Genomic DNA, 57,006 nt, shown 5'->3' with positions numbered 1-57,006 from the left:
CGACCTCGCCCGACTCGACCCACCAGAACGCCAGGCTGGCGCTCAGCACGAAGATCGCCCCGAAGAACACCGCACCGGCGAGCGGGGCCGTGACCAGCAGCACGGCCCGCCCGGGCGTCCAGACGATGTCGTTGGAGACGATCGCGATGATCAGGACGACGACCCCGACGACGAAGCGCATCAGCTTGCGCAGCGGCAGGTCGGCGATCACGAGCTGGGGCAGCACGGCCAGGGGGCGCACGAGCACGGCGTCCAGCGTTCCCATCCGTACGAACGTCTTGAGCTGGTCGACGTTACCGACGGTCAGGTCGGCGAGCACGAACCCGGACGCGGTCAGCCCGGTCATCATCAGCGCCTCACCGAGCGTGAAGCCGCCCACGACCTTGGCCGCGTGAAACAGCACGAAGACGGTGGAGACGTCGATCGCCGTGGCGCCCGCATTGGTGATCAATTCAACGGCGAAAGAGGTCCGGTACGCGGTGGCGCTGCGGAAACGGCCGCCGATGAGAGCCGCGTACGCCCTCAGCTCAGCCACCCTGCACCACCAGTTTGCGCTCGGCGCGGCGCTGCACCACGTTCGCCAGCGCCACCATGATCACTGCCCACACCGCCTGCAGCGCCACCAGGCCGGCCTGCAGCGCCGGGCCGTCCCGCTCGACCAGCACGTCCAGCGGGGTCTGCAACAGCCCCGGGATCGGCGTCGCCACCCAGATCGTGATCGCGGCCCAGTCCGGCAGCAGGCGCAGCGGGAAGTACAGGCCGGCCAGCACCCCCGAGCCGAGCGTCCAGAACATCAGCGGGCCGCGGGCGTCGCCGAGCCAGTACGCGGTCGCGTTGACCAGATAGCGGCATCCGAAACTGCCGGCCACGGCCAGCAACACAGAAGCTGCGAAAAGCGGCACGGTCTGCCAGCGCGACGGGGCGACCAGCGGAAACACGAGCGCCCCGACAACCACCGGCGGGGTAAACCGGGTGAGCATCTGATAGCCGCCGCGGCCCAGGTCGGCGGCCAGATAGGCGGTCACCGGCGGGACCGGGCGCAGCAGGTCAGCGGCGATGTCCCCGGTGCGGATCCGCTCGGCCAGATCGTTCCAGCCCCAGATTCCGACCACGTTGAGTAATCCCTGGCCCACCCAGACGAAGGTGGCGAGCTGCCGTGCGTCGTAACCGCCCGCCATCCCCCCGGCCGCGCCCGCCGCGACGGCCAGGAGCACGTAGCAGCGGAGAAAGCCGAAGACTATGTTGGTGAACGATCCGGCCACCGTGGCCTGCCGATAGGTTGCGTAGCGCCGGAAACCCGACCACATCAACGCACCGAAAGTAGCGACCGAGGAGCCCATCGGGCGGCGAGGGGAGATCGTCGGCACGCTGGCGTCAAGCCCGTCCACGCCGTTAATCTCCTTTCCTGCAGTAGAGCCGGGCGACTCTACCCGGGTTTCCGGACGCCCACCGCATATTTCGACCAGAAGTGGAAGTTCGCCGTGACGGAGCGTCGCCATTTGCCGGGCCTCACCGTGGGTGCCCGATGAGTGGCTGGGGCGCCTGGGCCGACGAGCCCGCGTGGGTCTACGAGATCACTTGGGAGTGGGAGCCGCACTCCGGGAAGCGCTATCCCGGCGATTCCGGCGAACCCGACCAACCGGGCAAGCGCAAGGCGGTGCACACACCGGTCTACGAGGCGTCCGACTCGGGCTCGACCTCGGCGCCGGCCTCCTGGTCCGACGCGCCGGCCGATCCGCGCCCCGATTCCGCTTCCGGCTCGCGCCCGGATCCGTTCCGCTCGGACTCTTCCGGCTCTTCCGGCTCTTCCGGCTCTTCCCGCTCTTCCCGCTCTTCCCGCTCTTCCCAGCCGGACTCTTCGCGGTCGGACTCTTCCCGGTCGGATTTCTTGCGCTCGGATGCGCCTCGCTCGGATCCGTTCCGGTCGGACTCTTCTCGGTCGGACGCGCCGGCGGCCTCTTCGGCGCCGCGCCGTGAGGAGCCGCTGTGGAACCGGCCGGCCGGGACGATGCCGGAGCAGCGCAGTCGGATCGCCCCTGAACAGCGGCGTGGTGAGGCCCCGGGCTACGGCGGCCAGCCCGCGCCGGAGTCGGGCGGCTCCTACCGCGACGCGGTCCAGTTCCGCGAGTCCCAGAAGCGCGAGACCGCGCCGCCGCCCCCGCCGTCCTCTTCTTCGTCGCCTTCTTCGTCGTCTTCTTCGTCGTCGCAGGGCCCCCGGCCGCAGCAGTTCCGTGCCGGCGGTCAGGTGCCGGTCACGCCCGGCCATTCGTCGCATTCCGGACCCTCTTCGCGTCCTGGGCCGCCATCACACTCCGAGTCGTCGACGCATTCCACGTCTCCGTCGCAGGCGGGCTTTTCCGGGTCCCGGCCGGCGTCGTCGCAGCCTGGTTCCTCTTCGCATTCCGGAAATTCCGCGCAGCCGGTGTCTCCGCCTCCGGGTGCGCCCGGAACGTATGGCGCCCCGCGTCCCGGCGCCGCTTCCGGTCCTTACTACGGCCGCAGGCAGGCTCCCGAGGACCCCGGTGGCCCGCGCCCGGTCTCGCCCTCCACCGGCGTCTACGGCAGCGCCCGCCCCGCCCCGGCCGACGCCTTCCCGTCCCGCCCCGGCGCCCGTCCCAACCCGGTGGTCCCCGGCCAGCGTGACGGGCGCGACGACTCGCCGTTCGACCTGCGTCCCGCCCCCGCCGGGCGCGACATCCCCGCCCAGGCCCGTCCGGCGCCGCAGCCCACGCGGATGACCCCGGACCGTCCGGCAACGCCCTCGCCCGCCTACCCCCAGTCGCCGGGCCGGCCTTCGGCTTCCGCGCACCCGCAGACCCAGCCCGGCGCGAACCACCCCACCTCGGCCCAGCCGGCCGACCGCCGCCCGGCCTATCCCCCGGCCCGGCCCGACGCCGTCCACCCCGCCTCGGCCCAGCCCATGCCGCCGCGCCCCGTACCCCCGCGGCCGGCGCAGGCCGGTTACCCGACATCGCCGCAGGCCGGCCAACCGACATCGGGCCAGCCGAGAGCGATGCAGGACGGCCGTTCGCCGTCCGGCCAGTCGAGACCGCCGCAGGCCAGCTATCCGACATCCGGCCAGCCGACGTCGCCGCAGGTCGGGTACCAGGCATCCGGCCGGTCGGCGTCGGCGGACGACTACCGGACGCCCGGTCGGCCAACGCCACCGCAAAGCGCATCCGGACAACAGAACTCGCCGCAGGCCGATTACCCGCAGCGGCCTGAGGCTGTCCGCCCCACTTCCGCGCAGCCGATGCCGCCGCGCCCATCGTCGGGCCGGCCCGGGAACGTCCATCCGACGTCCGCCCAGCCGCACACCGGCTATCCGGACGCTGTCCATCCGGGATCGGCGCCGCCACGACCGGCATCCGGTCAGCCCGGCAGTGTTGAGCCGAGTTCCGGCCTGCCGTACGCCGGCTATCGCGCGCCCGGGCCACGAGACGGCGCCTATCCCGCGTCGCCACCCATGCCTGCGCACCCCGCCTCGGCGCCGCCCATGCCCACGCACCCCGCGTCGGCGCCGCCCATGCCTGCGCACCCGGCGTCGGCGCCGCCCGAGTCCACGCAGCCCGCGTCCGGGGATCGGTCCGGCACCCATCCGGCGTCCGGTCAGCCGCACGCGGGCTACCCGGCTAGTCCGGACTCGGTTCGTCCCGGATCCGGGCAGCCGCAGTCGTGGGACGAGGCGCCGGGTTCCGCTCCGACCTCGGCGCAGCCGGACAGCTACCGCCGCGAACAGCATCCGGCCGAAACCTCCGGACGCAACGAAGCGGACGAGCGGACACGAGCGGTGAGTTATCGCGCCGTGCCCTACCGCCCCGTTTCGCCCGCAAGCGAAGACCGCGAGTCCTCGGTAGAGCCGGTGTCGACGCTTCCCGCCGGACAGTCCGCCGAGGCCACCGCCCCGGTCACGGCCCCTCCAAGCTCCGGCGATGCTCCTCGGAGCGGTTCGATCTGGGACCGCCCGGCCACCCCGGAAAACGACGAGGCGAGCCAGCCGCAGGACACCCACCCGGTCTCCGCCGCACCGGCCGAAGACGACAACGAACCCCACGGGCTCGGTTGGCTGCTCTCCCAGAGCGGCCTCGGAGCAGTAACGCCCCTGCCGCCGCCCATCCCCCAGCCGGTCACCGGATCACCGGTGGCCCAGCCGGTCGTCATCGAGCCCATCGACGACGCGCCTTCGGCCTTCGAGCCGACCTCCGCGCAGCCGGCTGCGTCGCAGCCTGTCTCGGCCCAGCCGTCAGCTTTCGAGCCGACATCTGCGCAGCCCGCCGCGTCGCGGCCCGTCTCCGGCCAGCCCTCAGCCTTCCAGCCGACCTCCGCACAACCCGCCACGTCGCAACCCGTCTCCGGCCAGCCCTCAGCCTTCCAGCCGACCTCCGCGCAGCCCGCCGCGTCGCAGCCTGTCTCCGGCCAGCCGTCGGCTTTCGAGCCGATGTCCGCCCACACTTCGGCGACTGGCCCGGTTTCTGCCCAGCCGTCTGTGCAGGACCAGGTCTCGGCACAGGATTCGCGGCCGCGTCAGGTCTCGACGCCGCCGGCTGACGTGCGGCCGGTCTCTGGGCAGCCGGACGTGCGCCGGCCCGGTTTCGACCAGCCGGCGGGGGCTCAGCCGGTCTCGGCTCAGCCGGTCTCGGCTCAGCCGGTCGTCGCTGCGCCTACCTCTGGTCAGCCTGTCGGGGCTTTCTCGACCGAGACGTTTGGGCCTGAGGCGGACTCCGAGCGGCTTGGCGGGGAACGGCAGAACCCGGCGCGGCCGGGTGGGACGGAACCCGTTTCGGGGCAGCCTGGTGGCTCCTGGCCGGTGTCGGCTCCGCCGGTTGCAGAAGGCCAGGGTTGGCACGCCGACAGTGGCGCGGCCGGGCCGGAGCACTCGGGTGCGGGTGGTTCGGGATGGGCGGGCGCCGGTTCTGAGCCGGCCGATGGCTGGGCGGCTGGACCGGGAGTGGACGAGGCCCGGCCGGTCAGTGGCATGCCCGAGGCCCAGGACTGGTTTGCGCCTTCGGGTGCGCAGCCTGTCATCGTTCCCCGGCAGCCGCAGCAGGGTGAGGACGAGCTCCATGGGTCGGCCGACGCGGACACGTCGGTCGAGGCGGAGAACCGGCGGTACGCGGACCTTCCATACGCCGAGTACGACGAGCCGATTGCCGTCCAGCCCATCGCCGAGCGGCCCGTCTCGACGGAACCCGGCTGGGACGAGCCGACGACCAACCCGGTATCGGCGCAGCCCGTGCAGGCGCAGTCGATCACCGTTGAGCCGGTTTCGGCGCAACCCGTCTCCGCACAGCCGGTGTCGGAGCAACCAGCGTCGGCGCAACCGGTGTCCGCACAGCCCGTCTCCACACAACCGATGTCCGCGCCACCGATGTCGGCGCAGCCCAGTGAAGCGACGAGCCGCGAACAGAGCGGAGAAGCGCAGGCACAACCCATCACCGTTGAGCCCACCTCGGCGCAGCCCGTCTCGGCACAGCCTGTCTCAGCGCAGCCCGTGTCGGCTCAGCCCGTCTCGGCGCAGCCCGTCTCGGCTCAGCCTGTGTCGGCGGAGCCTGTGTCGGGTGGGGCGGCTTCGGCTCGGTTTGTGGCTTCGGGGTCGGAGACTGACGGCTCCTTCGGTGAGCTGGCTTCCGAAGAGGACCGCGAGCGGCGGGGTGGCGGCTACGGAGAGGACGGCGACTTCGAGCCCGCGGCCCGGTTCCATGATGGAGCGGCTTCGGGACCGCACGACGATGCGGAACCGGTCGATGCCGAGATCATCGAGCCGGAGATCGTCGATGATGAGCCCGTCATCGTCAATGCCTCGGAGCTGACGGCTGACGACGACATCGTGGACGCCGAAGTGATCGAGGACCCGTCGCCCGCGACCGCTGGGCCGGGGGCTACGCATGCGATTGCCGCCGAGGCTCACCCGGTGTCCGAGGAGACCGACGAATCGGTCGAGGCCGACGAGCCGGTAACGGTCGAGGAAGACAGCGCCGAAGACGTCAGCAACCAGGAAAGCCGTGCGGAGGACATCGCTCCGGCTGGCGAGAGCAGCACGGAAGACGATCAGGAAAGCCGGGCCGAGGACGTCGCGGCGGTTGGTGCGAGCAGCGCGGACGTCGAGGCGGCGGCCGGGGAAGAAGCCGCGGGACAGGGTGATGGGGGCGGCTCTCCGGCGTACGGGGAAAGCCTGCCGATCAGGCAACGGCGCGAGCTGGTGGCTGATCCGCGTAACCGGCGGACCGACCCGGAGCAGATTCTCGCGGCCTATCCGGTGACCTTCGACCCGCGGACCCTGCGCGAGCAGATCGAGGACGACGAGCCGATGTGGGTGGTCATCGACCGGCTCACCGACAAGCTCGAGTATGCCGAGCGGGACTCCGACCGGGCGCGGCTGCTGAGTCTGCGGGCGGTGGCGTCGCGGCTGCTCAACGACCTGGATGCGGCGCTGGAGGACGCGCAGGCGGCGCTGGGGCATGCGGAGGCCACGGGCGAGCTCGTACGGGTGGCGACCGTCAAGGCGCGGCTCGGGCACGTGTTGCTGTGGCGCGGGCAGTATGCCGAGGCCGATCGGATCTTCGAGGAGACGAACTCGGCCGAGCTGCCTGCCCGGTTGCGCGCCGAGGTGCAGGAGCTGGCGGGACGGTCGGCGTTCGAGCAGGGCCGCTACCTGGAGGCCGTCAACCACCTGGAGGGCGCCCTCGACCTGCGGAAGGGGGCCGACCCGGATCTGGTCGAGCGGATCGAGCTGGCCCTCGACACGATCACCGGGCGGGCCTCGGAGAGCTGGGGGCCGTACCCGCGTACCCGCGAGGAGATCCTGGGCAAGCCGGTCCAGCCGCGACCGCTGCGGGACGAGACGTCGGGGATGTGGGGCTATCCGGGCGCGCTGACGCCGCGGTACGCGCAGGCGCAACCGTTCGCGGACGGCGTGGCCTGGGTGCGGCGACCGGAGGCGCAGTCCTGGGAGCTGATCGACACGGCGGGGACGGTGCTGATCGACGCGTCGGCCGGCTATCGGGCGGCGGGCCGGTTCGCGGACGGGCTGGCCTGGGTGTCGCGGGACGACGCGGGCGGCTGGTATGCCGTCGACAAGCAGAACCGGGTCATCGTGCCGGGCGGGTTCGACGACGCGCGTCCGTTCCACAACGGGCTGGCCCTCGTACGCCGTGGGGGCTGGGGCGTCATCGACCGGCACGCGCGGCTCGTCGTGCAGCCGCACTACCGGGCGTTCGCAACCATGCTGGCCTCGGGGGAGCCGGTCGACGGCTTCACCGAGGAGGGGCTGGCCGTCGTCGACGCGGGCGAGCTGTACGGGGTGGTCGACCGGGCCGGGCATCTGCTGGTGCAGCCGGTGCACGCCGCCCTGCTCATCCACCCGTCGGCGTTCCTGGTGGCCGACAAGTTCGGGCTGTGGGGCGCGCTCAACCGCAAGGGCGAGCTGCTGGTCGAGCTCAAGTACTCCGACCGCGCCGACGTCCTCGACCAGATCGATAAGTTGATCAAGGACACCCGTCCCGTCCTCTGAAAGTTCCCGGTGCTGGGCATAGTGTCGGAGGCATGGAACATCGTCATCTCGGCCGCTCCGGCCTGCTGATCAGCGAGCTCGCCTACGGCAACTGGATCACCCACGGCTCCCAGGTGGAGGAGGATGCGGCCGCCGCGTGCGTCCGGGCCGCGCTCGACGTGGGCATCACCACCTTCGACACCGCGGACGCGTACGCCGGTGGCCGCGCCGAGGAGGTGCTGGGCCGGGCGCTGAAGGGCGAGCGCCGCGCCGGCCTGGAGATCTTCACCAAGGTGTTCTGGCCGACCGGGCCCGGCCCGAACGACCGAAGCCTGTCCCGCAAGCACATCATGGAGTCGATCGACGCGTCGCTGGGCCGGCTGCAGACCGACTACGTGGACCTCTACCAGGCCCACCGGTACGACTATTCGACCCCGCTCGAGGAGACCATGCAGGCGTTCGCCGACGTGGTGCGTTCGGGCAAGGCGCTCTACATCGGCGTCTCGGAGTGGACCGCCTCCGAGATCCGGGCGGGCTGGGAGATGGCCCAGGACCTGAAGATCCCGTTCGTCTCGAACCAGCCGCAGTATTCGGCGCTGTGGCGGGTCATCGAGGCCGAGGTGGTGCCCACGTCGATCGAGCTGGGTGTCGGCCAGGTGGTGTTCTCGCCGATCGCGCAGGGCGTGCTGACCGGCAAGTACAAGGTGGGCGAGCAGCCCCCGGCCGGGTCGCGGGCCACCGACGAGAAGTCGGGCGCCAACTTCATCTCCCGGTTCCTGCGCGACGACGTGCTGTCGGCGGTCGCGCAGCTGCAGCCCCTGGCCGACCAGGCGGGCCTGTCGATGGCTCAGCTGGCCGTGGCCTGGGTGCTGCAGAACGACAACGTCTCGGCCGCGATCATCGGCGCGTCCCGCCCCGAGCAGGTGCACGACAACGCGGTGGCCTCGGGCAAGAAGCTCGACGCCGACCTGATGAAGGCGATCGACGCCGCCCTCGACGCGGTCGTCGAGCGGGACCCCGCTAAGACGCAGAGCCCGGCTCGGCGTCCCTGAAGGAGCTGAACTGCCGCTTCTGGTCCGGCCCTAACTGCCGGACCAGAAGCGCATCAGCTCGAGGCCGACCTGGATCAGGACCTGGGAGAGGCCGAGCTTGTCGGTGATCCAGAAGACCAGGTCGTAGAAGTAGTCGCCGATGCGGGTCTGCCAGAGGAGCAGGAAGAGCAGGATGAACCCGTACGGGGCAAAAAGGTTCCACGCCCGCTGATAGGCCGGGCTCATCCACGGGGCCAGGATGCTGCCGCCGTCCAGGCCGGGAATCGGCAGCAGGTTGAGGATCGTCGCGGTGACCTGCAGGAAGGCCAGCGCGGCGAGCGCCGCCCAGAACTCCATGTGGTCGCCGGAGCCGCCCGCGACCAGTTGGCCGCCGACCACGTCGAGCGTGGGGCCGACACCGATCAGGAACGGGAACGCGGCGACCAGCGCCAGGATCACGTTGGTGAGCGGGCCGGCCGCGCTGATCAGCGAGTCCTTGAGGCGGCTGTTGATGAATCGGTGGTCGACCCAGACGGCGCCGCCGGGCAGGCCGATGCCGCCCAGGATCACCACGACCACGGGCAGCACGATCGACAGCAGCGGGCTCGTGTATTTCAGCGGGTTGAGCCGCAGGTAGCCGCGTTCGGCCACGGTGCGGTCGCCGGAGAAGAAGCCGATCAGCGCGTGCGCGTACTCGTGGAGGCACAGCGAGACCAGCCAGCCCGCCACGATGAACAGGAAGACGTCGACCCGGACGTTGCCGAAGCCCGTCCAGGTCATCCAGCCGCTGACCGCGAAGACGGCGACGATGCCCACGAAGACGGGGCTGGGCACGAAGGCGTTGCGGGGCGTCCGTGTGGAGACCGGCTCGTAAGTCACGACTGTGTGCTCACTCGGCCGGCAGCAGACTCATCCGGTAGTCGACCCGGTCGTCCTCGAGCAGCACGACTCCGGCGACTCCCTGCTCGGCCAGCTGCCGCCATTCCTGGCCGATCCACGACTCGGCGTCGGCCTGGCTGCTGAACGTCTCCTGCGGCCCGGCCACCGGCTGACCCTCGACGTTCTCGTACCGCCAACTCCACGGCATACGCCGCCCCCTCATGTTCTCGGTCGGTGCGCCTCCACCCTACGGCGTCCGCGTGTGCGGTCCGGCCTTAAGGTACGGGGCATGTCCGATGATCGGTGGCACACGGTCCTGGTGCTCGGCGGTATCCGTTCCGGCAAGTCCGCGTTCGCCGAGTCGCTGGTGGCCGGCGCTCCCTCGGTGCGCTACGTGGCGACGGCGACCGGTGGCGAGGACGACCCCGAATGGCTGGCCCGGATCGAGACCCATCAGCGCCGGCGGCCGCAGTCGTGGTCGACCGAGGAGACCGGCGCCGACCCGGCCCGGCTCACCGAGCTGCTGACCGAGGCCAAGCCCGACGAGACGCTGCTCGTCGACGATCTGGGCGGCTGGGTGGCGGCGCTGCTCGACCCGGCCCGCCAGCCCAACAACGACGAGGCCGACGTGGCGTCGCTGGCCGCGGCGGTGCGCGCGTGCACGGCCCGGGTGGTGCTGGTCAGCCCCGAGGTCGGTCTCGCCCTGGTGCCGACGACGCCGGTCGGCCGGGCCTTCACCGACGCCCTCGGCACGACCAATCAGGCCCTCGCCGACGCCTGCGACCGGGTCGCCCTGGTCGTGGCCGGCCGCGCGGTGTGGCTCAAGGAGCAGAGCGCGCCGGTGGAAGAGGCCATGCCGGAGGTGCCCGCGGCAAGCGAGCCCGATTTGGCCGGGGTCGCCGCACCGGAGGCGCATCTGGTCAGTCCCGTCGCTGACGAGACCCCTTCCCCCCGTACGCCGCACGTGCTCGACGAACCCACCATGATCCTCCCGCTCGTGGCGTCGAAGACGGTCATCGAGGCGGGCATGGAACTGCCCCTGCCGGACAGCGACGCCGGTCCGGACGCACGCGACCGTCTGGCCACGGTCGACTTCCCCGGCAGCGGGCTGGGCCGTCTGGTCGAGGCGGTCGAGTTCGCCGCGGCCACCCAGTCCACCGTGACCCCGCAGCCCTGGTCCGACGTCCGGGTTCTGCTGCTCTCGGGCCGGCACGCCGGTGGCGCCGCGGCCGGGGACGACGTCGAGGACGTGGAACGCCGGGTCACGCAGGTCGAGAACGGCGAGGGCGTGCTGAGCCGCCTGGCCGGTTCGGCCGGCGCCGACATCGCCGTGCTGCGCACCGGTGAGGCCGCGCCGATCGAGGACGGCCCGGCCGCCACCGACGAAGAGGTCGACCGCGCGCTGCTGCAGGGCTGGCACCTGGCCGACGCGGCCGCCGAGGCCGGCAAGGATCTGCTCGTGCTGGCCTCGATCGGCGTGGGCACCGACGCGGTCGCCGCGGCCGTCTCCGTCGCCACCACCGGCGCCGAGGCCGTCGCCGTGCTGCCCCGGGTGCTGCTGCCGGGCGGGGTCTTCGACGACGAGTCCTGGATGCTGCGCTGCGCCGCCGTGCGGGACGCGCTGCACCGCATCCGCCGGGAGCCGCGCGGCGCCAAGGACATCCTGCGCGAGCTCGGCGGTCAAGATCTGGCCGTGGCCACGGGCGCGCTGCTGGGTGCGGCCGCCCGCCGGCTTCCGGTCGTGCTCGACGGGCCGGTCGGGATCGCGGCCGGCCTGGTCGCCCGCGACCTGGCCAGTCAGACCCGGCACTGGTCGATGCTCGTCGACGCGGGCGACCTCGAGCTGGTGCGTCAGGGCGGGGACGTGCTCGGGCTGAACCCCGTACTGGACCTGGGTCTCGGTCTGGGTGAAGGGGCCAACGCGCTGGCCGCTCTGCCGCTGCTGAGGACGGCCGTGGGGCTCGCGTCGGCGGTCGGCGTGCACCCGGCGATGTCGGCGCCGGACGAGAACGCCGACGACGACGCGCAGTTCATCGACCCGGAGCCGGACGGGGACGCGGACGACGACGACGCGCGGTTCATCGAGCCGGAGCCGGACGGCCCGGGACCGGCCACCACGTCGGCGGAGTGAGCCTGACGGACGGCCTGCGGCTCTCGGTCACCACGCTGACGGTCCTGCCGGTTCGCGCCGGGCGGGTCGACCGGGCGTCGGCCGCGGTGGCGATGAGCGTGGCGCCGGCCGTGGGCGCACTGCTCGGCGCGATATCGGCCGGGATCCTGTGGCTGCTGCGGGAGGCACACGCCCCCGCGCTGGTCGCCGCCGCGGTCACGGTCGCCGCGGCCACCCTGCTGACCCGCGGCATGCATCTGGACGGGCTGGCCGACACGGTCGACGCGCTCGGCTCGTACCGCCGGGGCGAAGCCGCCCTCGCCATCATGAAGAAGCCGGACATCGGCCCGTTCGGGGTGGCCGCGGTCGCTCTCACGCTGCTGATCCAGGCGTCGGCGCTGACGGCGCTCCCGTGGGAGGCTGTGATCGTCGCGTTCGCGGCGGGCCGGACCGCCATCCCGATCGCCTGCCGCCGGGGGGTGCCCGCGGCCCGTCCCGAGGGTCTGGGCGCGCTGGTGGCGGGCACGGTGCCGCTGCCGGTGGTGCTGGTGGGGGCCGCGCTGGTGATCGCGGCCGGGGCGGCGGCAACGCCGGATCGGCTGTGGCTGGGGCCGGTCGCCGTCGCCGTCTCACTGCTGGCGGTGCTTGTGCTGCTGCGCCACGCCGTACGCCGTTTCGGCGGCATCACCGGCGACGTGCTGGGCGCCAAGGTGGAGGTCGCCACCACCCTCGTGCTGATCGGCCTGACGCTCCACCAGCGCTAGCGGACCGACGGCTGGACGAACGGGGGCTTCACGACGCGGGCCTCGGTGCGGCGGCCCCGGATGTCGATCTCGACCAGGTCGCCGTCGTTGATGCCGGCCGCCGTGTCGATCAGGGCCAGCGCGATGCCGATCTTGCGGGTGGGTGAGAACGTCCCGCTCGTCGTCTCCCCGATCGGCTGCTCTCCGGCGTACACGGGCATGTGGCCTCTCGGAATGCCCCGCCCGGTCAGCTCGAGCCCGCGCAGGGTGCGACGCGGACCGGCGGCTTTCTCGGCGACCAGCGCGTCGCGGCCCCAGAACGCCGGCTTGCCCCAGCCGACGGCCCAGCCCGAGCGCGCCTGCACCGGCGTGATGTCGAGCGACAGGTCCTGGCCGTGCAGCGGATAGCCCATCTCGGTGCGCAGCGTGTCGCGGGCGCCCAGGCCGCACGGGCGCACCCCGGCGCCGATCAGCGAATCCCACACCTCGGCCGCGGCGGACCAGGGCACCACCAGTTCGTAGCCGTGTTCGCCGGTGTAGCCGGTGCGGCACACGATCAGCTCACCGGCGACGACGAACGACATGTATTCGCCGGGGGTGGGCAATCCGAGCTTGGCCAGCGCCTCGGCCGACTCGGGTCCCTGCACGGCGAGCACCGCGAAGGACTTGTGCTCGCCGGTGACGGTGACGCCTTCGGGAGCGGCGGCTTCCAAAAGGCGTACGACGGAAGCGGTGTTGGCGGCGTTGGGGATCAGGAAGACCTCGTCGTCGGAGATCAGGTAGGCGATCAGGTCGTCGACCACGCCACCGTTCTCGTCGCAGCACAGGGTGTATTGAGCCTTGCCCGGCGCTATCCGGCCCAGGTCGTTGGTCAGGCAGGCGTTGACGAAGGCGGCCGCGCCTTTCCCCCGTACGCGGGCCTTGCCGAGATGCGACACGTCGAACACCCCGGACGCCTCGCGCACCGCCGTGTGCTCCTTGATGACGCCGCCTCCCGCGTACTCCAGTGGCATCTCCCAGCCCCCGAAAGCGGCGAACTTCGCACCGAGGGCGACATGCCGCTCGTGCAGCGGTGAACGAGAAAGGGCGTCGGCAGACATGAGAGTCAACTTACCCGTGACCTTGCCCTTGGTTAGAGTCGCGGGGACACCCCACCTCCGGCGTCAGTCCGCCGGGGAACCACCGACCAGCCGGCGTGGCCCATGAGGCGCCCGGCCCCGAAGTCCGCGGAGAGCCCGAGTGAGCCAGCCCAGCCTCAGCCTGGTCGACACCGACCCGGCCGAATTGGCCGTCGATGCCATCGTCATCGGCCTGCACAGTCAGCCCGACGAGGGTGGCGCCCTGCTGCCGGCCGCCGGCGCCGAGAGCATCGCCGCCGCGTTCGACGGCAAGCTGACCTCGACGCTGGCGCTGCTCGGCGCGAGTGGCGCGCCGGGAGAGGTGACCAAGCTGGCCACCCTCGGCACGATCTCCGCGCCGTTGGTGGTGGCGGTCGGCCTCGGCGACGAGCCGTCCGGGTCGGCGCCCGCGCTCGAGACCCTGCGCCGGGGCACCGGCGCCGCGGTGCGCGCACTCGCCGGCAGCGCCACCGTCGCGCTCGCCCTGCCGTTGCCCGACGACGAGGACGCGCCGTCGGTGCTGCGCGCGATTCTCGAGGGCGCGATGCTGGGGTCGTACAAGTTCGCCGGTTACAAGACCAAGCCGCAGCCCAATCGCCGCGACCCGGTTTCGGCGCTGCAGGTGCACGTGCCGGACGCGGGCGACGCGGCGGCCGCGGCCGAGGTGACCCGGGCCGAGGCCGTGTCGCGCGCGGTCCGCCTGACCCGCGACTGGGTCAACACCCCGCCCAACTCGCTGCGCCCGCCGCAGTTCGCCGACGCCGTGGTGGCCGCGGCCGAGGGCACCGGTCTCGAGGTCGAGGTGCTCGACTTCGACGAGCTCAAGGCGGGCGGCTACGGCGGCATCGTGGCCGTGGGGCAGGGCTCCGAGGCCCCGCCGCGGCTGGTCAAGCTGACCTACACGCCCGAGGGCGTCGAGTCGCCCAAGCGGGTCGCGCTGGTCGGCAAGGGCATCACCTTCGACACCGGCGGCATCAGCATCAAGCCGGCCGCGGGCATGTGGGAGATGAAGTCCGACATGGCCGGTGCGGCCGCGGTCGGCGCGACCATGCTGGCCGTCGCCGCGCTCAAGCCCAAGGTCGCGGTGAGTGCCTACCTGGCGATGGCGGAGAACATGCCTTCCGGTACGGCGTACCGGCCGGGCGATGTCATCACGATGTTCAACGGCAAGCGGGTCGAGGTGTTCAACACCGACGCCGAGGGCCGGATGGTGCTGGGTGACGCGATCGCCCGCGCCTGCGCCGACGGCACCGACTACGTGTTCGAGGCCTCGACGCTGACCGGCGGCCAGGTCATCGCGCTGGGCAAGCGCATCGCGGGCCTGATGGGCTCGGACGAGGCGACCGAGCTGGTGCGCGAGGCGGGCGACGAGGTCGGCGAGCCGGCCTGGCGGATGCCGCTGCCCGAAGAGGTGCGCAAGGGCATGGAGTCCGACATCGCCGACATCTGCCAGACGAACGCGAACCTGGACCGGGCCGGGCACATGCTGCAGGGCGGCGTGTTCCTGCGCGAGTTCGTGGCCGACGGCGTCGAGTGGGCGCACATCGACATCGCCGGTCCGAGCTACCACACGGGCGAGGCCACCGGTTACTGGACCAAGGGCGGCACGGGCGTTCCGATTCGTACGCTGCTGTCGGTTATTGACCGTTTGGGGTGATTATCACGGTTCCGGGCGCACGTCGTCCGGAACCGTGTCAGTTTTCCTGGGCGGGCCGTCGCTTCTGGCGCTCGTTGTAATCGCGCATCCGCTGCGGATAGCCCATGAGCCGCACGTCATAGATGGGAACGCTCAGCTGATGAGCCCACCGCCGGGCGATTTCGGGAGTCTCGGTGCGCCGGCGCGTCCACTCACCGTCGTGTGCCACGAGCAACACCGTGGTCTCGGTCACGTTGGTGCGCGGCTCGATGAATGCCTCGACGCCTCGACGGGTGCGCACGAACTCGGCGAGATGCTCGAGATCGGCACGGTCCACCGCCCGGCCGGCCGCAGCACGCGGCTCCTGGCGACGCCGAAACCAGGCCACCGCGCGCTCCTCACGTTCGATTGCGGCAAGAGTACGTCCAGCGCGCTCGCCGTGGGGAACCTGACTGCATCCACGCGATCGTCAAGTGACAAGATGGCCTGGACATACTGTGACCGTTTCCATTGTGTGACCCGCATGGCAACGACGCGAACACTGGAGTCAACGTGAGCCAGCCGAACGGCGGAACCTTCGACATCGTCATCCTCGGCGCCGGCAGCGGCGGCTACGCGGCCGCCCTGCGCGCGGCCGAGCTCAATCTCTCCGTCGCACTGATCGACAAGGCCGAGCTGGGCGGCACCTGCCTGCACCGCGGCTGCATCCCGACGAAGGCGCTGCTGCACGCGGCCGAGATCGCCGACCAGACCCGCGAGAGCGAGCAGTTCGGCGTGAAGGCCGACCTGGTCGGCATCGACATGGCCGGCGTCAACGCGTACAAGGACGGCGTGGTCGCGCGCCTCTACAAGGGCCTGCAGGGCCTGCTCAAGCAGGACAAGATCACGGTGGTGCAGGGCGCCGGCAAGCTCGTCGCCAAGGACACCGTCGAGGTCGACGGCCAGCGCTACACCGGCCGCAACGTGATCCTGGCGACCGGCTCCTACTCGCGTTCGCTGCCCGGCCTCGAGGTCGACGGCACGCGTGTCATCGCCAGTGAGCACGCCCTCAAGCTCGACCGCGTGCCGTCCTCCGCGATCGTGCTCGGCGGCGGCGTCATCGGCGTCGAGTTCGCCAGCGTGTGGAAGTCCTTCGGCGCCGACGTCACCATCCTCGAGGCCCTCCCCCGCCTGGTCGCGGCCGAAGACGAGGAGATCTCCAAGACGGTCGAGCGCGCCTTCCGCAAGCGCAAGATCAACTTCAAGGTCGGCAAGCCGTTCGAGAAGGTCGAGCACACCGACAGCGGCGTGCGCGCGACGATCGCCGGTGGCGAGACCGTCGAGGCCGAGGTGCTGCTGGTCGCGGTCGGCCGCGGCCCGACGACGGCCAACCTGGGTTACGAGCAGCAGGGCATCACGCTCGACCGGGGCTTCGTGATCACCAACGAGCGCCTGCACACCGGCGTCGGCAACATCTACGCCGTGGGCGACATCGTGCCCGGCCTGCAGCTCGCGCACCGCGGCTTCCAGCAGGGCATCTTCGTGGCCGAGGAGATCGCGGGCATGAAGCCGGCCCCGATCGACGAGGCGGGCATCCCGCGGGTCACCTACTCCGACCCCGAGATCGCCTCGGTCGGCCTGACCGAGACCAAGGCCAAGGAGCAGTACGGCGCGGACAAGGTCTCGACGTACAACTACAACCTCGGTGGCAACGGCAAGAGCCAGATCCTCAAGACCGCCGGTTTCGTCAAGCTCGTACGCCTCAACGACGGCCCGGTCCTCGGTGTCCACATGGTCGGCGCGCGGATGGGCGAACTGGTCGGCGAGGCGCAGTTGATCTACAACTGGGAGGCGTTCCCGGAAGAGGTCGCCCAGCTCGTCCACGCCCACCCGACGCAGAACGAGGCGCTCGGCGAGGCGTTCCTGGCCCTGTCGGGCAAGCCCCTGCACGCACACAGCTGACCACGTGATCTACGAAGCGGTTAAGGAGTTCTGAGAATGCCGACATCGGTCACCATGCCGCGGCTGGGTGAGAGCGTCACCGAGGGCACCGTCACTCGCTGGCTGAAGCAGGAGGGCGAGCGGGTGGAGGCCGACGAGCCGCTGCTCGAGGTCTCCACCGACAAGGTCGACACCGAGATCCCCTCGCCGGCCGCGGGCGTGCTCGCCCGGATCGTCGTCGGCGAGGACGAGACGGCCGACGTCGGCAGTGAGCTCGCGGTCATCACGGGCGACGGCGAGGACGCCGGTGCCGCCTCTCCCGCTCCCGCCCAGGAGCAGGCCGACGAGCCGGAGCCCGAGCCGGCCGCGCTGAACACCCCCTCGACCGAGAAGCCGGTCGAGGAAGAGACCCCGGCCCCGCAGACCGCCGCTCCGAGCGGTGGCGGCGACGGCACCGCGGTGAAGATGCCCGCGCTGGGCGAGAGCGTCACCGAGGGCACGGTCACCCGCTGGCTCAAGGCGGTCGGCGACTCGGTCGAGGTCGACGAGCCGCTGCTCGAGGTCTCCACCGACAAGGTCGACACCGAGATCCCCTCGCCGGTCGCGGGCACGCTGCTCGAGATCAAGGTGCAGGAGGACGAGACCGCCGACGTCGGGGCCGACCTGGCGATCATCGGCGCCGAGGGTGCCGCGGCCCCCGCGCCCGCACCGCAGCAGGCTCCCGCGCCCAAGCAGGAGCAGGCGCCCGCCCCCAAGCAGGAGCAGGCGCCCGCGCCCAAGCCCGAGCCGCAGGAGCAGCCCAAGATCGAGTCGGCGCCCGCGCCCGACTTCGCCCCGTCCGGCAGTTCCTACGCCGACCCGGCCCCCGAGGCCGAGAACGCCAAGGACCCGGTGGCGGCCGAGGCCAAGGCCGAGCCGCCCGCGCCGTCGCAGCCCCGCACCGAGACCGCGAGCCCGAACGGCGCCGGCGACGCCGGTTACGTCACGCCGCTGGTGCGCAAGCTGGCCGCCGAGAAGGGCGTCGACTTGTCGACGCTGACCGGCACCGGCGTCGGCGGCCGCATCCGCAAGCAGGATGTGACCGACGCCGCCGACAAGGCCGCCGCGGCCAAGGCGGCCCCGGCTCCGTCGGCCGCTCCGGCCGCTCAGGCGCCCGCCGCCTCGGCTCCCAAGGCCAAGCCCGAGCCGAGCCCGCTGCGCGGCCGCACCGAGAAGCTGACCCGCACCCGCGCGACGATCGCCCGCCGCATGGTCGAGTCGCTGCAGATTTCGGCCCAGCTCACCACGGTCGTCGAGGTCGACGTCACCAAGATCGCCCAGCTGCGCAACAAGGCCAAGGCCGACTTCCTGGCCAAGAACGGCGTCAAGCTCAGCTTCCTGCCGTTCTTCGCCCTGGCCGCGGTCGAGGCGCTGCGTCAGCACCCGGTGGTCAACTCGTCGATCGACCAGGAGGCCGGCACGGTCACCTATCACGACGCCGAGCACCTGGGCATGGCCGTCGACACCCCGAAGGGCCTGATCGTTCCGGTGATCAAGGACGCCGGCGACCTCAACCTGGCCGGTCTGGCCAAGCGGATCGCCGATGTCGCCGACCGCACCCGCAACAACAAGATCGGCCCGGACGAGATCTCGGGCGGCACGTTCACGCTGACCAACACGGGCAGCCGGGGCGCGCTCTTCGACACGCCGATCATCAACCAGCCGCAGGTCGGCATCCTCGGCACCGGCGCCGTGGTCAAGCGGGCCGTCGTGATCGACGACCCCAACCTGGGCGAGATCATCGTGCCCCGCTCGATGGTCTACCTGGCCCTCAGCTACGACCACCGGATCGTCGACGGCGCCGACGCCGCCCGCTTCCTGGTCACGCTGAAAGACCGCCTCGAGGGCGGCCACTTCGAGGGTGACCTCGGCCTGGCGTAAGCGACAAGTCAGCGGCAGAGGGCGTCCGGGATCTCCCGGGCGCCCTCTTCGTTTTGAACGGGTTCACTTCGGGGCATGATGGGACCCATGCGGATCCTGATCTCCGGCGGCTCCGGCTTCCTCGGCGCACCCCTTGTCGAGCGCCTGCGAGCCGGTGGCCACGACGTGACCCGGCTGGTGCGCCGGCCCGCCCAGGCGCCCGACGAGGCCTCCTGGCAGCCCGCCCAGGGTCAGCTCGACCCCAGCCTGGTGGCGGCGGCCGACGTGGTGATCAACCTGTCCGGCGCCAACGTCGGCGGCAAGCGCTGGACGGCCCGCTACAAGAGCGAGCTGCGTTCGAGCCGGGTCGACACCACCGGCACGATCGCGCGGGCCATCAGCAAACTGCCCGAGGCCGACCGCCCCCGTACGCTGCTGCAGGCCTCGGCCGTCGGCTGGTACGGCGACACCGGCGACAACCCGGTCACCGAGGAGGCGCCGGCCGGAAGCACCTTCCTGGCCGACCTGTGCCGCGTCTGGGAGGCCGCCGCCCGGCCGGCCGAGGACGCCGGCGTCCGGGTCGTCCTGCTGCGCACCGGCATCGCCGTCGAAACGCTGGTCGAGCGGCTGCTGCCGGTGTTCAAGCTGGGCGGCGGGGCCAAGCTCGGCGGCGGCAAGCAGTGGATGCCGTGGGCCACCGCGCCCAACTGGCTCGCCGCGACCGAATTCCTGCTCGACCGCGAGGACATCGCCGGCCCGGTCAATATCGTCGGCCGCGAGCCGGCGACCAACGCCCAGTTCACCAAGGCGTTCGCCGACGCCGTGCACCGCCCGGCCCTGCTCAGCGTCCCCGGCCCGGCGCTGCACGTCGTGCTGGGCGAGCTGGCCGGCGAGTCGCTGCGCAGCACCCGGGTCGTCCCGGCGGTGCTGGAACGAGCCGGCTTCCGGTGGCCGCACCCGACCATCGAATCCGCGCTGCAGGCCGCCGTGGGTCAGGAAGCGGCAGCATCCCGTTGATCTGCGGCGCAGGCTTGCTAACCTGCGCCTGATGTCCGTCGCCGTTCCCACCACCACGTCCGCCGCCGATGAGCCGGCCCCGCCCGACGCGCCCGCGTCGACCCGGCGGTGGCGGTCGCATCTTCTCGTCGCGCTGGCCGCCCTTCTGCTCGCGGGCTACGTCGTCAGCCGGCTGTGGCAGGACCCGTTTCAGCACGCCGTCGCCGAGAACGTGGGCGATCAGGCGTTCTTCGAGTGGGTGCTGGCTTACGGCGTCCACCTGATCCAGCACGGCGGCGACCCGTTCTTCACCGACCTGCTCAACGTGCCCGACGGCGTCAACCTGGCCGCCAACACGTCGATCACGGTGTACTCGATCCTGTTCGCGCCGCTGACCATGCTGGCCGGGCCGCAGATCACGTTCCTGACGGTGCTCACGCTGAACCTGGCCGGCTCGGCTTTCGCGTGGTACCTGTTCCTGCAGCGCTGGATCACCGTCAACCGGGCCGCGGCCGCGGTGGCCGGCCTGTTCTGCGGGTTCGCGCCGGGCTTCATCGCGCACGCCAACGGCCACCTCAACTGGACGTCGGGCTGGGTCGCCCCGCTCGTGCTGTGGCGCCTGCTCAAGATGCGCGACACCGGCCGCTGGCTGCGCAACGGGCTGGCGCTGGGCGTGATGCTGGCAGTCGGCTTCTCGATCGCCGCCGAGGGCCTGTTCTTCACCGCGCTGGCGGGCGGGGTCTTCGTGATCGTGTGGGCGCTGTCCCCGCTCAACCGGGCCGAGGCCCGGGCGGCGCTGCCCCGGTTCCTGGCCGGGCTCGGTGTCACCGCCGTGGTGGCCGGCGCCCTGCTGGCGTACCCGCTCTACATGCACTTCGCGGGCCCGCAGACGTTCAAGGGCACGGGCTTCAACCAGCGCCACTACTCCGAGGACCTGATCTCGTACTTCTCGTTCGCCGACCGGTCGGTGGCCAGCTGGGCCGGGCTCAGCAACGAATTCGCGGCCAACCGCACCGAGGAGACGAGCTTCTTCGGCCTGCCCCTGATGCTGCTGATCGTCGTCTCGCTGATCATGCTCTACCGGCAGGCCGACGACCGGCGCCGCGCGACCCTGCGGGGCCTGATGATCGTGGGCGGCCTGTTCCTGCTGATCTCGCTCGGACCACGCCTGCGACTCGCCGGGCAGGAGACCGACCTTCCCCTCCTGTACGCCCTCCTGCAGCACGTTCCGCTGTTCGACGCGGCGCTGCCGGCCCGTTTCGCCCTGGTGCTGGTGGGCGTGTTCGGCGTGATCCTGGCCATGGCGTGCGAGCAGGCGTTCGGCGCGGCCCGGCCACAGCCCCTCTACTCGATGGCCCTGGTGGTCGCGCTCGTGCCGATCTTCCCGATCCCGCTCGAGTACCGGCATCGCGGGCCCGAGCCGCGGTTCATCGCCGACGGCACCTGGGAGAAGTACGTCCCGGACGGCGGGGTGATCAGCGCGCTGCCGTTCGCGATCAACGTGGCCGCCGACGGGCAGCGCTGGCAGGCGTACACGATGGCCCGCGGCGGCAAGGTGTTCCGCATTCCCGACGGCTACTTCCTCGGCCCCGACATCGACGGTCCCGAGGGCAAGGGCCGCATCGGCGCGGTCCCGCGGGCCACCGACTGGCTGTTCCTGCGGGCCGCCCTCTACGGCTACATCGCCGACCTGGACAACGCCGACCGGGCCACGGCTCGCGCCGACTTCCGGCGGTGGGGCGTCGAGGCGCTGTTCCTGCCCGACCAGATCACCGGTCCCGAGGGTCCGCTGTTCCGTTCGGCCCTCGAGATCACCGCGCGTGATCTGCTGGGCGAGCCCGAGCGGGTGGACGACGTCCTGGTGTGGCGCATCCGTCCCGGAGTGGATCCGGTCGACCGGTGAGTAGGGGGTTAACGTGGACTTCGTGACAACTTCCACGCTCACTGTCCTGCGGCCCGGCCTGGTCGACTATCGCGAGGCCTGGGACGAGCAGCGGCGCCTGCACGACGCCGTGGTGGACGGCACCCGGCCCGACACCGTGCTGCTGCTGGAGCACCCCAGCGTGCTCACGGCGGGCAAGCGCACCGAGCCCGCCGACCTGCCGATCGACGGCACCCCGGTCGTCGACGTCGACCGCGGCGGCAAGATCACGTGGCACGGTCCCGGCCAGCTCGTGGGCTATCCGATCCTCAAGCTGCCCGACCCGATCGACGTGGTGGCCTACGTGCGGCGCACCGAGCAGCTGCTGATCGACGTCTGCGCCGAGTTCGGCGTGACCGCGGCCCGCTCCGACATCAAGGGCCGCAGCGGCGCCTGGGTCCTGGCCGACGACCGCGGCCTCGACCGCAAGATCGCGGCGATCGGCATCCGGGTCGCGCGCGGCGTCACCCAGCACGGCTTCGCCATCAACTGCGACTGCGACCTGACCAACTTCGACCGCTTCACCCCGTGCGGCATCCGCGACGCGGGCGTGACCTCGCTGTCGGCCGAGCTGGGCCGCCCGGTCACGGTGGCCGAGGTGCTGCCGGTCGTCGAGAAGCACCTCACTACCCTGCTCTGATGGCTCTCTATCGGGACCCGCAGGACAAACGCGTCTTCGTCCCCAAACGCGGCGGCGGGGTGTCGCTGAACTTCGGCCACCCCATCGCCTGGGTGATCCTCGTCTGCACCACGATCATCCCGTTCGCGATCGTCATCGGCATGACCATCGCCGTGCTCTCCTGACCGGCCTCCCGCCCTTCGCTTGGCCGGTCAGCGGGGCACCCGCCCTTCGCTTGGCCGGTCAGCGGGGCACCCGCCACACCGTGACGGTCGCGTCGTAGCGCAGGCAGGCCAGCAGCTCACCGGCCGTCGAGCAGCCATCCGGCGTGACCCGCGGGATGACGCCCCGCACCCGCCCGTCGCCCGAGCCGACCAGCGTCGTGCGGTCCCCTTCGGGATAGAACAGCAGCCAGTCGATCGGCCGCCCCCGCCCGAACTCACGCTCGACCCGCCCGGTGGCCAGATCGACACGCGCCGACCGCCCGTCCTCGTCCGTCACCACGCCGGCCGGGGTGATCAGCCGCCACTTCGTGCTGTTCCAGCGAACCCGCCCGGTGGCCCGATCGAGAACGGTGAGCCCAGGAAAACCGATCGCGCAAAGCTGCCCACCACACTCGCCCACCGCGAACGGCGATTCGGTGGGCGTGACCCATTCACGCTTCAGCCCGTCGATCCGATACGACGCGATGTAGCTGCCGCCGAAAACGACCAGACTCTCCCCCACGATCTGCGCCGAGGCCCCCGGGGCAGCAAAATCCAGTTCCCCCCGTACGCCCAACGCACGCGACCCGGTCAGCACGCGCCCATCCTCGGCGGTGTAGACGGCAGCCCGCGCCCCATTGATCACCACCACGCGCTTGTCGTCGCCCGCGAACGCCGACGCCGGCCGCTTCCACAGCAACCGCCCGGTCCGCAGCTCCCGCATGCGCAGAACGCCGTCCTCCGGGCTCCACTCGGCCACCCGCCCGCCGATCAACTGGACCACGGGAAAGCCGTCCTGGCTCCACAGCACGGTGCCGGTGCGGGCATCGAGGAAGGTGGCCACCCCCGCATCGTTGGCGTCGACGACGAGCGTGTCCGGTCCGCCCGGAACCAGCCGCTGACCGGACGTGATCTGAGCACTCCAGGACGGGCAGCCCGCGCACAGCGGAGTGGCGTCGACCCGGCCGTCGGACCGGACCACATAGAGCGCCTCGGTGGTCAGCAGGTTGGCCGACAGCCCCTGGGCGTCCGCCTTGAGCACCTGACCAACGACCCCACCCCGTTGCGGCCCGGCCGCGCCCCCGAGCAGAAGCAAGGTCAGAAGGGCCACGGCGACCACCACATAGCGAACCGATCGCGTGGCCCTGACCCGCTCCGGCCGCTCAGGCACCACGTCCAGGTCGATCAGCACGGACGGCACTTTACGCCTCGGCCGAGATCGACAACCGCTTGTCCACAGGCCCCTCCCCCAGCCCGCTCACCTGTGGACAACCCGCCTCGTCCGCCTTGACAGGGTCTGTCAAGAAACGGCTCTGGCGCAGAAACGGTGGTCGGGACCACTGTCGTGTGTGGTTGGTTGCGCGCGGGATCATGACGCCCGTGTGACTTGATCAGAACGGTGTTTCCTGGCCTGTCTGCGCTGGTTATCGACCAGGTCCTGGATCTGGGAGCGACGGTGCGGATTGTGGCTCGGACCCCGATCGCGGCGGCTGCCTGCTCGGAATGTGGGCAGCTCAGCGAGCGGGTGCATGCCTATCACGAGCGTCGCCTGGCTGATCTTCCGATCGCTGGACGGGCAGTAACGGTTCAGGTCCGGGTTCGCCGCTTGTTCTGCGTGACGCTGTCATGCCCGCGGCGGACGTTCCGCGAGCAGGTGCCCGCGCTGACTCGGCGCTGGGCGCGGCGCACTCAGCAGTTGACTCATGGTCGCCGACCTGGCGGTTGTCGCTGCCGGCCGGTCCGGTGCTGCCGTGCCGGCCCGGCTGGGCGCTCGGATCTCGCGAAGCACGGTCCTTCGGGTGCTGATGGCGAAGCCGATCCCCGCCGCGCTTGCGCCGGCCGTGCTGAGCGTCGACGACTTCGCGTTGCGGCGAGGCCGCCGCTATGCCACCTTGCTGCTCGACGCGGTCGCCCATCGCCGTGTCGACGTGTTGCCCGACCGCAAGGCCGACACCCTTGCCACCTGGCAACGGGAGCACCCGGAAGTCACCGTGGTCTGCCGGGACGGATCAGCCCACCTACGCCGAAGCAATCCGCGACGGCGCGCCGCAGGCGATACAAGTCAGCGACCGCTGGCACCTCTGGAACAACCTGGGCAAAGCCGTCGAGAAGACCGTCATCGCGCACTCCGGCTGCTGGCAGTCGAGCACGCCGTCCGGGCAGCGGCCCGCCGGCGAACGCACCCGCCAGCGGCACGCCGCCGTGCGCCAACTGCTTGACCAAGGCGTCGGCCTGCTCGAATGCGCCCGCAGACTCGGCTGGGCCCTAAACACTGTCAAGCGCTATGCCTGCGCTGAGCACGCCGAACAACTGCAACGGCCACCGCCGAAGCCACCTCGATCAACTCCTCGACGCCTTCCCGCACTTGAGCGTCCTGGCGACCCGCGTCGCCGCGTTCGCCGATCTACTCACCGCCCGCCGCAGCCGTGACCTCGATGCCTGGATGGCCAGCGTCGACAACGACGACCTACCCGCTCTGCAGAGCTTCGTCCACGGCCTGCGCATGGATCTGCCCGCCGTCACCGCCGGCCTCACCCTGCCCTGCAGCAACGGGCCGATCGAGGGCGCGAACACCAAGGTCAAGCTCCGGTGGGCCGGCTGTATAGATTGCGGGTCATGCACGGAACGCGCCTCGATCTGGAACGGATCCGCGCCGCTCGGCATGTCATCGATCCGGTGTTCCTCGATACGCCGCTGTACCGATGCGATGCCCTCGGCCGCGCCCTGGGTTGCGCGGTCAGCATCAAGCTGGAGACGGCCAACCCGGTTCGGAGCTTCAAGGGCCGGGGCACGGAACTCGTCGCGAGCCTGCTCCACGGCCGGGGCGAGACCGCCGCGGTATGTGCCAGTGCGGGCAACCTGGGCTGGGCGCTCGGGTGGTCCGGCCGGCGTCACGGCCTCGACGTGACGGTGGTGGCCGCGCGGCGGGCGTCCACGGCCAAGCTCGATCAGATTCGGGCCCTGGGCACGGCGCTCGAGCTGGTCGACGGTGACCATGAGGCGGCCCGGCAACAGGCGGCCGCCATTGCGGGGCGGCGCGGCATCCGGCTGGTCGAGGACAGCCTGGACATCGAGACGTGCGAGGGCGCGGCAACCATAGGCCTGGAGCTGGTGGAGCGCGCCGCGTCGGCCGACGCCGTCCTGGTTGCTCTGGGTGGAGGCGCGATGGCCACCGGCGTGGGGTACGTGCTGAAGTCCTTGAAGCCCGAGGCCGAGGTCATCAGCGTGCAGCCTCGTGGCGCCCCGGCGATGACGCGTTCATGGCATGAGCGCCGTGTTGTCACTACCCGCGCCACCGACACCATCGCGGATGGCGTCGCCGGCCGTTATCCGATCCCGGAGGTGCTCGACGACCTGCTGCAGGTCGTCGACGACGCCGTTCTCGTCGGCGAGAACTCCATCGTCGCGGGTGTCCGGATGCTCTGGGAGCATGCCGGGCTCGTTGTGGAACCGTCGGCGGCGCTGGGCGTGGCCGCCATGCTGGAGGATCCGGAACGCTTTGCCGGGCGTCACGTGGTCACCATCGTCTGTGGCAGCAACGTCGACCTGGACGCCTATCGGCGCTGGGCCGGGGGCCCCTCGGGGATTTGAGGAGCCCCACGACGCGTACGGGATGCTTCGGTTCTATGGGGTTACGCGGTTGAGGTCGCGCGGGAAGGCGGTCACCTCGCGGACGTTGGGGGTTTCGGTGAGGCGGGCGACGAAGCGCTCCAAGCCGATGGCCCAGCCGCCGTGCGGAGGCATGCCGTAGCGGAAGCCGTCCAGATAGCCCTCGTAGGGCGACAGGGGCTCGCCCGCGCGGGTCAGCGCGTCCACATAGTCCGCGTACGAGTGCAGGCGCTGGCCGCCGGTGACGATCTCCAGGCCGCGGAAGAGCAGGTCGAAGCCGTTGGAGTAGGTGGGGTCGGCCGGGTCGGGATGGGTGTAGAACGGGCGCTTCCGCATGGGATAGCCGGTGACGTAGACGAACTCGGAACCGTGTTCGCGCAGCGCCCACTCGCCCAGGGCCCGTTCGTGGGCGGGGGCCAGGTCGGGCTCGTCGGCGGGGGCGCCGGCGATGCGGAGCGCCTCGGTGAAGTGGACGGCGGGGATCTCGGACGGGACCTCCGGCACGTCGACGAAGCGGGAAGCGGCGGCCGTCATGCCGGACAGCGTCCGGGTCAGCATGGCCATCACGTCGCGGTGGTCGGAGATGAAACCCATCTCGGCGTCGAGCGACGTGTACTGGGCGAGGTGCCGCACGGTGTCGCTGGGTTCGGCGCGGAAGACCGGGCCGACCTCGAAGACGCGTTCGAAGACGCCGACCATGAGCTGCTTGTAGAACTGCGGCGACTGCGCGAGATAGGCCGGCCGCCCGAAGTAGTCGAGCTTGAACACGTTGGCGCCGGACTCGGTGGCCGAGGCCACGATCTTGGGGGTCTGGATCTCGACGAATCGCTGCTCGGTGAGCGCGGCCCGGAAGCCGGCCGTGACCGCCGCCGCGATCCGCAGCATCGAACGCCGCGCGGGATGCCGCAGGGCCAGCGCCGCGTGGTCGAGCTGGGTGGGCAGGGTGGCGCCGACGGCCGGGCGGTGCAGCTCGAACGGCAGCGGCTCGCGCACCGCGGACAGCACCCGGATCTTGGGTTCGGTGAGTTCGACTCCGCCGGGCGCCTGTTCGTTCGGGCTGACCGTCGCGACCACCTCGACGACGCTCTCCTCGGTCAGGCCCTCGAGTTGCTCGCGGGTGTCCGGTGAAGCCACGACGACCTGGCTCAGGCCCTCGGCGTCGCGGACGATGAGGAAGGCCACCGACTTGAGCAGGCGGCGGCGGTGGATCCAGCCGGCGATCGTCACGGTTTCGTGCACGTGCGCCGTGAGCTGGGAAGAGAGGATGCGTTGCATGGCTTGGGACCTCCTCGGGATGCTGCAACGCGGCCCCAGGGAGGCGTGGGCGAGCGGGATCCTCGCGGTGCCACCACACCTTCGCGCCCTCGCGGGCGCCTCTTTGTCGTGCTGCGGCTCGGGAGTGTCTTCACGCCCCGGCGCGCGGGCCACCTTCACAGCTGCCGGTGGCTCTCTCGGCCGGCGATTCGGGGCGTTACTCGGTTCCGTCTCTGCCGTGCCCGGACGTTAACAGGGGGCAACAGCCGCGCGAAAGGCATTTAACACGTGGCATGTGGCAGCGGTCACACGAGACGTCACGTGAGCCTCGTCGCCCCTGTCTAGGCAGGGCCCTATTCAGGCGTAATCTCGACCTCGTGACTATTGCTCCCGAGGGCCGCCGCATGCTGCGCATCGAGGCGCGCAACGCCGAAACTCCCATCGAGCGGAAGCCTCCGTGGATCAAGGTCAAAGCCAAGATGGGGCCGGAATACACCCAGATGCGCGGCCTGGTGCAGAAGGAAGGCCTGCACACGGTCTGCCAGGAGGCCGGGTGTCCCAACATCTACGAGTGCTGGGAAGACCGCGAGGCCACCTTCCTCATCGGCGGCGACCAGTGCACCCGGCGCTGTGACTTCTGCCAGATCGACACGGGCAAGCCGGCCGAGTTCGACGCCGACGAGCCGCGCCGCGTGGGCGAGTCCGTCGCCACGATGGGCCTGAAGTACGCGACCGTCACCGGTGTCGCCCGCGACGACCTGCCCGACGGCGGCGCCTGGCTCTACGCCGAGACCGTCCGCCAGATCCACAAGCTTCAGCCGGGTTGCGGCGTCGAGCTGCTGATCCCCGACTTCAACGGCGACGCCGACCAGCTGGCCGAGGTGTTCGGGTCCACCCCCGAGGTGCTCGCGCACAACGTCGAGACCGTGCCGCGCATCTTCAAGCGCATCCGCCCCGGCTTCCGTTACGAGCGCTCGCTCGACGTGATCACCCGGGCCCGCGCGCACGGTCTGGTCACCAAGAGCAACCTGATCCTGGGCATGGGCGAGGAACGGGCCGAGATCTCCCAGGCCCTGCGCGACCTGCACAACGCGGGCTGCGAGCTGATCACCATCACGCAGTACCTGCGCCCGACCCCGCGGCACCACCCCGTCGAGCGGTGGGTCAAGCCGGAAGAGTTCGTCGAGCTGAGCCAGGAAGCCGAGCAGATCGGCTTCGCCGGCGTGATGAGCGGGCCGCTGGTCCGTTCGTCGTACCGGGCGGGCCGCCTCTACAAGCAGGCCCTCGAGGCCCGCGGCTGACGCTGCCTTACCCGATGCCCCGGTTCTCGTCCTGAGACCGGGGCATCGCTGTGCTGTCTCCCTCGCCCGCTAAGCCAGCCAGACATTTCGGCCGACAGGGTATTTGTGAGGGTGCGCCGATTCATGCTGCTGCTCGCCGTGGCCACGGCTTTCTCCGCGCCCGCCGCCGCGTCGGCCGCCCCGGCGTGCACCCCGGCCGCCTCGGCCACGTTCCGGCACACGTTCAATGGCGGTTCCGGCCAGGCCACCATTTCCCCCGTACGCCCGTTGTGCGCCGGTCAGACGCAGGCGTTCGGGCTGATCGCCTACACCGCGGGCACGGGCAACGCCGGCCAGTTCGTGTATTCGACCGACCGCGCGACGATCACGTCCGGCACCCGCAAGATCACCCTCGACGTCGTCGTCCCGCCCTGTCAGGCCGCGGTGGACGCGATCGTCGGTTCCGAGCTGCTCGACGAGGTCACCGGCTCCGGGAATCCGTACGGGCCGAGGACACTGGGCGCCTCGGGCAGCCGTTCCTCCGGCCCGCTCGCCCACTACCGCGGCGGCTCCACCGAGTGCTCCCCCGCCCCCAAGGTCACGTTCGAGAACGCCTGCGACGGCTCGTTCACGGCCACCCTGACCAACGCCGCCGACGCCAACGTCAGCGCCGTCTTCCTGACCGGCGGCCGCCTGACGCGCCTGGCCCCCGGCCGTTCCACCAGGGTCAAGGGGCCCTCCGGCGGGTCGCTGACGATCAGAGACAGCAGCTTCACCTCGTACGTGGGAACGTGGCGCCCGCCCGCGAGCGGCTGCGGCCCGGCCGCGCCTCCACCACCGTCGGCCCCCGCCGCGGCCACCAGCGCCGCCCCGCCCGCACCGGCCCCGGCGCCACCGTCGGTTCCCTTCCCGGTCCCGCCGGGCACGGTCGCGACCACCGACGCGCCCGCCTTCGTCTACGACACCCCGGCCCCCACGACCGAGTCGCTGGTCGCCGCGGCCAAGAAGAGCATGAGCACGGGCAGCGTCATCGCGATCGCCTTCGGCCTGGTGCTGATCGGCGGCGGCATCATCCTGCTGTTCCGCGTAATGAAGTCGCTGCGCAACCCTTCGTAGCCCTACCGTCGGCGGGCATGAGCCTCCTCGACGAGCAGCGCGCCTACTACGAAGCCCGGGCCGGCGAGTACGACGAGTGGTGGTACCGCGAGGGCCGCTACGCCCTCAGCCCCGACGAGGAGAAACGCTGGTTCGCCGCCGTGGCCTTCGCCGAGCGGACCCTGGACGAGTTCCGCCCGTCCGGTGACGTGCTCGAACTTGCCTGCGGCACCGGCCTGTGGACCCGCCACCTGGCCCGTCACGCCTCGACGCTGCTGGCCGTGGACGCCTCGCCCGCCATGCTCGACCGCAACCGGGCCCGCGCCCTCGGCGATCACGTCCGCTACGAGCAGGCCGACGTCTTCGCCTGGACTCCTCCGCCGGCCTCGTTCGACGTGGTGTTCTTCAGCTACTGGCTGTCTCACGTGCCCGCCGACCGGTTCGCCTCGTTCTGGGCCAAAGTCGCCGCGGCCCTGCGCCCGGGCGGACAGGTCTTCCTGTTCGACAGCTTCCACCCCACGCAGCTGCCCGGCCACGTCTCGTCGCGCGTCCTCAACGACGGCCGCGAGTTCCGCATCGTCAAACACTTCTGGCAGCCCTCGGACCTGACCGCCGCCGTCGCTCCCCTCGGCTGGCAGATGACCGCCGACGTCACCCCCGGCGGCCACATTCTGTACGCCACCGCCACCCGCCACCCGTAACAGGCCCGCGGCTCGGTCAGTCGTCGAGCAGGCCCAGGCGGCGGGCGACCGCGGCGGCCTCGCCCCGGTTGGAGACCTCGAGCTTGGCGATGATGCGGGAGACGTGGACGCTGGCCGTCTTGGGCGAGATGTAGAGGCCGGCGGCGATGCGGCTGTTGCTGTGGCCCTCGGCGACCAGGCGCAGCACCTCGCGCTCGCGGGCCGTGAGCAGCTCGGCGGACGGCGCGGACGGGCGGATGCCGAGCCGCCGGTGGAGAACGTCGGCCGCCTCGATCAGCGGGCTCGCGCCCAGGGCCCCGGCGATGGCCACGGACTCGGCGACCGCGTCGGCGGCCGAGGAGCGTTCACCGGCGGCGGCCCGGGCCTCGGCCAGGCTCAGCAGGGCACAGGCCAGCTCGTAGCGGTGGCCGTCGGCCCGCCAGGCCCCGACAGTGTCGGCCCAGCGGTCGGCGCCGCCCTCGAGCACGGCCCGGGTCTGCGCGGCGAAGGCCACCTCGGCCGGATAGCGCGGGACCAGGCGCCCGGCGACCTCAGCCACCTGCGACGCGAGCGAGGAAGCCGGCGGTGACCCGGCATCGCGGGCGGCGGCCGCGGCGGCGTGGGCCAGGAGCGCCCAGGCATAGCGGGGCAGCTTGGTGAAATGGGGCTCGGCCAGGGCCGCGCGAGCGGACTCGACCGCGACCGCCGGGTCAGGGTCGTCGAGGGCGGCCGTCAACGCCAGGTCGAGGGTGGCCAGGCGGCCCTCGGTGCTCAGATAGGGCCGCCGCAGGAAGGCGATCGACCGGCTCACCAGGGATGCGGCGTCGCGGCCCCGGGCGAGGCGCAGGCGCGCCCGCTGGCGCAGCCAGGGCAGGGCCATCGTCTCGGGCGGGTCGAGGCGGGCGGCCTCGGCCAGCCGGGCGTCGGCGTCGTCCCACCGGCCCAGGGCGATCAGCGCCTCGGCGTGGTTGGCCAGCAGATAGACGCCGGTCGTGCGGCCGACGCCGATGCGGCCCGCGTCTGGCAGTCCCTCGGCCGCGGCGGCGGCCGACTCCTCGTAGCGGCCCAGTTCGAACAGCGAGTCGGACACGCTGATCAGCCCGCGCGTGAAGCTCGGGAAGTCGCCCGCGGCCCGCGCCCGGTAGGCGGCCTCGCGCATCACCGGCAGGGCCTCGATCGCCGCCTGCCGGCCGGAGCAGGACGACCCGAAGGCCACCTCGGCCGACACGATCGCGACGAGATCGCCGGACTCGTTGGCGTCGGCCATCGCGATCCGGGCCACCTCGGCGCCCCGGACGCCGTCGACGGCCGAGACGAGGTGGGCCAGCTCGGCCAGCAACTTGACCCGCTCGGGGCCGTGCGGAGCCCGGGTGAGCAGCCGCAACGCCTCGTCGCACTCCGCTGTGGCGTCGGACTTGCCCGCGCTGCGCAGCAGTTTGGCCCGGCGCACGAGCAGGCGGCCGGCGCGCAGCGGCTCGGCCTCGGCGTCGAGATCGCCGAGGGCGGCCCGGGTGAGGCTGAGCGCCCGCGAATACTCCCCCGAGTCGACCGCGGCCATCGCCGACTCCTCGAGCAGGTCGAGGTGGTCGAGACCGAGCAGGGTCTCGGCGCCGGGCACCTCTTCCCACAGCTGGAGCACCCGGTCGAGCAGCCGGGCCTGTTCCCCGTACGCGAAACGGCACTTGGCCTCGTCGGCGGCGATCTTGGCAGTGACCAGGGCGCGCGGCCGATCGTGGGCGGCGTGCCAATGGTGGGCGATCTCGGCCGGGGCGCGGCCGGCGGCAACCAGGTGCGGCTCGGCCTCGACCGCCTGGGCGTAGCGCGCGTGCAGCCGGGCGTGCTCGCCGGGCAGCAGGTCGTCGTGGACGGCCTCGCGCACGAGGGCGTGGCGGAACTCGTAGCCCTCGTCGGCCTCGACGACCACGACGAGCTGGGCCGCCACGACCACGCGCAGCGCCGACTCGAGGTCGGCCTCGTCCATGCCGGCCACCCGGGCCAGCAGCTCGTGGCCGAACCGGGTGCCACCGACGGCGGCCACCCGCAGCACGCGCTGGGCCGGCTCGGGCAGCAGGTCGACGCGGGCCAGCAGCAGGTCGCGCAGGGTGGCCGGAATGTCGCAGGACGGGTCGGCGGCCCCGGCGAACTGCTCGATGAAGAACGGGTTGCCCTGGGCGCGGTCGTGGACCGCGTCGACCGTGCGCGGGCCGGGCTCGGCGCCGAGCAGATGGGCCAGCATCTCGGCGGTGCCCTCGCGGTCGAGCCGGTCGAGCTCGAGGCGCAACACCCCCCGGACGCGGTCGAGCTCGGCCAGGAAGGGCCGGAGCGGATGCCCGCGGTGCAGCTCGTCGGTGCGATACGTCGTGATCAGCAGCAGCTGGGGCAGGCGGGCCGCCCGCACCAGGAACGCGATGAGGTCACGGGTGGACCGGTCGGACCAGTGCAGGTCTTCGATCACCAGGACGAGCGGCCCGCGACCCAGCACGGTGGCGACGGCCTCGAAGAGCAGGCCGCGGCGGGGCTCCCCCTCGGGCGGCGGGCCCAGCTCGGGCAGCAGACGGGCCAGCTCACGCTCGTGGCCGTCGAGGACCGCCGGGCCCTCGGCGCGCAGCAGCTCGCGCAGCGCGCCGGCGAACGGGGCGAACGGCAGGCCCTCCTCACCCAGCTCGAGGCACTGGCCGGACAGGACGCGGACGGGATCGGCGCCGAGGCCCCGGCGGAACTCCTCGACCAGGCGGGTCTTGCCCACCCCGGCCTCGCCGCCGACCAGCACGGTCGACGGCTCGGCGTGGCGGGCCCGCTTCAGCGCGTCGCGCAGCACGGCCAGGTCGGCCTCGCGACCGACGAGCACCTCGCTGTGCGCCTGCGCCGTCATGAGGTCGAGCATGCCATGCGGGTACGACAGGAGAGCCGGCCCGAGATCGGCGGTGGTCACGCCGCGACGGCGGGGCGCGGGGCCCGGCGGGGCCACCGGCCGAACCGGCGTACTTTGGGTTGCGCGGTCTCCCGCGCCTCCCGTGCCTGCCGGGCCCCGGCCGCCTGGCGGGCCAGCTGGTTGGCCCGCTGCAGTTGCAGATCGAGCATCGCGTACGGGTCGTTGTACGGAAACATGTGCTTCTCCTTCGATGAGCCGTCCTTCTGCTGACGACTCTTCGCCGGAAGGCCCCCGCCGGGCATGGGGAAGCTGCCTCATCTTGGGCCGCCCGCCCTCCTTACCCCCGAGGTGAGGCCTCCCGGCCCGCGTAAGACCACCCCGCCCCACTACACTTTCGAGCTATGGCAAAACCCCAGGAGAAGGTGTCGTTCGGCGAGCGCCTGAAGCAGATCGGGCAGGTGTTCTCGTTCACGGCAAAGCAGGACAAATGGTTCGTTCCGCTGCTTCTGGCGGCCGTGCTGATCCCGCTCGCCCTGACCGTCCTCCTGGTGATCCTGTTCGGCTGGATCTATCTGCCGATCGGCATCATGGTCACGCTGCTGGCCGCCGTCATCGTGCTCAACCTGCGCTCCAACGCCGCGATGATGAACGCGGCCGAGGGCCAGCCCGGCGCCGCGGCCTCGCTGATCGAGAACATGCGCGGTGACTGGCGGGTGCGTCCGGCCGCCGCGTCGACCACCCAGTTCGACATGGTGCACGTGGTGATCGGCCGGCCCGGCGTGATCCTGCTGGCCGAGGGCAACCCGCAGCGCGTCCGTGGCCTGCTCGGGCAGGAGAAGCGACGCCTGTCCAAGGTCATCGGCAACGCGCCGCTCTACGACTACGTCATCGGCACCGACGAGGGCCAGCTCCCGGTGCGCAAGCTGCGCACCACGATGATGCGCCTGCCGCGAAACCTCACCGGCAAGGACGTCAACTCGCTGGACAAGCGTCTCGGCGCCCTGATGGCCCGCCCGCAGATGCCCAAGGGCGCCATCCCCAAGAGCATGCGTCCCAGCAAGGGTGCGTTCCGCCAGCAGCGCCCTCGCTGACCGCTCAAAAAAGACAAACCCGCTTCCCCCGTACGGTCCCCGGCGCGCGAGCCGGTGCTCACCCCGTACGGGAAAGCGGGTCTTTTTGTATCCCCCTCAGGGGCGCTGGACCATGACGGACTTGGCCGCCCGGTCGTGCAGCCCCCGGCCGTCGCCGTCGTTGATCATCGCGGGGATCACGACGGCCAGCAGAAGCGCGCGCACGATGGCCCGGGGCAGGCCGATCGCGCCACCGTCCGTTATGGAGACGCAGCGGATGCGGGCCAGCGCCATGCCCAGGGTTTGTCCGAACAGGCCGACGAAGAACGCGTGGACCAGCACGAAGATGCCCAGTTGGGGCCACGGGTTGGCGCGCAGGTCGTCGACGAGCACGGCGGCGATGACCGTGGCCACCGCCCAGTCGATGAAGAGCGCCCCCAGCCGCCGGCCGAACGACGCCGTCGCGGCCGCACCGAGATCGAGCGCGCCGTCCGCCTTGCTTGCCATGCGACCAGCGTAGCCGGGGCGGTTTCGGCGACCGGGCACACGGCCCGGCCCGGCGCGATAGCCTCGCCTAGGCCGAGCTGATCACCGACGCCGTAACACGACGGAAACAATAGGGATACGCCCGGGCAACTCCGGCCCCATAGCGTCGCGACCAGCCTAGCCATGCGGCGGAACCACGCCGCCCCGGTATTGAAATCGTGTGCCAGGAGGACGTGTTGTTCGCCAATCCCGAGGAACTCCTGCGATACCTCAAAGACGAGGACGTCAAGTTCGTAGACGTACGCTTCTGCGACCTGCCCGGCGTGATGCAGCACTTCAACATGCCGACCGAGTCGTTCGACGACAGCGTCATCACCGACGGTCTCGCCTTCGACGGATCCTCGATCCGCGGGTTCCAGGCCATCCACGAGTCCGACATGATGCTTCTGCCGGACGTGACCACGGCCTTCATCGACCCGTTCCGGATCCAGAAGACGCTGGCTCTCAACTTCTTCATCCACGACCCGTTCACCCGCGAGCCCTACTCGCGTGACCCGCGGAACGTGGCCAAGAAGGCCGAGACCTACCTGGCGTCCAGCGGCATCGCCGACACCGCCTACTTCGGCGCCGAGGCGGAGTTCTACATCTTCGACTCGATCCGCCACTCCACCGGCGCCAACGAGTCGTTCTACTACATCGACTCGATCGAGGGCGCCTGGAACTCCGGCCGCGAGGAAGAGGGCGGCAACCGCGGTTACAAGACCGCGTACAAGGGCGGCTACTTCCCCGTCGCGCCGGTCGACCACTACAGCGACCTGCGTGACGCCATGGTCCGCCGCATGATCGACGTCGGCTTCACCGTCGAGCGCTCGCACCACGAGGTCGGCACGGCCGGCCAGGCCGAGATCAACTACAAGTTCTCGACCCTGCTGCACGCCGGCGACCAGATGCAGATGTTCAAGTACATCATCAAGAACACCGCCTGGGAGCACGGCAAGACCGCCACGTTCATGCCGAAGCCGCTGTTCGGCGACAACGGCTCGGGCATGCACACCCACCAGAGCCTGTGGCTGAACGGCGAGCCGCTGTTCTACGACGAGACCGGCTACGCCGGCCTGTCCGACATGGCCCGCTGGTACATCGGCGGCCTGCTGCACCACGCGCCCAGCCTGCTGGCCTTCACCAACCCGACGGTGAACTCGTACCGTCGCCTGGTGCCCGGCTACGAGGCCCCGGTCAACCTGGTCTACTCGCAGCGCAACCGCTCGGCCTGCACCCGCATCCCGGTCACGGGAAGCAACCCGAAGGCCAAGCGCGTCGAGTTCCGCGTGCCGGACCCGTCGTCCAACCCCTACCTGTCGTTCTCGGCCCAGATGATGGCCGGCCTCGACGGCATCAAGAACAAGATCGAGCCCCCGGCCCCGATCGACAAGGACCTGTACGACCTGCCGCCCGAGGAGTGGGGCAGCGTCAAGCAGGTGCCCGGCTCCCTCGACGCCGTGCTGAACAGCCTCGAGAACGACCACGAGTTCCTGACCGCCGGCGGAGTCTTCACCGACGACCTGATCTCCACGTGGATCGACTGGAAGCGCACCAACGAGATCGACCCGGTCCGCCTCCGCCCGACCCCGCACGAGTTCGAGATGTACTACAACGTCTGACCCTCGATAAGCCCTTGGCCAGCGGAAACAGTCGCTGACTCGATCTTGGGCACAACGCGGGCACAAATTGCAGGACGGCGGTCATGCTCGGCTCCCAGCCGATGTGGCCGCCGTTTCGCGTCCGCCGAGCGCCCCGTCGACCAGCGACCGGGTCCGGTCGAGGGCATCCGGCCACTCGTGCACGTACTCGTTGAGCGTCACCGTCGGCGTCGAATGGCCGAGCGCGAGTTGCACTGTCTTGACGCTGGCCCCGGCGTGGATCAGCAAGGTCGCGTAGTAGTGGCGCAGACCGTGAAACCCCCACCGCAGCGGCAGCCCAACCTTGGCCCGGACCGGCGTCCAGGTCCGCGAGAAGGTGGAAGCAATCACCGGGCCTCCATCGGCACCGCGGAACAGGAGCATGGCCGGGCGACGCGTCGGCCGACGAGGGTCAGTGTCGTCGTCCACCTCGATCGGTTCCGTAGGGACCTCCAGATGCTGGCGCAACGCGGCTGCGACAACGTCTGGCAGTTCCACCGTCCGGACACTGGTGCTGGTCTTGGGCTGCCCAAGGTACGGCGGCCGGCCCTTGTGGTATTTGAGCTGCCGCCGTACAGAGAGCTCGGCGCGAGCGAAGTCGATGTCGCCGACTTCCAGACCGAGCACCTCCCCCAGCCGGAGGCCGCACCCGGCCGCCACATACACGGCTGCCGACAGTCGCGCGGGCAGCAGCTCGGCCAGGCGGTGCACTTGCTCCGGTGTCGGGATAACCCGTTTGCCCCGGTCGACAGCAGGCAGTCGGACATCTACGCAAGGCGAGCTGGCGACGAGCCGATCGCGGACAGCCATGCTGAACATCGCGTTTAGGTAGCCGTAGACGACCCGCAGAGTGGTCGGTGCGAGTACCAGGCTGCGGTCCCGTACCCACGCCTGCACCTTGCTCGGGCGAACCTGACCGACCTGAGTTTGACCGAGCCCCGGGAGGATGTGCAAGCGAACGGCGTGCTCCACCCGGATCGCGGTGCTGTCGATGTGCAGCTGGCTCGCCCGCCACTGTTCGGCGAGCGCAGCGACCGTGATCCGTCCGGCTCGGTCGTCGATGTACTGGCCCCGGCTGACGTCAGCCCGCACGTTGGCGTCGTAGCGCTCGGCGTCGACGCGGCGTTCGAACAGCCGGCCTCGGCTCTCGCCTTGGTCGTCGACCCACCGCACCCGCCAGCGCTTGCCGCGCCCGTGCCGTTTCGATGGCAGCCGTTTGCCGTCCGGGCCGCGTCGTTTCAAGTACCAGAGGTCATCGATCGGCATCAGGCGCACTCCCGGAACCAGGTGCGAACCTCGACCGGGTCGTACCGCAGGTGTCGGCCGACCTTGCGAGCCCTGGGGCCTACACCCCGGTGCCGCCACTGGTAGAGGGTGCCGACGTCAATACGCAGATAGGCGGCGACGTCGTGAATCGTCCACAGCGCCTCCGCAACCTCAGACTGTGCGGTCACCGCGACGCCTCTTCCTTACGTCGCATGGTGAGGTAGGCGCTGATCTCCCCCGTATGACCCCCGGGCCGTGTTGTAGTCCGGCAGACCATGGTGTCGCCGTAAGCCCCGTCGAGCAGGCTCAGCCAGTAGTTCCGGTAGGCGGTGACGACGTCCACGGGGCCGGTGAGCCGCACAGCCAGGACCGGTCGGGACCGGATGGTCATTGCGATGGTTCCTTTCTCCGGAGGGTCAAGGTTGCCTTGACGAGAAATCGCGCGTCAGGCAGCAGCGGCAGCCAGGTAGTCGGCTGCGGCTCTCCGGTGCTCACGAGCCATCTGGGCGGAGGTGTTGGCGAGCATGGCGTCAGCGGGAGTGCACCATCCGGCGCCCACGAACTGGAGGAAGTTGACGACCAGAGTCGTCGGCTCGCTGGTCGGCGCGACCTGCTCGGGGCCGGCCTTTTGGGCGCGGCGGAATACGACACGGTTGTCGCGGAGCAGGGCGAAGGTGATCGAGTAGCGGCGGGATTTGGTAAGGAAGTGGCCGCCGAATCCGAGCATGTGCGCCCACCGCCGCAGCCGGGCGTGCCGGCCCCGGTCGGGGACGACCCGGGCGGCGCGTCGTTCGACACAGGCAGGGCAGGTGTGATGGTGACGGCACAGGGCAGCCGGGCAGCGCCAGACGGCGTCCGCGAGCCGCCAGCACGCGTCCACCAGGCGTTCGATATGGGTTCCCGCCGGATCGGCGTACACGTCGACGGTCTCATCGGTGAGCCGGGCCGAGGTGTGCCCGGTGACCTCGGTCGACTTGGTGGCGTACTTGGCGAGGTACGCCGCGACCTGCCCATCGGTAACCTCACCGCTCCCAGCAACAGTGATGACTTTCGTCAGCATCTGTTCGCCCCAGCCGATGTACCAGCCGCCGGGCCGGGCCGGGTGGGGGTCGGTGACGAACCCGACGGTGGCGGCGGCGTAGTCGATGGCGTCGACCAAGTCTTGCGCGTCGATGCCGGGCGGCGGGGGAACGATGGCGGCCGGGTCGGTGGGGTCGACGCCGTCGACGCGGACGATGGCGTGGAAGTGCACGACGCCGCGGCGTTGCATCTCCGCGGCTTTACCGAAGGACAGCCGGACCGGCGGCACCATCCGAACCCGGCCGTCGTCGGAAACCGTTGCCACGTCAGGGATTCCGCGCTGGCGGGCGAGACGGCGGATGTGCCGGTTGACGGCGATGGTGGTACGCCGCCACAGTTCCCCGGCGGCCAGGTTCCAGACAGCTTGCGCGTCGTAGGGGTAGCAGTCCAGGCACAGCGGCGTGCCGAGCCGGGTGTCAGCGTTGTCGTGGCGGGCGAAGCACACGAGGCGGACGCCATGCGGGCAGACGGAGATGTCGCGGCGAGCGTGGCATGGCTCAGCCCGGCAGTCGCAGTCCTTGCGCCGGGCGCAGGTGTGCCGCTTCACGACGCGGGTGTGGACCTCCCCGAACGAGGGCGCAGTGAAGGTCGGGAAAACTGCCGGGTGCTGCGCTACCTGCTCGGGCACGCCTTTACCGCCGACCAGACCCGAGCGCACGACTTGGTAGGCGTCGCGCTGGTACAGCTTCGAACACGACGGGCAGACCGATTCGCGGCGGTTGCCGCAGGGCTTGTAAATGACCCCGTCGGGCATGTCCGCCGTGTGGCGTTCGGCGAGCAGGCGGCCGGTGGCGGCTTCAACGGTGGCGATGGTTCCGGCCAACCGGACCGGGCGCACGCATGCGGAGGCGGGTTTAACGTGGGCCAGCCAGGCGTCGTAGTCGGGGCGGGCGGCGCGGGCGACGGCCTGCTTGCGGATGTCGGTGGAGCGTCGCCACCAGGTGGGAACGGCGGCCGGCTCGGCGCACGCCGTCGTACCCGAGGCCGTGGGGGCGTCGGGTACGGCGGGCAGCGTCGAGAGGGTCACGCGGCCATCCCGGCCGGTGCGGTGAGTGGCGTACGGCGCACGGGTCCGCCGTCGCCGACCCAGATACGGACCGATGCCCGGTGACGGCGGCAGGCGGACGCCGTGCGGTAGGGGTCGCCGAGCGGGCCGGCTTCGTACGTGACGACCGCAGATGCGGGGCAGCCCAGCGCGGCGCACGCAGGCCGACCGGGGCCGGTCACGCCGCAGCCTTCAGCGCGGCGCGGCGGGCAGCGAGGAGAGCCCCGAAGTCGCGGGTGTCGATCGGGACGGCACCGGCGTGGATGGCGCGGGCGCGCACGGTGTCAACGACGTCGTAGTGGTAGTGCACGCAGACGCCGTCAGGGGCGGGGCAGGTGGCGTAGCGGCAGCGGGCTTGGAACCAGGCCGGGCGCAGGCCGAGCCGGGCGGCGAACGTCTGCAGCTCGTCGGGGGTGTCGGCGGTCAGGTGTGACCAGCGGCCGGTGAGGCGGCCGATGCGGGCGGGAGTGCGGTAGTTGTCGACGTAGACGGTCACGGTGTGGTGCTCCTGTCGGAAGGTGTGGGGTCGGCTCGTCGGCCGGGGCCGTGCCCGAAACACAGGTGTGTTTCGGACACGACACTCAATCGGCGAGACGGGTCAGCGGGCGGCCTTGACGGTCGTGCCGTTGACGGTTGGGGTTTCGGTGGTGGGGCTGTCCGGGCCGAGGTTGAGCACGGCCAGGGCCTGGGTCGCCAGTTCGGAGTTGACCCGCAGACGGGCGGCGAGCTGGCCTGCTTTGATCGGGGTGCCGGTTTCGGTGCGGTGCTGCTCGGCGACCTGGCGGGCCTTGGCCAGCAGACCGGGGTCGACGGGCATCGGCAGAGGCAGCTGGGCGGGCTCCGGCTCAGTGACAGGGATGTCGGTGGCGGGAGCGGCCAGCGGCTCGGCCGGTGCGGTCGGCTTCGGCGTGCGGGGCCGGGGCTTGGAGGTGCGGGCAGCAGCCGGCCGGTTGGCGGTCGATCGCAGCGGGATTTTTGCCGGGTCCGGGGTGATCCGGGGGGCAACGTCGGCCGGGGTCGGCGCAACGGCGGTCCGGGTGGCCGGCTCGGGTTCCGGCGTCGCGGCCGGTTCCTCAGTCGGCGCGGTGTCCGCCGGTGGCGGCGCGGTGATGCTCGGCGACGCGGCGGCGGGCAGGGTCGGGGCGGCGACCGTGATGGGGGTCGGCGCTGGGGTGGGCACGGGCGGCACGGTGGCCGGTGTGGTGCCGGAGGGGACGGCCGTGGTGCGGTCGGTCTCGCGGCGGATCAGGGCGCGCATGTGCACGGCCAGGGCGGCGACGGCTGGAGGCAGGGCTCCGACGATCGCGGCCAGGACCACGCGCCACAGTTGGTTGGTTTCGGATTGGGTCGCGAGCAGGTGGTAAGCGGACTGGGCGGCGATGCCGATGCCCGCGGCACCGTAGGTGTTCTTCTTGGCGAACTCGGCGACCGTCGCCGGGACCGGGGACATCCACAGCACCAGCGCGACGACCACGTACCCGTCGATCGCGACTGGCATCAGCCATGCCACCCGCAGGGTGACGTCGATCAGGCCGAGGTGGGCTGTTCCGGTGAATCCGGCGAGGACCGCCATCGCGATCCAGGTGGAGGCCGACAGGGCGAACGAGGCTGCCAGGACCGCCCACGAGGCTGCTGAAGCGAGCCGGGGTTCCCCGGTGCGGCCGGTGTTGTTCGTCGTTGCGGTCATCGCCGGTTCCCCGCGCGGTTGGGCGGCTGGTTGCCGCTCGCGTAGACGGAGAAGGACAGGACCGTCGGGTTGCGGTAGCCGCGCCGGGTCAGCCAGGCGCTGAGGGATTTGACGTCGTCAACCGAGGCGATCGGCCGGTCCCAGTTGATGTCGGCGGTGCCGAAGTTCGGTCCCAGGTCACCTTGGTGGACGAAGGAGATGTAGTAGCGGATGGTCATTGCGGGTCCTTTCCGGCGAGGTCGAACAGCGACGTCGCCTGGAATGCAGGTGTCGTCGGCGGTTCGGGCCTCGCGCGTCGGGCCGCGCGGGTGACCTTGGATTTGTTGGTGCTGAGCAGGTCTTCGAACTGCTCAGGGGTGAGTCGGGCGACTGCTTCCCGGTCCTCTCCACGCCGCCGCACCAGCAGCGGACGCACGGTGGCGTTTGTGGGGCAGTTGAGGACCCCGTCGGGGTAGCGGTAGCCGCATCCCGGGCACACACTTGCGGCCGGGATACCGGGGTGGTGGTCGGCGAACACCTGCACGAGGGTCGCCACCGAGACGCTGATACCGGCTTCGAGCAGCCGCCGGTCAAGGGCACCTCGGTCGGTCCGTTCGCCGTAGCGCTGTTGCGCGGCCTGCTTGCTGATGCCCAGCCGGTCGGCGATCTCGGACCAGGAGTAGGAGTAAGGACTCTTGCGGAGCCCGGCGACGGCCAGACGCGTCATGGCGTCGACCTCGCTGGACAGCTGCGACAGCGAAGCCAGGGCCTCGATGTCACCGTCGGCGACGCGGCGGGCGTAGGCCCGCAGGATGCGCCGCACGAACGCGTCGAACTTGCTGGTTTCGGTGTGCCGCTTGGCGCGTTTGCGGGCAGGCTTGGCAGTCACCACGCCACCCCCACGAGCACGAGCACGGCCGCTGTGAGCACGGTCAGCCGGATGCCGGCTTTCTGCCATCCGGCGGCCAGCGCCCACCACCGCCAGGTGATGAGGTACGACGGGACGCCGACCTGGCGGGTGGCCGCCTTCCAGAACGTGGCGTTGCTGTACCGGCGACCGTCGAGCGGGCGACCCAGCACGAACCGCACCGCCAGCACCACCGCGGCAGCCACAGCCGCACGAACAGTGCCCCGGCGACGCCGGGAACGGGAACGACGCTTACGCGTCAAGGCAACCTTGACGGTGTTCTTGCTCATCGGACGTCACCGCCCGCCGGGTTACCGTCGTGCCACTCGTGGCAGCAATAGCCGAAGCCGTCGTCGTCAAGGCGACGGTCCCGGTCCGCGCTTCCACAGCACGGGCACACCGGCGCGGCGAACACGCCTGTAGGGACAAGCAGCGCCGCCAGTACGGCATTATCGGCGTTGTGCCGGTCGATCACCCGCAGGGCGTCGATCAGCTCATGCGCCGGACGGGCAGCCGCATCCCGCAGAACGCGAGTGACGTCCTCCAGACGGCGGCCCCTGGCGTCGTTGAACTCGTACGCCTCCGAGGCGTTCTCAGCCAGCAGATACCGGTCGAGGTGCAACACGGCCGACTCGAAGTTCAGGAAGCCGGGATCGTCGAAGTGTTGCGCCGGAGCGTCGACCGGGCCGCCGTAGCAGACCATGCCGATCGCACCGACCAGGCACGCGGGCGGGGTAAAGCTGCCCGACGTGGCGTCGTAGTAAGCGCCCTGGATCCAGCCGTGCCGCTCCAGGTACGTCGCCGCGGAGCGCAACACCCGAGCGGTGACCTCGTCGTCAGTCTCGGTGACCAGGTCGACCGGAGCGGTCGAGATAGCCGAGCCCAGCGCGATGTCCGAAGCCCCCGGCTGGCTGCCGGTTTCCTGCCGCACTGCACCTGTGCGCGTCGACTGATGCGCTTGGTGGATCAGGTCGTCGATGCCGTTCTCGATAACCTCACCGAGGTTGAGCCCGGCACCCCGCACGGCGCTGACCACCTGATCGACCAGATGGCAGACATCAAGCGGGGAACGAACCTCGCACGGCAGCGCCGTACGGGCAGCAGGCGCGTTGTCGGCCGGAAGGACGACCCGGCAGTCAGAGCACAGCGGCTCGTCCCACTCGGCCTTCCACGGCAGAGCCCGGCTGCACATCTCGCACCAGCCACGCACCGCCACGAAAGCAGCCGGTTCACCGTCGGCACCGTCCGGCACAGCCGGGGTGTCGAGCGCTTGCTGACCCGCCTCTGTGAGCAGATATGCCTCATCGAGAGCGACTTCGGCGACGGTTTCGTCCGGGTCCCAGTCGAACCAGTGCTCACCGTTCGCACGTTCGGCCGCCACCTGCTCGGGGGTGATACCCCGGGCCAGCATCGCGGCGATCTGGTAGCGCGTACGGGTGTCGGCCTTGACCAGTGCCTCGCGGCACGCGTCGGTCAGGACGTGACAGCCGCCGTTACCGGGCAGGTAGCCGGTTTCGACAGCGAGCATCAGCGCCGAGTAGGCCGCCTGTTCGGCGTCGGTGCGGGCGTAGCCGTCCTCATCGATCCAGCCGGTGTAGCCCGCGTCGCGCAGCGCGTAACGCCTGCGGTCGGCGTCGTTTACCGGCAGACCGAGGATCAGTCCTGGCACTGACGGCGACGGGGCATCCTGCGGTGCCGCCTCGTTAGGGCGGACAAACGACAGGATGCCGTCACGGCTGATCGTGCCGTACAGAGCGGGCTCGCGGGTGGGTTCAGGACCGGTGCAGTCCTGGTTTTGGGTAGGGTTCATTACGCCGACTCCTTCCATCGGAACGGGGTTTGGTGGTTGGGCGGCGGCACAGGTCGCTTTCCACGGCTGATTCCTGTGTCGTCCGCTCGGAAATGCGGTTGTTCGTGCAGCTCAGTGCATGTGCTGCACGATGGTGATGCAGCGGTGACCGCCTACCGCGAGCCCGGCGACGAGCAACCCGAGCGCGGGGACGGCGAGCACGCCGAGCCCGACCGCGGTCCACAGCAGCCAGCCGGCCAAGGCAAGCCCGAAGAGCACCGCCAGGGCGATGACAGCACCGAACCCAGCCCAGAACCGCCGGTTGCGGCGATCCCGCTCCTTACGGAGTGCAGCCCGCTCGGCGTGCCGGTTCAGCAGCCGGGCGTTGGCCGCACGCCAGGCGCGGACCTCGGCGTCGGTGTGCAGGATGACGTCCCGGCGGTTGGCAGTGAGCTGCTGGTGCGCGACCCAGTCAAACGCGGGTCGCTTGTCCTGCACGTGGGCAGGAAGGCGGTTGGTACGGTCCATGAAAGCGGACCTCCTTACCTCCGTTGGGTGTTCCGCCCGGAGCGTTTCCGGGAGGCTTTAGAGCGCGCGTCAGGCCGCTACCGGGTCCGGCCGTAGAGGCCGGTCGGCGGCACGGCGGGCGCGCATATCGGCCGCGTGAGCGGCGATGGCCGCGCAGGTGCGGTCATCCAGGTAAGCGACCTTCACCAGTTCCGGGACGCCGCCTTCGGCGATCAGGAGACCGGCGCCGGGGTTGTTCGGGCTGACCGCATTGGCCGACCAGCCTTTCTTGACCCAGCCGTGGCCGAGCACGACGTCCGACGAGCTGTCGTCAGCGCACCGTCCCGCGAACCGCCAGGCGAACAGCGCCCGGAGCGAGGTCGGGATGATGTCCGACGAGGGGCGTTGGGTCGCGGCGATGACGATGATGCCGACGGCACGGCCACGTGCGGCCAGGTCCCGCAGCAAGCTAGAAAATTTCTCGCGCTGCTGCTTGTCCCCGGTCGTGGCCGAGTAGTAGGCGATCTCATCGATGGCCAGGACATACGGCGTGAACGCATCCAACGGTGTGATCTTGCGTCGCTCGCACGCCAGCAGGTACTCGTACCGGTTGTCCATCATCGTCTGCACCCGCGTGAGCAGGCTGTTGGCCTTGACGATGTCCGGCCCGATGAACGCATCCGCGCACTTGCGCCACTGGCCCAGCTCGACCTGCTTGCCATCCACGAGAATCAAACGGCAGTCCAGCGACAACGCCGCATGGGCTACCAGCAGGTTGAGCAGCGCCGACTTACCCGCCCCGGGCTCGCCACCGATCAGCATGTTGCGGTAGATCAGCCGGATCAGCTTCTGCCGGCCGAACTCATCGATCCCCACCGAAACCGGGTCGAAGATCGACAGCGGCAAACCTGGCTTGACCGGACCGAGTGCCCTGCTGGTAGCGCGAGCAGGCTGCATAGCTCGACCCCTCGTCAGAACGTGGCGTTGGACGTGGAGCCCGCCGTGGCGGTGTTCCAGGCGTCGTCGTGCGGCACGTCCGGGGTGAACCCGTCGTTCTTGCTGCTGCGGTTCATCCGCTGCACCTTGGCCACCGCGAAACGCAGGCTCGGGCCGATCTCGTCGACGTCCAGGCCGTACGCGGACCGCTTCTGACCGGTCTCCTTGTCCTCCCACCGCGACATCCGCAGCCGCCCCGAGGCGATGACCCGGGTGCCCCTCGACAGGGACTCGGCGATGTGCTCGGCGATGTCGCGGAAGGCGGTGCAGTTCATGAACAGCGGCTCGCCGTCCTTCCACTCGCCCGACTGGCGGTCGAGGGTGCGCGGCGTGGACGCGATCGTGAACTTCGCCATCGCCGTGCCATTCGGCAAGAACCGCACTTCGGGATCGTCGACCAGGTTGCCGACCATGGTGACGCTGGTTTCGTTCGCCATCTCAGTTCTCCTTGTCAGTGATGGCACAGGGCTTTCCTTGCACCGGCACCCAGCCGCAGCAGGTCATCAGCGACCCCCGCGACGTGGCGGTTCGGGTGCCGGGTCTTCGATGTCATCCAGCTCCACGCCAATCGGCGGCATGGCCAGAGACACCGGCACGTTGTCGTCAGCCTCGCGCAGGCCCGGAATCAGCAGCGCCAGCGGCGAGTCGATCCGGCCCGACAACGGGTCACGACGAGCGATGTCAACGCGCAACAGCGCCGCGTACCGCTCCGACGCCGAGGCGAATCGGACCTGCTTAGCCAGACACGCCACCGCGATGACGGCGGCCCGGCCCTCCTGCTCCAGGTCCTCCTGCGACAGGCCCGGCCGTAGCCACACCCACACCCGCTCACCCGCGAGCGTCGGACGCGCCCACAACAACAGCGGCAACGGCGCGGGACGGCCACCGGCCACCCGCACCTGCGAGCGCACCAGCGTCGCGAAACACAGCCGCAACCGGTGGCGAACTACCACGCACCACGACCACGCCCACACGAGCCGGCGCGGCCGGTGCGGCACGAACACCGCGAGCGCTACCGCCAGCAGGACGCCCGTGGCGGCCCACCAAGTCAACGAATGCGCGAGCGCCACCCAGGCGCCAGCCAGAACCGCCGAGGCTGTGATCTCAACCGACCACCACCACAGCGATCGCAGCACCGGCCAAACCCTCACCAGCACCGCCGCCACAAAAGCGGACGCAGCACCGGCCAGCGCACCCAGCACTACCGCCAACGGCAACGAGCCGAACACGCTCAACACCGCAGCCACCAGCACGGCGGACGCCGAGCCGACAACCAGGGCCGTGACCCGAGCTCGCCGGGCGTACCACTGTGACACCGGCTGATCGATAACCGCGACGGTCTTAGTCGCACCCTTCGCAGCTCGTCCTGCTGGCATCTCACCACCTCCCCAACTAGACCGAACAGACCGTATGGTCGGTATAGACAATGAAGACGATGCAGTGTCAGCTGGTCTATGTCAAGAGGGCGGTCTAGTCTGTCTAGACGAAAACGGAGAGGACCTAGAGGTGCCGGTGACAAGGCGAGGCTCAGTGCCCGTCTGGCAGCAGATTGCAGACGACCTGCGAGCAGAGATCAGCGACGGCACCCTTCCGCCCGGTGCCTACTTACCGACGGAGGCCGAGTTAACAGGGCGCTATCAGGTGGCGCGCAACACTGCCCGCCAGGCGCTTGCTGCTCTGGTCAACGAAGGCCTGATCGTGGCCGCGAGGCCCCGCGGCTACTTCGTCCGTGACCGCAAACCTCTGCACTATCGGCCGCAGGAGGAATTTCGGCCTCGCCCGCTTTCGCCGGAGATGGACGTCTTTCTAGCGGAACACTCCGCTGCCGGACGAGAACCAATGCAAACGATCGAGGTCGCGATCGTGGACCCGCCGGTCGACGTGAAGAAGCGACTTGGCCTAGCCGATGGCGAACCTGCTGTCGTACGTCGCCGTGTGCGCTACCTGGACGGCGAGCCGTACAACACCAACGACAGCTACTACCCACTGTCGCTCGTTCAAGATACCGAGATCATGCGCCCGGAGGACATCGCCCGAGGCGCGAACCAGGTTCTTGCGGAGAAGGGTTATCCGCAGATGCGAGCGCTCGACGAAATGTACGTGCGGATGCCGACGCCGGCCGAGGCGCAGAGGCTACAGCTTGGTCCCGGCACGCCAGTGGCCTACCACGTCGTCACAGGCTTCGCGCAAGATGGCCGTCCAGTACGGGTTGTTCTCAACGTTCTGCCAGGCGATCGCCACGTCATTGCTTTCGAGCGAATCCGACTTCCTGAGCCGACTGAATGAGCCTCACAATCCGTAAGGCCACGACCAAAGATTTCGATGCTTTGGTCGAGCTGCGCGAAGAGGCCCGACGGTGGCTGGCTGAGAAGGGGACTGACCAATGGCAGCCAGCCAAAACGGGCCGTCTCTCGATAGATCAAGTCCGCTCCGGCATCGCGCGGTCGATCGCCCAAGGCACGTGCTACGTCGCGACCGAGGGAGAAGACCCGATCGGCACTATCACGGTGGACGGGTTCGCTGACCCGGAGTTCTGGCGTGACGAAGACGATCCTTCGAATGCCCTGTATGTCCATCGTATGATCGTCAGCCGCCGCGGAGCGGGCCGGGCACTCGGCGTACGACTGCTCGATCACGCCGCCGACTTAGCAGCGAAAGCGGGGAAACGCTGGCTCCGACTGGACGCATGGCGCACCAACCATGCTCTCCATCGGTATTACCGTGACGTCGGCTTCGATCACGTCAGAACGGTAGATCTCCCGCATCGCGGATCCGGGGCACTCTTCCAACGTAGCGTCGGCAGCTAGCCAGCGCCCGCCATCCCGGTTCGCCCCAACCTCTCGGGCAGCGCCCAGGCGAATACACCCCTTCGGCTGACCTGGTTCCACGGGTCTGCGATGTGGTTTTCCGTCCTGGAGGGGTCCGTAAGCATCTGCCGTGATCACTGGCGATTGTCGCTCAATTAGTCCTCAGCACGCAGATCTGCGTTGGCTTAGTTTCGGCGGAAGCGGAAGAGCGCACGGATGATGAGCACGGCGATGAGTCCGGGTATGACGCCGAGGAAGCCGACGAGGTAGCCGAGCCAACTGAGCCATGCCCGGCGTGGTGTGTCTTCCCGGGCCAGCTGAGTGCTAGTCCGGTATTGGCCGAAGTCACCGACGCGGACTTCTGTGCCGATGTCGGCTGTCGTGAACACCGCATCGTTCGTCAATCGGCTGGAGGTGCTGTCGTCCCAGGCGATTGTGACCTCACACCGTTCCCAGTAGCCGAATCCCCGGTTGGTGACCGGACCGTGCCGGGAGCAGGAACTCACGGTCGCGGTGCCCGTACGGTCCGCGTCGGCTATGTCGCGACCGGCCAGCCTCACCAACGTGACAGCCGTACCCAGCAGAACTGCGGCGGCAAGGACGATGCCGATCAGGAAGGTCACTGACCTGGCCGCGCTGCCTTCTCTCGATCTCACCACCGAAGCTGCGGGGTCGGTAGCTGCCCGAGACTCCGCGTCCTCCCGGTCTAGTTCGGCCTGCTGCGCCTCGCGCTCCTGGCGACGCCGGGCCATCCGTTCGTCGTGGGAATCCATACGTCACCCTGTCAGAGCGGAAGGTTGATGTGGCCAGGTTCGGGATCTTCGCCCGTCAGGGTAGACCCGGCCGACCCGCTGTTCTGCGACGTATTGGTCTGAGCTGCCCCACGCGCAGTGTTGACGGCAACTTGTTCCACTGGGCCGTGTGCAGCCACGTGGCCCTGTCCGAGCAAGCTGTACGCGTCCTTGAAACCACGTACTCCTGCTCCCGCTGTGCCGGCGGCTTCCGTCCGGAACGCCTCCAGCCGCAGCACGTTGCGATTCGCCTGCCCAACCTCATCCATCAAGCCCTGCAGCTTTCCGGTGAAAACGCCGATCTGCTTGATCGAGGCAAACAACCGTTTCAACAAGTTCAAGATCTTGGCGCTGGTCTTGCCCACCAAGACCGCTATCTCAGCGAGCGCTTTCGGGATCAGCACCACCGTGGCCGCCTGGATCGCCTTGGAGATGCACGCGCCGACAACCTCGGCGATGATGTCGCGGATCGAGTTACGGGCGACACCAACCATCGCCCCGACGATCGTGGTTGCTTTGCTGAGCCCGTCAGCGATCTTGCCCATCGCCTGGATCGACTCGGCGTGGTCTCGAGCCCGCCGCCGATAGGCCTCCGCTGACTGCGCAGCCCACACTTCGGTGGTGCGGTTGACCTCAGCGACGAAGAAATCCGTGGCCTCGTAGATGCGCCGCTCGATGTTCTTCCAGCTCTGCGCATGCCCTTCGATCGCCTTGGGATCGCCCATCAGCTTGTCGAGCGGTTCCCGCAGGAAACTGACATGTTCCATAAGCCAGCCGACACCAGCGGCGAAAACGGCCTGCAAGGGGTCCATGACCGCACCGATGAGCGACAGCCCCGTGGCAACCAGGTTCCCGCCCACACCGAACAAGTCACCGTTAAGGCCACTGTCGACAAGGCCGGCCGCCGACTCGAAGATCCCGGCGCCCTCGTAGGCCTTCGTGGCGCTCTCCGACGCGATCAGTCCCGGCCGACCGACGAACGCGTCGCTGCTCACGATCCCGCTCGCCGGATGCGCTCAGCGGCCTCGGCGTCGGTGACGTCAGCATCGTCAGCCACCGAGCGCAGCAAGTACGCAAGATGTATCGTCGCGTCGGTACCAGCGCGAAGCTCTCTGGTCGCCTGGTCCTGCGCCACATTGAGGAAGGGAACGATCAACTTCCCCGTCCACTCGCCATACACCTCATCGTGCAGGTCGAGGTACCCGGCAGCGGAAGCGACCTCATCACACATGTCGCTCACCTGCTCCACCATCCGCGCGTGAGCACGCAGCGCCTGAGCATCAAGCGTGACATCCGGCTCAGCCACGGTCGACCACCCTCCACGCCACACCCAGCACCAAGGCGGGTCATCAGACTCCCCGGTAACGGGGATGCCACTTTGCCTGTGGATAAGCCCCGCACGCACCGACCACTCGTCTGTAAGTGTCCCCTGCCACAGGGGACAGGCCTAGCCAGCGTCGGATCGACGTTCGCTGCCTACGATGGTCATCAGTGAGGACCGGTTAGTTGCGGTGAAGCACGGGGCCCGCGCCGTGGCGTAGCGATCCTGCCTGGACTAGGACCGGCATCTCGCCAATTTCGATTGGCTCCGCCCTCGCCCGGAACTCCTGCTCGGCCTTGCGCAGCTCGTGCCGAGCACGTTCGTGGGACTCCGGAAACTTTCGTTCTAGCCGTCGGCGAGGCCGTATAGCTCTGCTAATTAGACGAACAGCTGGCAGCAGTAGGAGGCCCGGTACGGAAGAACGGAAAAGGTTCGCAGCGCTAGTGCGCCACAGGCAGTTAAGGTATCGATCCACGACGGCTTTATCTTTAGCGCTAATTTTAGCCCGCGAAATCTGCTTCTGCACGGAAACGACCTGGTCGTCTCCTCGGAAGACCAAGATTGCGAGGATCAAGTCTGAGAGAGTGTGCCGACCTGCAACCCTGATGTGAGATTCGACTGTCCTCAGGGCGATGTCGACCCCAGTTGTACGTCGGAGGCGGCCTTCTAGGACGTCATCAACCATGGCATCCCGTAAAACCCATAGATCGTTCTTGTACCTGCTATGCACCAGCTGCATCCATAGCAGGATGAGAACAAAAGGCATAGCCGCAGTAACGACGAATACGGCTAATATTAGCGCCGTTGTCGGGTTCATCAGTCACCTTCAGGGTTGGCCCGCTGCTGAAAGAGTTTTGCCTCTAAATGGTCGGCTCTTTCTCGCTGCTCCTTCATTTTATTCTTGCGAACTCGGCTCTGCCCCCCCGTAATCGACCAGCCAACTGCGAGCAGTGAGCACAGGACGATGAGAATGACGTCGAGTGCGTCAAACCGGACATCACTTCCTGCGAGATCCTTTGCGATCGGTTGAAGCGCCTGAAGAGGAAACCACGCCGCTACGATCCATAACGCAACTCGGGCACCTTGTAGCAAGTACTGTGCAAGCTGGTAGACAAGGCGGCGGACGCCAGTCTGAGCTCGAAGCTCGGCAAGCTTCCGCTCAGCCCTCTCGGCTCGAAAACGTGCCTGAGACAGCTCAAGCTCGTAGCCGTCGTGAGGACCGGACTGGTCTTCGCTCGAAGAAGACATGCGCGGATCTTAGCGGTGTCCGTCTCATGACGGCTACATCGCTTAGACATGACGCGCAGAAGGCGCCTAGATCATTAACAGGCCTGGCGAGTGATCACCCCCTCGAACCCGCTTCTCGCCGTGTCTGCATAGTTACCTTTCTACCCTGGAAACACTGTCAGGAATCCGACATGTCAATTCTGATATCCATCGTAAATTACTACGAATATGGACAAAAGATAAGTCACTCATTCGCGTGAACCGTATGACGAACTCTCTTGTGGATGTACGAATATCTCCGGTTCAAGGTTCAAACGAGGCCGTGGCGGAGGAAGTTATGATCCACATCGGACATAGGGTGCGTCGTAGAAGCGATCGCGGCGCCCCACTCCGCACATGCTGAGGTCCAGTCGGGCGGCCTACAGCCTGGCGGCTGGTCTCGCCGCCGCCGCCGTCATTGTCGCCACGCGTCCGTGGCGTTCCTGGCCCGCCGTACTCGCCACCCTGTCTAAGCAGTGGCTGGCGCTGCTTCTTCTCGCTGGCGCGCTAGCGCTGCTCGCTGTGGCGGCGTTTCGACAGATATCGCGTACACAGTCGCCGCCGTCATCTGTCCTTCCTCCAGTAAAGCCCCTCAGCCCCGTGCCGACGTGGGTCATCCCCGCAGGGGCAGCTCTGGTCGGGGGCGTCACAATCGCCGCCACTGTATGGCTGCTCCGAGTGGCCGGCGAAGCCGAAGGGGCTACCACTGCGATTGCTCAGCTCAAAGTTAACGCTTTTCGGACAGGACTCACGGTGGGAGCCGGCATGGCAGCAGTCCTTGGGCTGTTGCTAGCGCTGAGGCGCCACCAACTCGCCGAACGCACTCAGCAGGCTGCCGAATACGACGCCGCCGAGAGGCGTGTTACGGAGATCTATGCCAAGGCGGCTGAACAGTTAGGGTCCGACAAGGCTCCCGTTCGACTCGCGTGCCTGTATGCCCTGGAGCGTTTGGCGCAAAGTAACCCTAGCCAGCGGCAGGCGATCGTGGAGGTAATCTGCGCCTACCTGCGCATGCCGTGCGTTGTGGATCCTCCGGCAGACGGAAAGGCCGATCTGTCTGCCCAGAAGGAGTCAACGGATCAAAAGAGCGACACGAATGATCCTCGCGAGGAGAAGCAAGTGCGGCTCGCGGCCCAAGAAATATTAACCCGCCATTTAAGGCCACAGCAGGCGGGGCTAAACAATAAACTGGTACCAGATGAAAAGTATTGGCGGGACATCGAGCTCAATCTCACGGGCGCGGTACTCTATAACTTCAATATTGGCGTATGTCTGATTAAGTCCGCCAAGTTCGTTGACGCGCACTTTATCGGCTCAGCTTATTTCAACTCAACGAAATCCGCCGGATTTGTGGCCTTCGACAGAGCTACCTTCGAGGGTCAAGCATTGTTTCGTGAGGCAGATTTCGGTGGCAAGGTTCGGTTCGAAGGTGCTCAGTTCCTAGGGAAAGCTATCTTCGACCAGGCAACCTTTAGACAATCGATCACTTTTCGTAATTGCGGTTCAACTGCAAGCTTCAGCTTTGCTAACGCTGAGGTTAAACCGTATCAGTGGGGAGAGTACCTGCTTCCCTCCGGGTATAGAGTTGACAAGGCGGCTGGTTCGATTGTCGAGGACGTCGGCGCAGTCACCGCTACCGAACCCGTCGCTCGACGAGCACCCCGGAACACAACGTCGAAGAGGGTCGCGAGGAGCGCCACTACGGGCGACGAGGCCGTTTCCCGCGACGCGGCTAAGCCCCCGGCTGGCCGAACGCCCGGCAAAACTACAGCGAAGAAGGCGGCTAGTAGCTCGGCGGTCAGCGCAGCTGCAAAACCGGTATCCAGTCGGGCGCCCCGGAAGGCTACAGCGAAGAAGGTGGCGAGCAGATCTGCAGTCGACGGCGGGGCCTTTGCGGACGACGCTGCCAAGTCCCCTAGGGCGAAGAAGGCGGCTACGAAGGCCACGCCACCGGTTGTTGGCCCCCGTGAGGCGCCCGAGTAATCGAGACGCCGCGGCGGAGCACCAGGAGAGGTCAAGCCGAGTGGTCCGCTTGTGACCAGCCAACTGATGTGCGACGCGGATCCGCCAGGTGATGTGCGACAGGTGGTCTAGGAAATTGAGGTAGCGATCCGCGGTCGCTGGCCCTTGATGCTACGGAGTTCCGCGTCCCCTGCCCGAGGTACAAGGGCAGGGATTTACGGCTGCTGCGTCGTGACCGTTAGAAGATCGGGACAACGACGAGGCGACGGAGACAGCCGTGGACGATCTTGCCGTGCCCGTAATTCTGCTCGCGGCGGTTCTGGGTTTGTGGCTCCAGTACGTGATCATCAAGTTGGCTGTCTACCAGGGGCTCTTGATGTTCCTTCGCGACGCGGCCCGGCCCGTGATGCGAGAGGGCCACAACGTCTCGAAGCTGCTGGACCAGCTTGTGTCTCACTTGGCCGGCCTCACTCGGCGGCCTCCTGAGGATTAACTTCGTAGGTCCGAGGCCGTTGGCCCTTGATACTGCGGACCGGTTGGTTGGTGGTGCGTCGCACGACTTTGACGTCGCCGTCGTCGAGTTCGATGGCCAGGGTGGTGTCGGAGACATTCACGGTTAGCGTGCGGTGGCGGTAGAGCCGGCCGAGGGCAATCTTCTGGCCGACGACCATGACCACGCCGGTGTTTGACGCCCGGCGCTGCACCCTGATCGGTTCGGCCGAGGGGCGTGGTGGTGGTCCGGCGGGACGGGCCCCGCGCAGCCGTTTGACCTGCTCCGGGGTCAGCGGGTTGGCGCGGGTCCGCAGCAGTTCGCGGGTCTGCAGGTCGTAGAACATGAGGGTGGCCGCCTCGATCCGGATCCCGACCCGGCGCCCGCCGAGCCGTTCCGCGGCCAGGACGACGTGCTGGCCCAGCGAGACGCAGCCCGTCCGGTTGACGCTGCGCTCGACTTCGACCGCATCGCCGTCGGCGATTGGTGGCAGCGGTGACGGCCCAGCCGGGACTGCACCTTGGGCGACCAGCGCGGCCAGGTCGGTGACACTCAGATGCGACCGGACGGTCTTGACCCGTGCCCCGGCAATCAGCACGTGGATCAGGTCGCAGTCAGCCCAGACGCGGGCGATCGTCCCGGCCCGGGCGGTACCCATCCAGAACTGTCTGCGGCAGACCATCATGTTGCCCGAGGTCGGCACCACCCGATCGAACTCGACCGGGCCACCGGAGTATGCCGCTGAAACCGGCGTCGCCGGCAGGCCGGCCTCGCCAGGTTCGGTCGGGCCGGGAACGGGGGCGAGGGCCCCGGGCAGCCAGAGTTCCAGCATCGCGCTTTGCTCGGTGGGCGTCGGCTGGAACCGGTCGGACGGGGTGACCGGCGCCTTCACGTCCAAGCCCTGGTGCGGCCGGTCGGTGTTGTAATGCCGCACATACGCATCGATCGCGGCCTGCGCATCCTGCACGCTGGTGAAAGGACCTGCGGTGTCGAGGAACTCCGGCCGCAGGGTGCCGTGGAAACGTTCCACCTTGCCGTTCTGGTTCGGCGAGGCCGGCGCGGTGAGCCGGTGCGTGATCCCGTTCTTGCGGCAGATCTTGTCGAACAGAACCTCGCCGGTGCGGGGCCGGTACTTGCCGAACCGGTCAGTGAACTGTTTGCCGTTGTCGGTGATGATCTCTTCCGGGACACCGAACCGGGCCAGGGCCTCGACCAACGCCAGACACACCGCCCGGGCGGTGGCCCGCTCGACGACCTTGGCGATCACGCAGAACCGGGAATGGTCATCGACGGCGGTGACCAGCTTCGCCTCCCGCAGAACCCCGGTCGCCGGATCAACCAGCCTCACGCCGCCGACGATGTCCATCTGCCACAACTGCATCGCCGCCGGGCGTTCCCACCGCACAAACGAGTCCTTCGGCCGCTTCCGAGGCCTCGACCGCAGCAACCCCTGCCGCTGCAGAATCCGATCGATGGTCCGTTCCGAGGGCACCGCCAGATCCCTACGAAACCAAGGCCCCGGCTTGCGCAGCATCTCCAACCGGATCCGGCGTGATCCCCACCGCGGATGTTCCCGGCGCATCTCCGCCACCGCGACCTCGACCGCGTCGGCGACCTGGGCCGGCGACGAATACGGACGATGCGAACGATCCACCAACCCGGCCAACTGCTCACTCAGATAGCGGCTCATCCACCGGTGAACCGTGGAGCGGTGCACCCCGACGCTGGCAGCCACTTCCGTGACATCCGCACCCGCCAGCACCGCACGAACGGCGTCCAGGCGTTGCTCGACAACCGACAAGACAACCAGAGCCAATCCCGGCCTCCCCGAAGCACAGACGCCCCGCGGAGACGTCAAGCACAGGGTGCCGAACAGACCGCTGTCGCAGATCACTTGGCGAACGCGTGTCGCACATCAATCGTCGGAGGACACCGAGTGGTCCGCTAGCAGGTGAGAACTTTCTCTACATCTTCAAGGCGGGCCGCAAAACCGGCGTCCCGCACGCCTGGCCTCGATTGGCCGGCCGTTCGCGCCTCTGGTCGCAAGCTCCCGCAGCGCGAGCCGGCATCGGGACGCGCGTCAGCCGCCGAGCACGCCGAAGCCCCGACCGTCCGTAGTAAGGACAATCGGGATACGCGTTGAATACGGAGGATGGACCGCTAGCTGAGTGAGTGAAGAGGCCACTTACCCGCCGCCGGACACCATGCCGGACGGGCAGCCTCCGGCGGGCAGGATCTCCGACCCTGCACCCGGGTAGTGCCTCCGGCGGCGAGACCCAACATCCAATGCCTGCGGCGCCCCTGCCGGGGGCGGCTTGCAGCCAGCCTCCAAGAGCACCTCCGGTGGGCGCTCGGGAAGAGACTTCCCGAGCCGCGCCAGAGGCAATCAGACCGGGCGCGGGGGGGGGGGGGGGGGGGGGGGGGGGGGGGGGCGGGCCCCCCCCCCCCGGGGGGGGGGGGGGCCGCCCCCGCGCGGCCGGGGGGGGCCCGGGGGGGGGGGCCGAGCGCGCGACGCCGCCCCACC

52 protein-coding genes and 2 pseudogenes (1 of these 54 only partly in view) are annotated in these 57,006 nt (G+C 69.6%); 24 read left to right on the top strand and 30 right to left on the bottom strand.

The features are described 5' to 3' along the window. Together ACZ3I4_RS37845 and ACZ3I4_RS37840 are read right to left on the bottom strand one after the other, a co-directional pair. Positions 1-535: the 5' portion of an ABC transporter permease gene (locus ACZ3I4_RS37845; protein ID WP_465386924.1), read on the bottom strand. 266 nt of this gene lie to the left of the window's left edge; 535 of the gene's 801 nt are visible here — the first part of the coding sequence; it begins with the start codon at positions 533-535; its stop codon lies off the left edge, out of view. Beyond that, positions 528-1,388, bottom strand: coding sequence for an ABC transporter permease (locus ACZ3I4_RS37840; RefSeq protein ID WP_465386923.1), 861 nt, complete (start codon positions 1,386-1,388; stop codon positions 528-530). The genes ACZ3I4_RS37845 and ACZ3I4_RS37840 overlap by 8 nt, the downstream gene beginning before the upstream one ends. 1,625 nt (positions 1,389-3,013) lie before the next feature. Between ACZ3I4_RS37840 and ACZ3I4_RS37835 the strand changes: the two genes are divergently transcribed. Together ACZ3I4_RS37835 and ACZ3I4_RS37830 are read left to right on the top strand one after the other, a co-directional pair. Beyond that, on the top strand, positions 3,014-7,510 hold the full coding sequence (locus ACZ3I4_RS37835; RefSeq protein WP_465386922.1) for a WG repeat-containing protein: 4,497 nt from the start codon (positions 3,014-3,016) through the stop codon (positions 7,508-7,510). Between the two features lie 32 nt (positions 7,511-7,542). Continuing rightward, positions 7,543-8,541 carry an aldo/keto reductase family protein gene (locus ACZ3I4_RS37830; RefSeq protein ID WP_465386921.1) on the top strand — a complete coding sequence of 333 codons (999 nt, stop codon included), beginning with the start codon at positions 7,543-7,545 and terminating at the stop codon, positions 8,539-8,541. A gap of 30 nt (positions 8,542-8,571) precedes the next feature. On the opposite strand, the gene ACZ3I4_RS37825 is transcribed toward ACZ3I4_RS37830, so the two are convergent. Both ACZ3I4_RS37825 and ACZ3I4_RS37820 read right to left on the bottom strand, forming a co-directional pair. Continuing rightward, a complete protein-coding gene (locus tag ACZ3I4_RS37825) occupies positions 8,572-9,399 on the bottom strand; it encodes a site-2 protease family protein (RefSeq protein WP_465386920.1) in 828 nt (275 codons plus the stop codon). Between the two features lie 10 nt (positions 9,400-9,409). Further along, entirely contained in the window at positions 9,410-9,607 is a 198-nt protein-coding gene (locus tag ACZ3I4_RS37820) for a hypothetical protein (protein WP_465386919.1), read from the bottom strand. Between the two features lie 81 nt (positions 9,608-9,688). Here ACZ3I4_RS37820 and cobU point away from each other — a divergent pair, with 81 nt between their 5' ends. Both cobU and cobS read left to right on the top strand, forming a co-directional pair. Then, positions 9,689-11,530, top strand: a complete 1,842-nt coding sequence (gene cobU / locus ACZ3I4_RS37815; protein ID WP_465386918.1) for a bifunctional adenosylcobinamide kinase/adenosylcobinamide-phosphate guanylyltransferase — start codon at positions 9,689-9,691, stop codon at positions 11,528-11,530. Continuing rightward, the gene (gene cobS, locus ACZ3I4_RS37810; protein ID WP_465386917.1) at positions 11,527-12,273 is read left to right on the top strand and encodes an adenosylcobinamide-GDP ribazoletransferase; all 747 of its coding nucleotides are present in this window, start codon (positions 11,527-11,529) and stop codon (positions 12,271-12,273) included. The genes cobU and cobS overlap by 4 nt, the downstream gene beginning before the upstream one ends. On the opposite strand, the gene gcvT is transcribed toward cobS, so the two are convergent. Beyond that, the gene (gene gcvT / locus ACZ3I4_RS37805) at positions 12,270-13,352 is read right to left on the bottom strand and encodes a glycine cleavage system aminomethyltransferase GcvT (RefSeq protein ID WP_465386916.1); all 1,083 of its coding nucleotides are present in this window, start codon (positions 13,350-13,352) and stop codon (positions 12,270-12,272) included. The genes cobS and gcvT overlap by 4 nt on opposite strands. Before the next feature lie 139 nt (positions 13,353-13,491). On the opposite strand from gcvT, the gene ACZ3I4_RS37800 reads away from it, so the two are divergent. Continuing rightward, complete coding sequence (locus ACZ3I4_RS37800; RefSeq protein WP_465386915.1) at positions 13,492-15,027, top strand: leucyl aminopeptidase; 1,536 nt, start codon at positions 13,492-13,494, stop codon at positions 15,025-15,027. Positions 15,028-15,064: 37 nt separating this feature from the next. Here ACZ3I4_RS37800 and ACZ3I4_RS37795 read toward each other — a convergent pair whose 3' ends face one another. Then, the gene (locus ACZ3I4_RS37795; RefSeq protein WP_465386914.1) at positions 15,065-15,394 is read right to left on the bottom strand and encodes a hypothetical protein; all 330 of its coding nucleotides are present in this window, start codon (positions 15,392-15,394) and stop codon (positions 15,065-15,067) included. A gap of 164 nt (positions 15,395-15,558) precedes the next feature. Here ACZ3I4_RS37795 and lpdA point away from each other — a divergent pair, with 164 nt between their 5' ends. The 6 genes from lpdA to ACZ3I4_RS37765 all read left to right on the top strand — a co-directional run bounded on the left by lpdA (position 15,559) and on the right by ACZ3I4_RS37765 (position 22,546). Next, positions 15,559-16,947, top strand: a complete 1,389-nt coding sequence (lpdA, locus tag ACZ3I4_RS37790; protein ID WP_465386913.1) for a dihydrolipoyl dehydrogenase — start codon at positions 15,559-15,561, stop codon at positions 16,945-16,947. A 36-nt stretch (positions 16,948-16,983) separates the two neighbouring features. Further along, on the top strand, positions 16,984-18,846 hold the full coding sequence (sucB, locus tag ACZ3I4_RS37785) for a 2-oxoglutarate dehydrogenase, E2 component, dihydrolipoamide succinyltransferase (RefSeq protein ID WP_465386912.1): 1,863 nt from the start codon (positions 16,984-16,986) through the stop codon (positions 18,844-18,846). A gap of 87 nt (positions 18,847-18,933) precedes the next feature. After that, positions 18,934-19,842 carry a TIGR01777 family oxidoreductase gene (locus ACZ3I4_RS37780; RefSeq protein WP_465386911.1) on the top strand — a complete coding sequence of 303 codons (909 nt, stop codon included), beginning with the start codon at positions 18,934-18,936 and terminating at the stop codon, positions 19,840-19,842. Between the two features lie 31 nt (positions 19,843-19,873). Continuing rightward, the gene (locus ACZ3I4_RS37775; RefSeq protein WP_465386910.1) at positions 19,874-21,724 is read left to right on the top strand and encodes a DUF6311 domain-containing protein; all 1,851 of its coding nucleotides are present in this window, start codon (positions 19,874-19,876) and stop codon (positions 21,722-21,724) included. Positions 21,725-21,746: 22 nt separating this feature from the next. After that, positions 21,747-22,382: a lipoyl(octanoyl) transferase LipB gene (gene lipB / locus ACZ3I4_RS37770; RefSeq protein WP_465386909.1), complete on the top strand. Its 636-nt coding sequence runs from the start codon at positions 21,747-21,749 to the stop codon at positions 22,380-22,382. Then, entirely contained in the window at positions 22,382-22,546 is a 165-nt protein-coding gene (locus tag ACZ3I4_RS37765) for a DUF5808 domain-containing protein (protein WP_465386908.1), read from the top strand. The genes lipB and ACZ3I4_RS37765 overlap by 1 nt, the downstream gene beginning before the upstream one ends. 58 nt (positions 22,547-22,604) lie before the next feature. Here ACZ3I4_RS37765 and ACZ3I4_RS37760 read toward each other — a convergent pair whose 3' ends face one another. Beyond that, positions 22,605-23,756, bottom strand: a complete 1,152-nt coding sequence (locus ACZ3I4_RS37760) for a PQQ-binding-like beta-propeller repeat protein (RefSeq protein ID WP_465386907.1) — start codon at positions 23,754-23,756, stop codon at positions 22,605-22,607. Between the two features lie 207 nt (positions 23,757-23,963). Here ACZ3I4_RS37760 and ACZ3I4_RS37755 point away from each other — a divergent pair. The 4 genes and pseudogenes from ACZ3I4_RS37755 to ACZ3I4_RS37740 all read left to right on the top strand — a co-directional run. Then, positions 23,964-24,167 (top strand): annotated as a pseudogene (locus tag ACZ3I4_RS37755) (transposase family protein); the annotation flags it as partial. Positions 24,168-24,267: 100 nt separating this feature from the next. Beyond that, the gene (locus tag ACZ3I4_RS37750; protein WP_465386906.1) at positions 24,268-24,783 is read left to right on the top strand and encodes a transposase; all 516 of its coding nucleotides are present in this window, start codon (positions 24,268-24,270) and stop codon (positions 24,781-24,783) included. Between the two features lie 65 nt (positions 24,784-24,848). After that, a pseudogene (locus ACZ3I4_RS37745) lies at positions 24,849-25,139 on the top strand (transposase); the annotation flags it as partial. Between the two features lie 41 nt (positions 25,140-25,180). Beyond that, entirely contained in the window at positions 25,181-26,155 is a 975-nt protein-coding gene (locus tag ACZ3I4_RS37740) for a threonine ammonia-lyase (RefSeq protein WP_465386905.1), read from the top strand. Between the two features lie 33 nt (positions 26,156-26,188). Here the strand turns inward: ACZ3I4_RS37740 and aspS are convergent, their stop codons facing one another. Beyond that, a complete protein-coding gene (gene aspS / locus ACZ3I4_RS37735) occupies positions 26,189-27,448 on the bottom strand; it encodes an aspartate--tRNA(Asn) ligase (protein ID WP_465386904.1) in 1,260 nt (419 codons plus the stop codon). A gap of 383 nt (positions 27,449-27,831) precedes the next feature. Here aspS and lipA point away from each other — a divergent pair, with 383 nt between their 5' ends. The 3 genes from lipA to ACZ3I4_RS37720 all read left to right on the top strand — a co-directional run bounded on the left by lipA (position 27,832) and on the right by ACZ3I4_RS37720 (position 30,503). Further along, positions 27,832-28,728: a lipoyl synthase gene (gene lipA / locus ACZ3I4_RS37730; protein WP_465387059.1), complete on the top strand. Its 897-nt coding sequence runs from the start codon at positions 27,832-27,834 to the stop codon at positions 28,726-28,728. Between the two features lie 123 nt (positions 28,729-28,851). Then, positions 28,852-29,823, top strand: coding sequence for a hypothetical protein (locus ACZ3I4_RS37725; protein WP_465386903.1), 972 nt, complete (start codon positions 28,852-28,854; stop codon positions 29,821-29,823). A 17-nt stretch (positions 29,824-29,840) separates the two neighbouring features. Further along, a complete protein-coding gene (locus tag ACZ3I4_RS37720; protein ID WP_465386902.1) occupies positions 29,841-30,503 on the top strand; it encodes a class I SAM-dependent methyltransferase in 663 nt (220 codons plus the stop codon). Positions 30,504-30,519: 16 nt separating this feature from the next. On the opposite strand, the gene ACZ3I4_RS37715 is transcribed toward ACZ3I4_RS37720, so the two are convergent. Beyond that, on the bottom strand, positions 30,520-33,414 hold the full coding sequence (locus ACZ3I4_RS37715; protein ID WP_465386901.1) for a helix-turn-helix transcriptional regulator: 2,895 nt from the start codon (positions 33,412-33,414) through the stop codon (positions 30,520-30,522). Further along, complete coding sequence (locus ACZ3I4_RS37710; RefSeq protein ID WP_465386900.1) at positions 33,411-33,590, bottom strand: hypothetical protein; 180 nt, start codon at positions 33,588-33,590, stop codon at positions 33,411-33,413. Before ACZ3I4_RS37710 ends, ACZ3I4_RS37715 begins: the two co-directional genes overlap by 4 nt. A gap of 165 nt (positions 33,591-33,755) precedes the next feature. Between ACZ3I4_RS37710 and ACZ3I4_RS37705 the strand changes: the two genes are divergently transcribed. Next, positions 33,756-34,445 carry a DUF4191 domain-containing protein gene (locus ACZ3I4_RS37705; RefSeq protein ID WP_465386899.1) on the top strand — a complete coding sequence of 230 codons (690 nt, stop codon included), beginning with the start codon at positions 33,756-33,758 and terminating at the stop codon, positions 34,443-34,445. 96 nt (positions 34,446-34,541) lie between these two features. Here the strand turns inward: ACZ3I4_RS37705 and ACZ3I4_RS37700 are convergent, their stop codons facing one another. Beyond that, a complete protein-coding gene (locus tag ACZ3I4_RS37700; RefSeq protein WP_465386898.1) occupies positions 34,542-34,931 on the bottom strand; it encodes an RDD family protein in 390 nt (129 codons plus the stop codon). A gap of 215 nt (positions 34,932-35,146) precedes the next feature. Here ACZ3I4_RS37700 and glnA point away from each other — a divergent pair, with 215 nt between their 5' ends. Further along, positions 35,147-36,571: a type I glutamate--ammonia ligase gene (gene glnA, locus ACZ3I4_RS37695; protein ID WP_465386897.1), complete on the top strand. Its 1,425-nt coding sequence runs from the start codon at positions 35,147-35,149 to the stop codon at positions 36,569-36,571. An 81-nt stretch (positions 36,572-36,652) separates the two neighbouring features. On the opposite strand, the gene ACZ3I4_RS37690 is transcribed toward glnA, so the two are convergent. The 14 genes from ACZ3I4_RS37690 to ACZ3I4_RS37625 all read right to left on the bottom strand — a co-directional run bounded on the left by ACZ3I4_RS37690 (position 36,653) and on the right by ACZ3I4_RS37625 (position 47,161). Then, on the bottom strand, positions 36,653-37,855 hold the full coding sequence (locus tag ACZ3I4_RS37690) for a tyrosine-type recombinase/integrase (protein WP_465386896.1): 1,203 nt from the start codon (positions 37,853-37,855) through the stop codon (positions 36,653-36,655). Further along, on the bottom strand, positions 37,855-38,043 hold the full coding sequence (locus tag ACZ3I4_RS37685) for a helix-turn-helix transcriptional regulator (RefSeq protein ID WP_465386895.1): 189 nt from the start codon (positions 38,041-38,043) through the stop codon (positions 37,855-37,857). The genes ACZ3I4_RS37690 and ACZ3I4_RS37685 overlap by 1 nt, the downstream gene beginning before the upstream one ends. Further along, the gene (locus ACZ3I4_RS37680) at positions 38,040-38,246 is read right to left on the bottom strand and encodes an RNA-binding protein (protein ID WP_465386894.1); all 207 of its coding nucleotides are present in this window, start codon (positions 38,244-38,246) and stop codon (positions 38,040-38,042) included. Before ACZ3I4_RS37680 ends, ACZ3I4_RS37685 begins: the two co-directional genes overlap by 4 nt. A 54-nt stretch (positions 38,247-38,300) precedes the next feature. Continuing rightward, positions 38,301-39,962: a replication initiator gene (locus ACZ3I4_RS37675; protein ID WP_465386893.1), complete on the bottom strand. Its 1,662-nt coding sequence runs from the start codon at positions 39,960-39,962 to the stop codon at positions 38,301-38,303. A gap of 196 nt (positions 39,963-40,158) precedes the next feature. Continuing rightward, positions 40,159-40,476 (bottom strand): DUF4031 domain-containing protein, encoded by a 318-nt coding sequence (locus ACZ3I4_RS37670; protein WP_465386892.1) that lies wholly within the window; start codon positions 40,474-40,476, stop codon positions 40,159-40,161. A 102-nt stretch (positions 40,477-40,578) separates the two neighbouring features. Beyond that, positions 40,579-41,667 (bottom strand): hypothetical protein, encoded by a 1,089-nt coding sequence (locus tag ACZ3I4_RS37665; protein ID WP_465386891.1) that lies wholly within the window; start codon positions 41,665-41,667, stop codon positions 40,579-40,581. Beyond that, positions 41,664-41,885 carry a hypothetical protein gene (locus tag ACZ3I4_RS37660; protein ID WP_465386890.1) on the bottom strand — a complete coding sequence of 74 codons (222 nt, stop codon included), beginning with the start codon at positions 41,883-41,885 and terminating at the stop codon, positions 41,664-41,666. Before ACZ3I4_RS37660 ends, ACZ3I4_RS37665 begins: the two co-directional genes overlap by 4 nt. Further along, the gene (locus tag ACZ3I4_RS37655; RefSeq protein ID WP_465386889.1) at positions 41,882-42,538 is read right to left on the bottom strand and encodes a hypothetical protein; all 657 of its coding nucleotides are present in this window, start codon (positions 42,536-42,538) and stop codon (positions 41,882-41,884) included. The genes ACZ3I4_RS37660 and ACZ3I4_RS37655 overlap by 4 nt, the downstream gene beginning before the upstream one ends. Then, complete coding sequence (locus tag ACZ3I4_RS37650; RefSeq protein WP_465386888.1) at positions 42,532-42,843, bottom strand: hypothetical protein; 312 nt, start codon at positions 42,841-42,843, stop codon at positions 42,532-42,534. The genes ACZ3I4_RS37655 and ACZ3I4_RS37650 overlap by 7 nt, the downstream gene beginning before the upstream one ends. Next, entirely contained in the window at positions 42,840-44,363 is a 1,524-nt protein-coding gene (locus ACZ3I4_RS37645; protein ID WP_465386887.1) for a DUF6197 family protein, read from the bottom strand. Before ACZ3I4_RS37645 ends, ACZ3I4_RS37650 begins: the two co-directional genes overlap by 4 nt. Before the next feature lie 111 nt (positions 44,364-44,474). Further along, positions 44,475-44,870, bottom strand: a complete 396-nt coding sequence (locus tag ACZ3I4_RS37640; protein ID WP_465386886.1) for a hypothetical protein — start codon at positions 44,868-44,870, stop codon at positions 44,475-44,477. A gap of 69 nt (positions 44,871-44,939) precedes the next feature. Further along, positions 44,940-45,806, bottom strand: a complete 867-nt coding sequence (locus ACZ3I4_RS37635) for an FtsK/SpoIIIE domain-containing protein (protein ID WP_465386885.1) — start codon at positions 45,804-45,806, stop codon at positions 44,940-44,942. A gap of 14 nt (positions 45,807-45,820) precedes the next feature. Then, positions 45,821-46,282 (bottom strand): single-stranded DNA-binding protein, encoded by a 462-nt coding sequence (gene ssb, locus ACZ3I4_RS37630; protein WP_465386884.1) that lies wholly within the window; start codon positions 46,280-46,282, stop codon positions 45,821-45,823. Between the two features lie 66 nt (positions 46,283-46,348). After that, complete coding sequence (locus ACZ3I4_RS37625; RefSeq protein WP_465386883.1) at positions 46,349-47,161, bottom strand: hypothetical protein; 813 nt, start codon at positions 47,159-47,161, stop codon at positions 46,349-46,351. A gap of 214 nt (positions 47,162-47,375) precedes the next feature. Here ACZ3I4_RS37625 and ACZ3I4_RS37620 point away from each other — a divergent pair, with 214 nt between their 5' ends. Further along, positions 47,376-48,131, top strand: a complete 756-nt coding sequence (locus tag ACZ3I4_RS37620; protein WP_465386882.1) for a GntR family transcriptional regulator — start codon at positions 47,376-47,378, stop codon at positions 48,129-48,131. After that, positions 48,128-48,652 (top strand): GNAT family N-acetyltransferase, encoded by a 525-nt coding sequence (locus tag ACZ3I4_RS37615; protein WP_465386881.1) that lies wholly within the window; start codon positions 48,128-48,130, stop codon positions 48,650-48,652. Before ACZ3I4_RS37620 ends, ACZ3I4_RS37615 begins: the two co-directional genes overlap by 4 nt. Positions 48,653-48,837: 185 nt before the next feature. Here ACZ3I4_RS37615 and ACZ3I4_RS37610 read toward each other — a convergent pair whose 3' ends face one another. The 4 genes from ACZ3I4_RS37610 to ACZ3I4_RS37595 form a co-directional block, all read right to left on the bottom strand. Further along, entirely contained in the window at positions 48,838-49,425 is a 588-nt protein-coding gene (locus ACZ3I4_RS37610; protein WP_465386880.1) for a DUF6346 domain-containing protein, read from the bottom strand. A gap of 11 nt (positions 49,426-49,436) precedes the next feature. Then, positions 49,437-50,438, bottom strand: coding sequence for a hypothetical protein (locus ACZ3I4_RS37605; protein WP_465386879.1), 1,002 nt, complete (start codon positions 50,436-50,438; stop codon positions 49,437-49,439). After that, complete coding sequence (locus ACZ3I4_RS37600) at positions 50,435-50,749, bottom strand: hypothetical protein (RefSeq protein WP_465386878.1); 315 nt, start codon at positions 50,747-50,749, stop codon at positions 50,435-50,437. The genes ACZ3I4_RS37605 and ACZ3I4_RS37600 overlap by 4 nt, the downstream gene beginning before the upstream one ends. Before the next feature lie 831 nt (positions 50,750-51,580). Next, complete coding sequence (locus ACZ3I4_RS37595; protein WP_465386877.1) at positions 51,581-52,012, bottom strand: hypothetical protein; 432 nt, start codon at positions 52,010-52,012, stop codon at positions 51,581-51,583. A 783-nt stretch (positions 52,013-52,795) separates the two neighbouring features. Here ACZ3I4_RS37595 and ACZ3I4_RS37590 point away from each other — a divergent pair. Further along, the gene (locus tag ACZ3I4_RS37590) at positions 52,796-54,013 is read left to right on the top strand and encodes a pentapeptide repeat-containing protein (protein ID WP_465386876.1); all 1,218 of its coding nucleotides are present in this window, start codon (positions 52,796-52,798) and stop codon (positions 54,011-54,013) included. A 256-nt stretch (positions 54,014-54,269) separates the two neighbouring features. Further along, positions 54,270-54,485 (top strand): hypothetical protein, encoded by a 216-nt coding sequence (locus tag ACZ3I4_RS37585; RefSeq protein WP_465386875.1) that lies wholly within the window; start codon positions 54,270-54,272, stop codon positions 54,483-54,485. Here the strand turns inward: ACZ3I4_RS37585 and ACZ3I4_RS37580 are convergent. Next, positions 54,460-56,283 (bottom strand): IS481 family transposase, encoded by a 1,824-nt coding sequence (locus ACZ3I4_RS37580; protein WP_465387058.1) that lies wholly within the window; start codon positions 56,281-56,283, stop codon positions 54,460-54,462. The genes ACZ3I4_RS37585 and ACZ3I4_RS37580 overlap by 26 nt on opposite strands. Positions 56,284-57,006: the final 723 nt, after the last annotated feature.

This window comes from Actinoplanes sp. NPDC021490 (genome assembly GCF_055562135.1).
Note: the sequence above shows the minus strand (reverse complement) of the source record. Positions and strands in the feature narration are given on the sequence as shown.

Bases quoted from the DNA above. Each gene is read 5' to 3' on its own strand.
- ACZ3I4_RS37595 (WP_465386877.1), bottom strand. From the start codon at position 52,012: ATGTCTTCTTCGAGCGAAGACCAGTCCGGTCCTCACGACGGCTACGAG.
- ACZ3I4_RS37650 (WP_465386888.1), bottom strand. From the start codon at position 42,843: ATGAGCAAGAACACCGTCAAGGTTGCCTTGACGCGTAAGCGTCGTTCC.
- ACZ3I4_RS37700 (WP_465386898.1), bottom strand. From the start codon at position 34,931: ATGGCAAGCAAGGCGGACGGCGCGCTCGATCTCGGTGCGGCCGCGACG.
- ACZ3I4_RS37645 (WP_465386887.1), bottom strand. From the start codon at position 44,363: ATGAACCCTACCCAAAACCAGGACTGCACCGGTCCTGAACCCACCCGC.
- aspS (WP_465386904.1), bottom strand. From the start codon at position 27,448: ATGCAACGCATCCTCTCTTCCCAGCTCACGGCGCACGTGCACGAAACC.
- ACZ3I4_RS37830 (WP_465386921.1), top strand. From the start codon at position 7,543: ATGGAACATCGTCATCTCGGCCGCTCCGGCCTGCTGATCAGCGAGCTC.
- ACZ3I4_RS37635 (WP_465386885.1), bottom strand. From the start codon at position 45,806: ATGCAGCCTGCTCGCGCTACCAGCAGGGCACTCGGTCCGGTCAAGCCA.
- ACZ3I4_RS37780 (WP_465386911.1), top strand. From the start codon at position 18,934: ATGCGGATCCTGATCTCCGGCGGCTCCGGCTTCCTCGGCGCACCCCTT.
- ACZ3I4_RS37765 (WP_465386908.1), top strand. From the start codon at position 22,382: ATGGCTCTCTATCGGGACCCGCAGGACAAACGCGTCTTCGTCCCCAAA.
- ACZ3I4_RS37665 (WP_465386891.1), bottom strand. From the start codon at position 41,667: ATGACCGCAACGACGAACAACACCGGCCGCACCGGGGAACCCCGGCTC.
- ACZ3I4_RS37710 (WP_465386900.1), bottom strand. From the start codon at position 33,590: ATGTTTCCGTACAACGACCCGTACGCGATGCTCGATCTGCAACTGCAG.
- ACZ3I4_RS37680 (WP_465386894.1), bottom strand. From the start codon at position 38,246: ATGACCATCCGGTCCCGACCGGTCCTGGCTGTGCGGCTCACCGGCCCC.
- ACZ3I4_RS37750 (WP_465386906.1), top strand. From the start codon at position 24,268: ATGGTCGCCGACCTGGCGGTTGTCGCTGCCGGCCGGTCCGGTGCTGCC.
- ACZ3I4_RS37590 (WP_465386876.1), top strand. From the start codon at position 52,796: ATGGCAGCAGTCCTTGGGCTGTTGCTAGCGCTGAGGCGCCACCAACTC.
- gcvT (WP_465386916.1), bottom strand. From the start codon at position 13,352: ATGTCTGCCGACGCCCTTTCTCGTTCACCGCTGCACGAGCGGCATGTC.
- sucB (WP_465386912.1), top strand. From the start codon at position 16,984: ATGCCGACATCGGTCACCATGCCGCGGCTGGGTGAGAGCGTCACCGAG.
- ACZ3I4_RS37660 (WP_465386890.1), bottom strand. From the start codon at position 41,885: ATGACCATCCGCTACTACATCTCCTTCGTCCACCAAGGTGACCTGGGA.
- ACZ3I4_RS37705 (WP_465386899.1), top strand. From the start codon at position 33,756: ATGGCAAAACCCCAGGAGAAGGTGTCGTTCGGCGAGCGCCTGAAGCAG.
- ACZ3I4_RS37640 (WP_465386886.1), bottom strand. From the start codon at position 44,870: ATGGACCGTACCAACCGCCTTCCTGCCCACGTGCAGGACAAGCGACCC.
- cobU (WP_465386918.1), top strand. From the start codon at position 9,689: ATGTCCGATGATCGGTGGCACACGGTCCTGGTGCTCGGCGGTATCCGT.
- ACZ3I4_RS37720 (WP_465386902.1), top strand. From the start codon at position 29,841: ATGAGCCTCCTCGACGAGCAGCGCGCCTACTACGAAGCCCGGGCCGGC.
- ACZ3I4_RS37835 (WP_465386922.1), top strand. From the start codon at position 3,014: ATGCAGGACGGCCGTTCGCCGTCCGGCCAGTCGAGACCGCCGCAGGCC.
- ACZ3I4_RS37820 (WP_465386919.1), bottom strand. From the start codon at position 9,607: ATGCCGTGGAGTTGGCGGTACGAGAACGTCGAGGGTCAGCCGGTGGCC.
- ACZ3I4_RS37740 (WP_465386905.1), top strand. From the start codon at position 25,181: ATGCACGGAACGCGCCTCGATCTGGAACGGATCCGCGCCGCTCGGCAT.
- ACZ3I4_RS37725 (WP_465386903.1), top strand. From the start codon at position 28,852: ATGCTGCTGCTCGCCGTGGCCACGGCTTTCTCCGCGCCCGCCGCCGCG.
- ACZ3I4_RS37775 (WP_465386910.1), top strand. From the start codon at position 19,874: ATGTCCGTCGCCGTTCCCACCACCACGTCCGCCGCCGATGAGCCGGCC.
- ACZ3I4_RS37610 (WP_465386880.1), bottom strand. From the start codon at position 49,425: ATGGATTCCCACGACGAACGGATGGCCCGGCGTCGCCAGGAGCGCGAG.
- ACZ3I4_RS37615 (WP_465386881.1), top strand. From the start codon at position 48,128: ATGAGCCTCACAATCCGTAAGGCCACGACCAAAGATTTCGATGCTTTG.
- lipA (WP_465387059.1), top strand. From the start codon at position 27,832: ATGCTGCGCATCGAGGCGCGCAACGCCGAAACTCCCATCGAGCGGAAG.
- ssb (WP_465386884.1), bottom strand. From the start codon at position 46,282: ATGGCGAACGAAACCAGCGTCACCATGGTCGGCAACCTGGTCGACGAT.
- ACZ3I4_RS37690 (WP_465386896.1), bottom strand. From the start codon at position 37,855: ATGCCGATCGATGACCTCTGGTACTTGAAACGACGCGGCCCGGACGGC.